This window comes from Photorhabdus aballayi (assembly GCF_026153155.1).
Lineage (GTDB): Bacteria > Pseudomonadota > Gammaproteobacteria > Enterobacterales > Enterobacteriaceae > Photorhabdus > Photorhabdus luminescens.
On the sequence record NZ_JAPFCD010000008.1, the window covers coordinates 1 to 57,671 of the forward strand.

Consider the following 57,671-nt stretch of genomic DNA (forward strand, 5'->3'; position numbering starts at 1 on the left):
ATTACAGTAATATTGGAAAATCTAAAATATCCTATTGATTTTATCAAGTCGCATAGTAATAACTTTAAGAGATTCGTGTTGATCTCCCATCCACGCTATTGCCAAATTACTATTCAAATATTTTTATTTTTTATTGTTACAATTTTAGCTCATAATTACTTAAAATTCGTTAAATAGAGTGTGGGTTACCTAATTATTTTAATTTTATTTGCTACATTTACCGATTTATTTAACCTATTCCAATAGGTTTGGATGACTATTACTATCCTTACAACAGACAGTAATACCTAAATTCCCGGCCTATCCTTTTATCATTATCACACTTAATTGTTGCTTTTTTGATGAAAATTTTTAACTCCATCTATAACTGACGCTTAAAGTATTGTATGGTCTGTGAATAGCAATGGGGAAAAGGCACATTTTTACTATGAAAATAATATTTTTATCAAAAACAACTAACTTATTAAAAGGACTATAGATGTTTAAGTTTGATATTACTATCATTATCCCTATATTTAATGATGAAAATAATATAGTCTATTTGTTGGATTCAATATCTGTACAAGAAAATGTTAATTTTGAGGTTGTCATTATTAATGATGGCTCAACAGATAATAGCTTAGAAGTCATTAATAAATATAAAAAAAGAGATAATAGAATACGGATCTTCAATCAAGAGAATCGTGGTGTTTCAATAGCTAGGAATGATGGAATAAAATATGCGAGAGGAGAGTGGATTTTATTTGTTGATAGTGATGACTGGTTGAAACCACAAATATTAAGAAAATGGCTTGATCACGCTATTGAACAGAAATTAGATGTGTTAATTGGCAATGGAGTCAGTTTTACAGAAGATCCATTTTCACAAGAGAATAAAAGGATAACACGTAGACAACCTTATGGCCGGGTATTAACGGGTAAAGAGTGGATAGAATATTGTGTTGAATGTAGAGAATGGCCACATTTTGTTTGGTTACAACTTATTAAAAAAGAGCTTATTATAAACAACCAACTAAGTTTTAGAGAAAATACCCTTCATGAAGATATCTTATGGACAATTAATTTGTCACTTATAGCGAATCGAATTGGATTTTGTGAGGAGTTATTATATTGTTATCGACATAATTTGGAATCAATAACTCGCTCAAGAGAAATTAAAAAATTATATCATCGGGCTGATAGTTATATTACTGTCGTTGATTCAATTATTAAAATCTCAAAAGAGATTAAAGGTGAAAAATCGTTAAGAAGATCACTGAGCCGTCATGCAATACGAGAGGTTGGCAGTTTTTTTATTTTGTATAGAAAAAGGATACAAGATCCCTCCTTAAAAAAATTACTTGCAAAACGTTTTGTTGAGAAAATTGCTCTGAGAGATTTATTACCAGGTGTACATGATTATCATGAATTATGGTTTATTATACGTTGTAATCTAATCTTAGTATTAAGGAGATTTATGGTCTAGTGGTTATGATATGCTAGAATTCATTTTTCCGGGTTAAATAATTGAGAATATCAGCATACATTTAGGGATACTTGAGCAATTTGATAAGAACAAAGGTATTTATATTAGCAGAGGGAAGAGTGATTTAGCCTTGATTTAGCACTTATTTTGCTTTTAAATGAATCAGTAAAAATGAGGTCTCTATAAAAAAACAACAATACATTTCAGAGTTTAAGTGCATGGTGATCGTATTGATACTTGAAAGTAGAAAATTCAAGGCGAGGTAATAACGCGTTGTTTTTAATTGAGAGGTAAGGTATTAGAAAATTAAAAAATAGATAGAATATGGTTTCTTGTAGAATAATAGCTGACAGGAAGAGTATTATTAATTGGAATAGTTAATGCCTTAATAAATTATATATACCCTATGGATTTCAAGATGCATCGCGACGGCAAGAGAGCGAATCCCCGGGAGCATAGATAACTATGTGACCGGGGTGAGCGAGCGCAGCCAACAAAGAGGCAATTTGAAAGATAATGGGTATATCTGTTAATTATTATTATTCCCTTGTACATAATGATATAGAGCCCGAGTTTGTTGATGAGCTCGGTATTATACTAAATGCAAGTAATCACCTTATAAAATTTAAGGCTGCGCTATGTGTGGCCTTTTCTTATTCTACTGATTTCGCAGTATTCCTATTAACTCAAATTTAAGGCTACACGGCAGCCTATGGATTCCCATTATATGAATGGGAGTAAAGGATGAAATACATGGATAAACAGCCTGACATCTGGATGCAGCTATGGGTATGGCTGCTGTCAGTCAAAGAACAAGGTATTGGTGCGGCACTGGCGGCCGCAATGGCTTATCTCAGAGGTCGATATAACGGCGGTAAATTTTGGACGACAATTATGGATTCTATTATGTGTGCCATGATTGCCTGGTTTATCCGTGATGTGTTGAAGTTTTTTGGTATGAGCACGGACTTGGCTTACATCGGCAGTGTCATTATTGGTTATCTGGGAACTGACTATTTTGGTCAGATCTTAAGAAAAGTTGTTAATAACAAAACAGGTAATAAACAGTAGGAGTGAATTATGAGTAGAGGTATTCGAAACAATAACCCTGGCAACATTCGTTGGGGTGATGATTGGCAAGGCTTGGTACCGGAATCACAACGTACCGACCAATCTTTCTGTCAGTTTGTCAGCCCTGAATATGGTATTCGGGCAATGATTAAAATTTTGCATAATTACAATCGGAAACATGGCCTTAAAACAGTGAAAGGTATCATTTCACGATGGGCTCCCCATAATGAAAATAATACTGATGCCTATATTAACCACGTATGTAAGGACACGGAGGTGACTGGTGATCAGGTTGTTGATGTATTTAATAAGGTATTTATGACAAAGCTTATTAAGTCGGTTATTACCATGGAAAACGGTAGTCAACCTTATAGCAATGCGGTCATTGATAAAGCCTTTTTACTTTTGTAGAGCGATATTATGAAGTTTAACTCTCATGGTTATACTGTTATTGCACTAGCGCTTGTCTCGCTTCTGGCTTACCACTATTACGGTAAGTATACCAAACAGCTTGATACGACAGTTAAGCTACAGAGTGAGCTGCTGGAGCAGCAGAATGAAATCGTTAATCAGCAGGAGCGGATAAAGCTCCTGTCTGAACTGGATAATCAGCATACAAAGGAACTTGCTAATGCGAAATCTGAAATTGATGTTCTTCGCAATGATGTTGCCGCTGGTCATCGTCGGTTGCGCATCGCGGCCACCTGTCATCAAGGCGAAGCCAGTTCCTCCGGCAGCGTGGGCCATGCAACCCCCCCACGACTTAACCCAGCAGTTGAACAAGATTATTTCGATCTCCGAAGAATGATTGTTGAGAATGAACAGCAAACGAAATACTTGCAAGAATATATCAAAACTCAGTGTCAATAGCTGAGTTTTGATAATGTTATTGCGTAATATAAAACAACGTAGGTATGGGTTGGTTATTAGGGCAAGTATGCTTAAGGTCGATTAATAATCAAACAGGGAATACTGTGTTTTGTAACACAACCCGATAACCATCAATATCTTCGAATGTTTTTCCATCAATATCCCAATATGGGTTGTAAGAGGGGACCGCAATAAAGCCAGCGTTTTTCATTAATGATATCTGTTCTAACCATTCTGAATGGTCTGATATATAGAAGGCCAATAAATTGTCCTGTGTGGGGGATCTTCCTACTGTTGTGCCACGATGATGGGTAAATTCGAGATGCCAGAGATGATTTGGATGCCCTAGAATAATACCATCAAAGTTTTCATGATCTTCGAATTGCTCTAGGATAATAAATCCTAAACCTTGGCAGTACATTTCAGCAACTTGAGTTAAGTTGTCAGTTGGTCTGGCGATTCTTAGTATGGTTGATTTTTTCATGGTAATCCCAGTTGATAAAGTTTTTGTGGAATATTCCCAATTCTCAGATCTTCTATTGCTATATAAAACGACTGGTAATGGTAGTTGATAAACGTGAAAAGTACAAAGTGGTAATCTTCAAAATTAAAACAATCTAAAAATATCAGATAATGCCGAGCTATTATTTATGGTATAACAAAATTTAGGGTTTTATAGTTGGGGTTGTTTGATAGGTTCGTTGGTTATTTCTTATTTTTTATCATCATCTCAATCACTAAAGTCTCTTATATGAACACTGATTTGGTGTAAGTAGGTCTGTGTTTTTTCACAATATCATCGAGAATATGTATTCATTTTCGATAAATTCTGATAAATATCCTCACTATTATTTGAGGGGCTGCTCTTACTTTCTGTTTGTAATAATATCTTATAAAATATATTAAATAATAAAATAATTAATAAATTTACTACCTATTATTTAATAGTCTGAGTTTTTCAAAGCCATTAAGTTGATTTCTATTGTTTTTACCAAGTGATATGACCGGTAGCCCAGTAGCTTGTGGCCCTTAAGCAAAATTTTTATATTATATTATATTTTATTATATTATAATCTAGTTTTGTTAGGGAGATTATAATTAATACTATTTTCTGTATTCTTTTTTGTTTATTATTTTTTAAGGATAAATTTCTGATGAATATTAAGGAATTAATTATAGTTCTGGCATTGTCTGGTTCTATGCTATTAGGTGGTTGTACGGTTATACCTGGGAGTGGCCTTACTGTTTATAATAAAGAAGTAATCAATGATGGTGATAGTAACTATGATATTAATAATTTAGTAAATGTTTATCCAGTCACACCACAGTTAATTGAAAAGTTACGAATAAATTCTGCTATTGCACGTCCTAATCCTGAATTAGATAAAGAATTACAGCAGTATGAATACCGTATTGGTGTAGGTGATGTCATTATGGTTACTGTTTGGGATCATCCTGAATTGACGATACCAGCCGGGCAATACCGTAGTGCTAGTGATACGGGCAATTGGGTACATTCTGATGGAACGATTTTTTATCCCTATGTTGGTAAGCTTCATGTCAAAGGGAAAACGGTCACTCAGGTGCGCACAATGATTACCGATAAGTTATCGAAGTACATCGAATCACCTCAAGTTGATGTTAATATTGCTGCTTTCCGTTCACAAAAAGCCTATGTAACAGGTGAAGTTATCAGGTCTGCTCAACAACCGATCACTAACGTTCCCTTAACCATTATTGATGCGATCAACCATGCTGGCGGCTTAACCGAAAATGCTGACTGGAGGAGGATCATTTTGACTCATAAGGGAAAAGAAACGATTATTTCTCTTCAGGATCTGATGCAGAATGGTGATTTGAAACAAAATCGTCTGCTCTATTCTGGCGATATCTTATACATTCCTCGTAATGATGATTTGAAAGTGTTTGTTATGGGGGAAGTCAAAAAACAGACTACTCTGCGTATGGATCGCAGTGGAATGACGTTGACTGAAGCATTGGGTAATGCTGAGGGTATAGATCAATTATCAAGTGATGCTAATGGCATCTTTGTCATCCGCTCACTGCGTAATGTTCCTGATAATAAAGGGAAAATAGCCAATATCTATCAGCTCAATGCTAAAGATGCAACGGCTTTGGTGTTGGGAACGGAGTTTAATTTGCAGCCTTACGATATTGTCTATGTTACCAGTGCGCCAGTCGTTCGCTGGAATCGGGTTATCAATCAGTTGGTGCCAACGATATCAAGCATTAATAGCCTGACTGAAACAACTAAGTGGATTCGTAAGTGGCCGAATTAATGTTTAATTCTATTCTGGTTGTTTGTGTGGGTAATATCTGTCGATCTCCGACAGGAGAGCGTTTATTGCGGCAGATATTTCCTCAGAAGGAGATTTATTCTGCGGGAATATCTGCTTTGGCTGGTAACCCTGCAAATGAGATCTCAAGTAAGGTTGCGGCTAAATATGGATTGTCCCTGGAGGGACATACAGCACGTCAACTAACCAGTGAATTATGCCAGCAGTCAAGCTTGATCTTAGTTATGGAAAAAAGACATATTGAGGCTGTAAACAGGATAAATCTAGGGGTAAGGGGGAAAACAATGCTTTTTGGTCATTGGTTAAATAGAATGGTAATCCCCGATCCTTATAAGTCTGATATCGAGGTTTATGAATATGTGTATCAGTTATTATTTGAGAGTGCTAATAGTTGGTTGGGGAAATTATAACTTATAAGTATTTTTAAATTCTGGGTTTGCTGTTCTTCATTACTTATCAATAAAGTAATTATAGGCTTCTTATGACTACATCAGATAAATCAAGTCACACTCATACGGATAGTGATGAAATTGATTTAGGCCGTCTTCTTAGTGCCTTATTCGATTATCGCTGGGTGATTGGTGGAATTACCCTATTGTTCACCGTTATTGGCCTTTGTTATTCCTTGATTGCGACTCCGATATACAAGGCAAATGCTTTATTGCAGGTTGAAAAGAGAAGTAGTGCATTGCCTTTAATCGGTGATATGGCGGATATGCTTTCTGGGAGACAGTCAGATACATCGGCAGAATTGGAGTTATTAACTTCCCGAATGATCTTGGGAAAGACAGTAAAGGATTTAAATTTGGATGTTCAGGTTACAGCGGATTATTTTCCTGTGATAGGTAAGGGGATTGCCCGCCTTCGTGGTATGCCAAAGCCTGACATTATTATTAAACATTTTACAGTATCACCTGAATATATTAATAAAGGGATAAAAATATATGTTGACGATGCAGAAAATTATCGGTTGTTGTTTGATGATCTGGTTTTCCACGGGCAAGTGAACAAAGTATTTGATACTGATGGCATAAATTTGCTTATCTCAAATATTTCAGCTTCTCCAGGGCAAAGTTTCACGTTGGTTAAACGAGGGCCGTTAGGTGTTATTCGCGGGCTGCAACAAACTTTGCGGGTAAAAGAAAAAGGTAATAATACGGGTATTATTTCGCTTGAAATGGAAGGTGATGATCGTGCAAAAATAAAATCAATACTGGATAGTATTGGTAAAAATTACTTGCAACAAAATGTGACAAGAAAGACGGAAGAGGCTGAAAGTAGTCTTAATTTCTTAAAAAATCATTTGCCTAAAGTTAAAATTGAGCTCAATCGTTCTGAGGAGTTGCTTAACCAATATCGTCAAGCGAATGAATCTATCGATTTATCACTTGAAGCAAAATCGGCTCTGGAGACATTGGTCCAAATTGAGAAACAGATTAATGAGTTGACTTTCAGAGAAGCTGAATTACAGCAATTATATACCAAACAACATCCCGCTTATGTTGCATTGCTTGATAAACGTAAAACTTTGGTTGATACCAAAAAGGAGCTGAATCAGTCAATCAAACGGTTACCTAAAACGCAGCAGGAAATTTTACGTTTGACCAGAGATGTTCAAGTTGGTCAAGAAATTTATGTGCAATTACTCAATAAACAGCAAGAGTTAAACATCTTGAAAGCAGGGACAGTGGGTAATGTACGTATTATTGATGAAGCGATTGTAGAAGGTTCAGCGGTAAAACCGAAGAAGCCACTGATTATTGTATCTATGATGGTATTGGGGTTTATATTGTCTGCTGGGTTGGTTTGCATACGCGTCATGTTTCGCAAAGGAATCGAAAGTCCCGAACAGTTGGAAGAAATAGGTGTTTCCGTTTATGCCACTATTCCACTATCTGGGACCCAAATTAAACTTGAGCAACAACAAAAAAAGCGAACTCATCGTCAGAAATTGCGGTTATTAGCGATTCAAGATCCCACTGATTTAGCTATTGAAGCATTACGCAGCCTTAGAACAACCTTGCATTTTTCAATGATGGAATCTGCAAACAAAATTATTCTTCTTTCGGGTTCTGCTCCTGAGCTAGGAAAATCTTTTATTTCAGTAAATCTTGCTGCTGTATTGGCACTAAGTAATAAACGCGTACTTTTAATCGATGCAGATATGAGAAGAGGTCGTTTACATAAAGTATTGGAAAATCCTCAATCTTTGGGGCTGTCTGAATATTTAGCTGGTCAGCATCAGTTAAAAGAGATTATTACCAGAACTTATCTTACTGAGCTTGATTTTGTTAGTCGAGGTGTTATTCCGTCTAATCCATCGGAATTGCTTATGCATAACAGGCTTAAAGAATTATTATCTTGGGCAGAAGAGCATTATGATTATGTCTTGATAGATACTCCTCCTATTTTAGCTGTAACTGATGCTGCGATTATTGGAAGGTATGCAGGAACTTCATTGTTAATTGCTCGTTATCATAAAACAAGGGTTAAAGAAGTTAATGTTGCTATTCGCCGATTTAAGCAAAATGGCATTCATATTAAAGGTGTATTGCTAAATGCGGTAGAGAAGAAGTCTGGTCTCTATTATGATCATGGCGGATATTATCAATATAGTTATAAGGATTGATAGCCTTTTCTCCGGCTTGTGGGGGCCGGAGAAATTTTATCAATGAGCTCTTATTTTCTTTCATTTATTTCTTAATAGTAAATCAGTTCGTTCAATTTAAGAGAAAACGGATTATCTTTCCTTTCATCTTGCAAGCATGGCTATGATGAAACCCAGAGACTTTTCTTCTGGTGAATTTATGGCTTTACAGTTGTAGAATAGCATAATAAGATGCATTTAAAATGTAATTTATGATCAGAGACCTTCTATGAGCGACCTCATTTGTTATAAACGAATACCAATCTGGCAGAAGAATACTATTCCTGAAATGTTCACTGAGAGACATAATACTAAAGAAGGGACTTATGCTTGTCTTGAGATCCTTGAAGGTGAACTGGAATTTGTGACTTTCGATGGTGATCAGGAAGAAACTGCATATTTTAATGTGCAAAAGCAGCTTCCCATTATCCAGCCACAGGTCTGGCATAAGATTAAATGGGTAAGTGATGATATTAAATGCCAGCTTTCTTTTTTATGTGAACCACAACATCTGTTTTATAAACAAAATAATTTGTCATTACCTCACTCTGAAATTGTATATCTGGCAAATATTATTTCTCCTTGTAAGACATTAGATTTGGGGGCCGGTCGTGGCCGGAATACTTTCTATCTGGCAGAAAGAGGTTATGACGTTACAGCAGTGGATATTAGTCTACAATATATTGATGCAATTAATATTATTAAAGAAAATAATCAGATTAAAAATATCCGTACTGCTATTTATGATATCAACTCGCACAATATCATCGAAAAATATGATTTAATTATTTCAACTGTGGTACTGATGTTTCTGAAACGGGAAAAAATCACCGATATTATTTACAATATGCAAAAGCATACGAATAAAGATGGTATTAATTTGATTGTTTGTCCGGTTGAAACAAATTCTGCACCATATTCATTATTGCCATTCAAATGTTTCCTCATGCCAGGTGAGTTGGAGAGTTATTATTCTGACTGGGAGATTGTTAAATATAATGAAAACCCGGGTCATCTTCATAAAACTGATGAAAATGGCAATAGAATAAAATTAAATTTTGCTACGCTGATTGCCAGAAAGCGATGAAATATTTATACCCGTCATCTTTCAAGTTGCCTCTTTGTTGGCTGCACTCGCTCACCCCGGTCACATAGTTATCTATGCTCCCGGGGATTTGCTCCCTTGCCGTCGCGATGCATCTTGAAATCCATAGGGTATATACCCGTTATCTTTCAAGTTGCCTCTTTGTTGGCTGCACTCGCTCACATAGTTATCTATGTGACCGGGGATTTGCTCCCTTGCCGTCGCGATACATCTTGAAATCCATAGGGTATAGATGGATTATTAACGTTAGATTAATAGTAACAGTCGGTTCAATCGGCTATTGATTCATTTTCTCAGTTGCCATCATATAATGCGTATTTTATCTTGCTATATACTACCTGTTTTTATCATTTAAAGATTAATCGCCGGTTTGCATGATTTCGTTATATCGTTGCTGGTCCCGGTACATTTGCAGATAGACCTGATATTTGGCCTGATGAAATAAAAATGTCTCTTTCTCCGGTTTGATAATGCTACCGTCACGTACCATCGATTTCGCTGCTTGAGCGAAGTCCGCAAAGGAACCGCAAGCAACGGCGCCAAGCAAAGCAGAGCCAAGATTGACAGCATCCTCTTCCTGAGCAAGATAAATTTCGCGGCCGGTGGCATTGGCATATTCACGTAGCCATAGTGGGTTTTTAGTTGCGCCGCCACACATAACTAGCCGGTTTATTTTATGTCCTGCTTCTACTAATGCATCAATAATATGGCGGGTGCCATAAGCAATAGATTGCAGCGTTGCCAAGTAATGGCGGGCCAGAGCATCACGACTATCTGCCAGCGTTAGCCCGCTTACCATTCCCTTGGCATTAGGGTTTGCTCTTGGTGAACGGTTGCCGTGATGATCACCTAAAATATGAAGTTGTGCGGTCGGGTATTTTTCTTGCTTTTCTAACTGTGCGACAGCTTCATTCAGTAGCTGGTAGTAATGATGACCAGATTCCTCAGCTTCGGTTTCCAGCTCCAGCCAGCTATTATGTTGACGAATTGACCACTCAACTAATGCGCCGGCGGCGCTTTGTCCACCTTCGTTGAGCCAGTATCCGGGTAGCATTGCGCCGAAATAGGGACCCCAAACTCCCGGAACCATAACAGGATAAGGGCTGACAATCATGTGGCAGTTTGAGGTGCCGCTGATAATAACCAGGCTGCCTTCTGGATAGGCGCCAGCCAATGCCAATCCTCCGGCGTGAGCGTCGATAATACCACCAGCGACGATGACTCCTGTGTGCAGCCCAAAATCTTTAGCCACTTCAGCAGTTAGGTAGCCTGCTTTTTCGCCAATCTCGATGATGGTAGGCGGAACTTTATTTGTTAAATCTTCTAACCCAACATCATAAAGTAGTTTTTCGCTGAACTGTTTTTGATGGGCCAGATAATTCCATTTGCAGGTGAACGTGCAGATACTGGCTACATCAGCGGCAGTTGCTTTCCACACCAGAAAATCTGCTAAGTCAAAGAAACGCCATATATCCTGATAACGTTGAGGAAAGTGGTTTTTTAGCCATAAGATTTTCGGTAGTTCCATTTCAGGGCTGATTTCGCCACCTACATAGCAGAGTGCAGGGTCATTGGTTTGATTTATCGTGATGGCTTCCTTGATTGCACGATGGTCCATCCACATGATGATATCGTGTTCGGGATTACCATTTTCGGCCACAGAAACAGGGTGTCCTTCTGCTGCTACCGCGACTAGTGAACAGGTGGCATCGAAGCCGATTGATTTAACGTCAATAGGATTAATATTTGCCAGTGCAACAGCTTCTCTTACTGTTGCACACACTTGCGTCCAGATGTCTGTAGAAGATTGTTCAACAAAATCGGTTTTTGGATGAAATTGCTGGATAGGTCGAGCGGAGAATGCATGCCGTTTGCCGTGTTGGTCAAAAACCGCAGTACGGACACTGGCGGAGCCGACATCAACGCCAATGAAATATTGTTGTTCCGGCATGAGGTTCTCCTTTTATTCATTCATTAACCTAGGCTGATAAAATGAGTTGAGTGGAACAATAAAACAATGAGGTTATTCAATTCTTGTGAAGCGGCTCGAAAAAGATTAGGTGATTTTATGATGATAAAAAAATATCACCTATATTTTCTATTGTTCTTTTGAGTGATGTAATAAATCCATTCCAGAATAGTGGTTTGTTTAAAAGGAAAAACATGATAGGTAGAGCGAGCAAGATATTTTCAGAAAAATCGCTGACAATTTCTACGTAATGATTTTTTTCTTAAAAAATCGACTTCAAAAATAATATTAATAAGTTCATTAATTAACAAAAGACGGAGTGTAAAGAGTAATATTTTATTGTTTTGCTTTAATTAATCGGAATAATCAAATGATTAAGTAAATTATTTTGATTAAGATAGCGGCTTATATGTAAATATTTTTTAATGTATTTGGCGTGATAAATTTTTGAACATTCTAATCTTAAAATTCTATCGAGTGATATCACTCACAAGTATCAAATCTTTTTCCATTTTTACGAAATTTTTTCTCGCATATTTTCTGTAAATATTCTTTATTAAGTTGCTGCGCGTATGTTGTTATTTTGTTACGAGATGTCCGAGGGACTATATGGAATTAATCACAGAATGGCTGAGTGCTGTTAACGGGGTAGTGTTGGGAATACCGATGATGGTCGGTCTTCTGGGGGTTGGGTTGTTCATGCAGCTTCGCCTCTCTTTTCTGCCTATACGTAAACTGGGAACGGGTTTTAAATTACTATTTGAGCGTAATCATCAACGGGGAGAAGGGCAGATATCGCCATTTAACGCGTTGATGACAGCGCTTTCCGCCACCATTGGAACAGGTAATATCGCCGGTGTGGCTACCGCAGTTGTTTTGGGGGGGCCAGGCGCACTGTTTTGGATGTGGATAACCGCATTAGTGGGCATGGCGACCAAATACTCAGAGACGGTATTGGCAGTCCGTTTCCGTGAAGTTGATAAAAATGGTCACTATGTTGGTGGCCCTATGTATTACATAAAAAATGGTTTGGGTAAAAAATGGGCTTGGTTGGGGACGCTGTTTGCGGTATTTGGCAGTATTGCTTGTTTCGGTATCGGTAATACCGTACAGGCAAATTCTGTTGCTGATGTGCTGCAAAGTAACTTCGGCGTTTCTACCACGGTAACGGCCATAGTATTAGCGATTCTGGTTGGTGCAGTGCTTATCGGGGGTATTAAACGTATTGCTGATGTAGCAGGTAAATTAGTGCCGTTTATGACGGTTGCCTATCTTGCTGCTGGGGTTATTGTGCTGGGGGTGAATTTTAGTGAGATTCCCGCTGCATTTGTTCTGATTGTTAAATCTGCATTTACACCTGTTGCGGCACAGGGTGGTTTTGCGGGTGCGGCAGTATGGGCGGCAATTCGTTTTGGTGTAGCTCGAGGCATTTTCTCTAATGAAGCGGGATTGGGAAGTGCGCCGATTGCTCATGCAACCGCCAAAACTCAAAACCCGATTCGTCAGGGGTTGATCGCTATGCTGGGTACTTTCATTGATACCATTATTGTTTGCTCTATCACTGGCTTAACTATCGTCATTACGGGTGGTTGGCTGAATGGTCAGACAGGTGCGACATTGACAGCGACTTCTTTCGCTATGGCGATTCCTGGCGGCAATTATATTGTCGCGGGTGCTCTGGTAATATTTGCTTTTACCACCATTCTTGGCTGGAGTTTCTACGGTGAAAAATGTATTCAGTATCTATTCGGGCAAAAAGCTATTACGCCTTTCCGTATAGTATGGATTATTGCTTTGATGGTCGGTTCTACTCAATCATTGAACTTTGTCTGGCTATTGGCAGATACACTGAATGCAATGATGGCAATACCGAACCTGATTGCATTAGCATTGTTAAGCCCAGTCGTTTATCGGCTGACAAAAGAACATATCAAAGATGTGAATGCGGATAGTATTGATATTAAAGCAAGAATTTGAATAAAAGCCTTCCAAATGGAAGGCTTTTCTCATCACTGATTGAAATTATTCTTCACCGGTTTTGATATAGATGTTTTTAACCTGAGTGTAAGCATCCAACATCATTTTGTGTGTTTCTCTGCCAAGGCCTGATTTTTTGTAACCGCCAAATGGAGCGTGAGCTGGCAGTTCGTGGTAAGTATTAATCCACATACGACCCGTTCTGACAGCTTTGGCGACGCGTAATGCACGGTCAAGATCTTGTGTCCAGACAGCACCGGCCAGACCATAATCAGAATCATTTGCCATTCTGATTACATCTTCTTCGTCGTCGAATGGAATCACGGTCAATACAGGGCCAAAAATCTCTTCGCGCGCGACTCGCATGTCATTAGTGACATCGGCAATGATGGTTGGTTGGATAAAGAAACCATCATCATAACCTTCTCCAGTAATGCGTTTACCGCCGGTTAGAATGGTTGCGCCTTCTTGTTTTGCAACTTCTACGTATCCGAGAATTTTTTCCATTTGTTCCTGGCTGACCTGGCTTCCCATCTGAGTTTCTTTTTCCAGTGGATCGCCAACCTGGACAGATTCGAATTCTGCTTTCAGAGATTTGAGGAATTCATCATGAATATCTTTGTGCAGGAATAAGCGGGAACCTGATTCACACGCTTGACCTTGATTCAGCAAAATAGCTCTGGCCGCATATTCTACGGCTTTTTTCATCTTGGCGTCAGGGAAGATAATATTGGCTGATTTACCACCAAGCTCCAGCGTTGCAGGGATAAGCTTTTTGGCTGCGGCTTCGGCTACGGTATAACCTACTCTGGTGGAACCAGTGAATGCCACTTTTTCGACATCTTCATGATCCAAAATGGCTTGACCAACGACTGAGCCGCGACCTGTAACAATGTTGACTACTCCGGCTGGCAGGACTTTATTCAGTATTCGGCCTAATTCAAGCAGAGTGATTGATGTCAGTGTTGCAGGGTTGATAACAATGGTGTTGCCCGCTGCAAGAGCTGGAGCCAGTTTCCATGCCGCCATCAGTAATGGGAAATTCCAGGGAATTACCTGTCCGACAACACCAATGGGTTCACGGATCACCAAACTGAGTGTATTGGTATCCAGAACTGAAGCTTCATCGGTATGGGAACGGATCACACCCGCAAAATAGCGGAACTGGTCAACGGAAGCGGGTAGATCCATATACAGGGATTCATTTAATGGTTTTCCGGTATCCAGTGACTCAAGAATAGCAAAACGCTCTTGTTCTGCTTCTAGTAAGTCAGCAATTTTCAGCAGAATTGATTGTCTTTCAGTTGGTGAGGTTTGGCTCCAGGCGGAGAAGGCTTTTTTCGCGGCACTGACAGCAAGATCGACATCTTCAGCATTACCGGATGCATATTCAGCCAGGAGTTCTCCTGTCGCTGGGTTGTAACTTTTGGTTGTTTCTTTGGATACACTATCTACCCATTGCCCATCAATAAGCATTTTGTAGGATTCAACGGGCAACATCTCTTTCTCAATATCATGTAATCGTTTCATTAACATACTCCGAGTACTTTGGTTTAAGAATATTGGTTTAAGAATATTGGTTTAAGAATAGTTACATCTTGAATCTATTTCGTCTGGTTATTTTGTTTTTCATTCTTGTTAGTGAAGAGCGAATGATTCCTCGCATAAATCATCCCTGTTTGGGATAAATTATCAGGTTTTATATGATTTCATTATGTGAATATATTTGTACTTTATATTAATTGCTTAATCGAATTTATCTTGTCATATTCTATGTTTTTTTAATCACCAACTATAGTAGAGTACAAAATAATAGATGTCTATTAGCATGTTATATAAAATATTAGGTATATTAACAAACGGAAATTATAAATAAAGGGTGAAGCTAAGTATCCGTTGGCGTATTCCAACGGATTGAAAAGAAATATTATTTTGCTGTAATCCAGAATATCCCGTTACCATCAAGGGCTGTAAATGTTTTATGCAGATATAGGCTATCCGCTTGTGGATCGATATCTTCAAATAACTTCGGGTGCAGGAATTTAGCAATGATTTCAACAGCAATGATGTTAAACGGCGTATCGTAATATTGGTGGTACAGTGCTATTACTTGCTTTTCGCGGAATGCTCTTAATACGTTTAATTTGGGGCGTGTCAGTAATTTTTTCAGTCGTTCCTGTGACTGTTTTAGATTTCCAGTGTAGCCTAATGGTACAGAGAAGTTTCCGGGGAGGACTTTATCCCAATCTGCGGCAGTCATCAGATAAAATTCAGGATTACTGACGATTAATTGTTTTTCGTTTACCTCACCATCCATACCTGAGAACCAGCGAGCACCGAGGTTATCACCTCCTGCGGCAGTAACAAATTCGCCAAAATTGCCATTTCCGAAAGTTTTACAACAATATTCAGCACCTAACATGCCTGCATGGCGTTCAATAAATACTGGAGGACGCTGTTCTTTACCTAGCGTACCAACGCGTTGATTAATAATTTTCATCCTCTCTTGATAAAACTCAATAAATTTTTGTGCATTTTCTTCTTCACTAAATACTTTCCCAAGTAAAACCATGCTTGGAATCGTATTTGTTAGCGGATATTGACGGAAATCAATAAAAATAACCGGAATGCCCGCTTTTTCCAGTAAAATTATGGTTCCACTATCGTTGAGCTTAGTTTGAAGCCCAATATCAAAAATAACCAGATCGGGTTTATAAGTCAGCGCTTTTTCGACGCTAAAATCGCTTTGATAAGGATTAGGGAATACCGGAATATCCCGTAGTTGCGGGAACGCTTTTTCATAAACAATTGCCAAATCTGGAGATTTAATTTCCAGTGCATTATCCCAGGCGACAATACCTTTAAGCGGATTATCAGGATGAAGAATATTCAGTGCGATTAATACTCGGCTGTCAGCCAACATAATCCGATTGACCGGCGCGTTAACTTTAACCTTCCGGCCAGCAACGTCTTTGACTGTAATTTCTTTTGCTTGCGCAGAGACAGACAGTAACATCAATATGGCAGTCAGAAAATATTTTGCAGTGTAGTGGATGATTGCCATTATTCCTCCTTTGAATAAATAACGTTCTTGGTTGAACCACATAATTTGACAGTTGTGATTGGTCGTAAAGTGCAGTAGCAAGTCGTTGTATTCTATCCATTGAATAGTTAATCGAGACGATAAACGCAAGTACGATCACATCTAATTGGGTCCAAATCTGTTTATACTAATCTTAAAATGATAATGATAACAATTTACATTAATCAAATGGTTTTAGTGACTTTGGTAAATAATATTTTGATTTTTTACTATTTTTAAATAATAACAATGAGTTGAATGGTATTTGTGAGTTAAAAATAATTCTCATCTGGTGGGAAGTTATGAGGGTGGTTGGCAAAAGCAGCAGACTAAATTTGCCAAATTCTCTGGCAGATTGTGATGGTTCCAGCTACATTATTGATCTGAATATTAGCAATTACTGTGGTTGTATCTGGGCTTGTTTTTTGTCGGCGGTTGGTCGGGTGTTTTAGTCATCTGATAGATTTAGCAGGCAAAAAAAACCGTTTTTTATACTGTTGAAGAAATAACAAAGCCAGCAAAGAGGCAACTTGAAAGATAACGAATATATACCCTATGGATTTCAAGATGCATCGCGACGGCAAGGGAGTGAATCCCCGGGAGCATAGCAAACTATGTGACCGGGGTGAGCGAGCGCAGCCAACAAAGAGGCAACTTGAAAGATAACGGGTATAAACGGTTTATTGTTTCTGCTTCTGTTATTATTCCCTTGTTTAATATTCTGTGGGGGATGAATATGAAAAAATTGTTAGTAATTTGTTTGCTAGGATTTGTATTAGCTGGTTGTGATAGCCAACCTAAACTTGATGCTTCTAATGAAATCTCGTTGAAAGTCTCCATTGAGAAAGTAAGAGATGCGTTATCTGATGATAAAAAAGCGAAGTTTGATGAATCAATTCAATCGGCTATGTTTAATAGCATCGATTTTAATGATTTGGTTAAATCAGGTGCTAATGGTGATATGATGGAAACGAAACAAAAGTTTTATAAATTGCTGGATGGTAAAACTGCTGATCAATTGATCGCTGAAGTTGAAAAAATTGAAGCTAAGAGATCAGAAAATGAATAATTCCTTCATAGGGTTATTCTCATTAAAACGGCAAAAGGTGAAAATCTATACCCTATGGATTTCAAGATGCATCGCGATGGCAAGGGAGTGAATCCCCGGGGGCATATGAACTATGTGACCGGGGTAAACGAGTGTAGCCAACAAAGAGGCGACTTGAAAGATAACGGGTATGTGCCATTTTTTTATTATCATCAATAAATTAAATAAAACTTAAACAAACCCACTTTCAGTTTTGAATTATGACGACTTTTGCTTATAATATGCGCCGCATTCTAAGTGCAGTATCTCGTTAGGCGAGGCTCCTATACAAACACAGGTTGCTGATCTGACGACGTCGAGAGACGCCCAAGATTAGGACAGGATATATCGAACCAAGGTATATCCCCATGTAACTTTCTGATAATTCAGGATACGTTGTATAGTGCTAAAACTGAGACGTAGAGATAGTCATTGCATTCTCTCATCTGGTTTCGCCCCTATGTGAGTGCTGTTTGAAGTTCACAACAGTAATAGGGACCAACATCATGAACATCACATCCCATGAAAAAATGGATGCATTAGCAGTTGCTAATCATTCTTCTATTAATGAAATAAACGCTGATCAGCAACGGAAACATCGATTGAAAAATGAAGATGCAACTGTCAGCGCATATATGAGTCAGCGTTTCATTTCTGTATCTGTTGCTGATTCTGTTTTGTCGGTCAAAAGTCATTTAATTGATCAACTTGAAGATGAACAGATCCCAACCTACCTATATGTTATTGATGATGAAGGTTATCTTAATGGCATATTACCGGTGAAGGTGTTATTAACTGTAGCTGATGATTTATTTGTGTCAGAGATTATGAGACAAAGCTATTTTTCCGTATCACCGGAGCAGCCGCGTCATGATGTTTATAGTTTGATAAATCACAGTGGTATGGATAGTGTTCCGGTGACTCATTTTGGCAAATTAGTTGGGGTGCTGCGACCGCAGGATATTGCTGAATTGATTGAAGATGAAAACACGTTGGATGCTCATTTGCAGGGGGCGACTTTACCTCTGGAGCAGCCTTATCTGAGTACCAGCCCAATAACATTATGGCGTAAACGTGTCGGGTGGTTATTATTACTATTTGTTGCGGAAGCTTATACCGGTGCTGTGCTTAAAGCATTTGAAGATCAATTGGAAGCGGTAATTTCTTTAGCGTTTTTTATCCCGTTATTAATAGGAACGGGGGGCAACAGTGGGACACAAATTACCTCAACGTTGGTCAGAGCAATGGCGTTGGGGGAAGTGAGCTTGCGTAATTTATGGGCAGTGTTACGTAAAGAGATTTCCGCTTCATTTTTAGTTGCGGTAACGATAGGTTTTGCTGCGCTTATCCGTGCCTGGATATTAGGTGTCGGTATTGAAGTGACTATTGCTGTCAGTTTGGCCATCATTGCAATCACCCTCTGGAGTGCCATTGTTTCTTCCATTATTCCGATGGTATTGAAAAGGCTTTCTATTGATCCGGCTGTTGTATCGGCTCCTTTTATTGCCACGTTTATTGATGGTACAGGCCTGATTATCTATTTCGAAATAGCTAAATTAGTAATGACAGAACTCGTTTAAAATTACCGATAAGATGCCCATATTTATTGGGTATCTTATTGATTAAATTAGGAGTGAAAATAGTTTTTTATTTAAATTAATTTAATGTTTTTATATGGTTAATATTGGATTTTATCATCAATTAATATGAATTAAATGAACGAATTTAATATAGTAGAAATATATATTTAAAATAATTCAATTCATTAAAGTTATTTTCTGTTTTAGTGAATTGGTTTGTTATATTTGTAATTAATCTATATTAATTTGATGGATTTTTAATTTAAAAATTATTTGTGGTGATAAAATAGGTATTTTTTATTATATTGAATATGCCTGAGATTTTAACAGAATAAAATTCTGTTGTATCCCAGGCATGATCAATGATGCGCATCATAAGGCCAATTGCGTTCGCAGAAGTGGCCTTTTAAGTTAGTAAAAATTTCTCAGGTATATAGTGATGAAAATTATTGACTCGACAATATTCTTCTAATTGAAGAGTGGAATTAATATTTATTTTGTGATATATCCTGATCATATGGTTTTCAATTACACTAGAATCGAGGCTCAATATTGTTCCCATTTGCTTTCTTGTGTATTTCTGTAAGAAAAGGAAAATAATATCCCATTCACGCTCAGTAAAAAGATCTGTCGGTGGTTGGAGTAAAATGGATGAAGGAAGTTTATTATGATATTGATACAGATGGGTTAATGAATAGTCTTTCGCCTTCCAACAATGATATATAATGCCTATACAACTTCCATCTTCATGATAAAAAGGCATCTTTTCACAAAAATAAGATGATAGAATTTGCTCTTTACCAAATACATGTGTTTCAAGTGAGCATATATTTTTCCCTTTTTTCATTACTTCTTGATCATGATGAATATATTCCTTTGCAAATTCAGCGCCGGCCCAAGGGAGTTCATGATCATAAAGTCCACTGTAATCAAATGATGGTAAGAAATTTTTGATAGCATTTAACGCTTTATTACTATAAATAAAACATGAAGAACTATCTTTTATTCCCCAAGGTTCATTACTTATTTCCATTGTATTGATAATCTGAGGTGATATCGTGCAGTTCTTCATAAACACTCCTTGATAATTTGAAGATTAAATAAACGTCCTACTTTTGGATTCCCTAGTTTTTTCTGAAATATAGCAATAAAATTGATTTTTTTCATAAGAATTTTCTAGTTTATATGTTATGGAAGATTCGATTGTTGTTTATTATTTAACTTATTGTTTTAATTTCCTGTTTATTATGTTTAAAATAACGTGCTATACAGTAATATTTAGCAATCTATTAGTTAAAAAGTACATTTGTTGGTTAATTGATTATCTTACATATTCATACCATCCCAAAGAAGTAAAATATGGAGAACTATTTTTACGCCCCACGGTTCATGATTTTTCCATATATTAATGAGTTGTGGCGTGATATTTGATATAAAGTGCATTATTGAATATCTATCTATTTTAATGTAATTCTTTATTATAGGAAAATTAAATATAATGTTTAAATAGGACTAGTTACTTAATCATAACCTTAAATTTCCGGTGTTTTAGGTAAACCGGTATACTCCATACGAGTTCTACTTAATTTATCTTTAAAAAATTTTTGACGCTTGGCAATGGATTATAAGCAAGATCAGAAATCGATACACAAGTCACATTTTTACATTTCATGAAACCGGTTACATGAACAGCAAACTTATCTCACATTCCATTTGAAATAAATTAGTTACTTTATTGTAACAACCAATTCTAAACTGGAGCTTGAAATGTATGATTAAGAACAATCTTAATCTGAGACTAATTATACGAATAGCTGTTCTTGTTGATTGTTAAAATATTTTTCCATTTATATTCAACCTTATTGAAGGTCATATATGAGTCAAATCACCCCTCAGTTAACAAATATGTGGGACAAAAGTCATGATTCTTGGTTCGTAAAAGATAAGAATCTTCGTTTTATATATGCAAATAAAGTATTTATCAGATTAAGTAAGTTACCTGAAGACTTTAATGTCATTGGATATACTGCTAAAGAATTACCCACACCGTTTAATTATCTTGCTCACCTTTTTGAAAAACATGACCGTAAAGTCTTACAATCTATGCAGCGAATATCATCTATTGGAGCTGATCTTCAAAGCAATGGTCAACAACTTAATCCCTATTTTTGTGAAAAATACCCACTAATGGATGAAAATAACCAATGTATTGGAGTAATTGGTCGCATTAAAGAAATAAGCCATTTTTCAATACACAATTATATTAAACATTCCCCTTCTATACCTAATAGATTTCGAGTTGCAGCGCGGCGGCAAGTGAACGAATCCCCAGGAGCATAGATAACTATGTGACTGGGGTGAGTGAAAGCAGCCAACAAAGCAGCAGCTTGAAAGATGAAGGGTATATATCTGTTAGGTTGAGACCACCTAACAATATATTGACAGAGAAAGAGTGGATGGTGATTTTTTTATTCTGCCGAGGTATTAGCAATAAAAGTATTGCTAATGAAATGAACGTTTCATGCCGTATCTTGGAAAGGTATTTTAAAAGTATCTATGAGAAATTATCAATTGGATCAATTATTGAATTGAAGCTTTTTTGCGAAAAAAATAATTATGATCTCTATATTCCACCAAAATACTTTAAATCTATGAACCATTTCCTACTATATTGAAGGCGATAGTTATGTTCCAGCTCTTCTGTCACTTAATCAAGAGGGGTGATTTAAGTGACAGAGAGACATGACTTTCAATAAATCAATGATATGAATCAGCTTCGCAGTTCATTTTCGGAGTCAGATCAAGGATTCCATCATCGGTATATTGAAAGTCTCATCATGTTCATACTTTCAACCGCTTTTATTCTATTGTTAAGCCATTCATTTAATATTATTAAGGCAAACCCAATTCACATGATTCGCTTGAAATAAGGTATGTAAATCCTTTCATGATAATCTGAATAAATTGAGATATGATTCTTCTTCACATTTATCTTACATAACTGTTGAGGAGAGATTATGGCCACAATGAAAGACGTAGCCCATCGAGCTGGAGTATCCGTGGCCACTGTAAGCCGTGTTATTAATAATACCGCTTACGTCGAACCAGGCACTCGTGAGCGTGTAGAAAAAGCCATGCGTGAATTCAACTACCATCGTAATTCTGCCGCGCTTGCATTAGCGAAAAGGTGCGGGAATATGTTGGGTTTACTCACCGGTAATTTGGCTGATCCTTTTTTTTCCCTTTTGGCTCGCGGGGTTGAAAAAATTGCCCGGCAGGAAGAAGTAAAACTGATGGTTTGTAGTGGCGGACATCAAGCTGAACTTGAGAAATCCGCCTTAGATTTTTTAATTAATCAGGGATGCGAAGCAATAGTAGCGCATATCAGTAGAATGAGTGATATAGATGTATTACGTTATGCAGCTCATACACCAGGATTGGTGATTATCAATCGATATTTCCCTGCTATCGCCAACCGGTGCATTTGGTTAGATAACGTCAGTGCCTCTCAGATTGCTACCAACTACCTTCTTCAAAACGGTCATCGAAGAATTGCTTGTGTAACAGCAGATCTACCGATTGATGATAGAAGGCTCCGTTTGGAGGGGTATCAGGCTGCAATGGCTAATGCGGGCATCACCGTACCTGGAAATTGGGTTATTAGCGTTCCATTCAACGAAAAAGGTGGAGAATTGGCAGCAGAAAAGCTCTTAGACAGTGGCATCGGCTTTACCGCAGCAGCAACATTTAATGATGTTATGGCTGCCGGGATGATGCGATCCCTACATCAAAAGAAAATTAAATTACCGGAACAACTGTCGATTGTTGGGTTTGATGATATTGTCCCGGCCCGATATCTTTATCCCCCTTTAACTACCGTACACAATCCAATAGAACGAATGGCTCAGCGGGCGGCTAATTTGGCATTGCAGCTCAGTGCCAAAAAAGAAGTAGCTCCGCAAATGAATATGTTCTCAGCCGAACTTGTCATCAGAGATTCCGTTTTTCGGATAGAATAATAAAAAGCATTACATATAAACATAAGCGAAAAGCGATATACAGATCACATTTCATATCTCATGAAACCAATTACATGAACAAGTAATATCTGTCACATCTCATTCGAAATAAATTCATTATTCTGTTTTAACAGCTCACCTGAAATTGGAATTTTAATATGGATGATAAGAAAAAGCTTAATTTGGGACTCGCTATACTGCCAATTGCAGCAATGCTTTTACTGTTGGTTATTGGGTATGGTCAATTGAATTTACGCATCGAATCCCTATTACTGATATCAGCAGGCATAGCAGCGACATTAGCGTATTGGCAAGGCTATCGCTGGAATGACATTATCGATGCTATTGTGGCAAAGCTGGCTAAAGCGATGCCGGTGATCATGATCCTGATTTGCGTAGGCGGGTTAATTGGGACCTGGATGTTCAGCGGAACCATACCTTACATGATGTATTGGGGGTTAAAACTGATTAGCCCTCAATACATACTTATTGCTGCTTTCTTTATCACGAGCGTTATCTCAGTTTGTACCGGTACGTCATGGGGATCAGCAGGAACAGTGGGGGTTGCCCTTATGGGAGTCGCCGCTGGCCTTGATGTGTCTTTGGCTGCGGCAGCCGGAGCGGTTGTTTCAGGCGCGTATTTCGGCGATAAAATTTCACCGCTATCTGATTCAACTAACTTCGCCGCCATCGTTGCCGATACTGATCTTTACAGTCATGTTCAACATTTGATGTATACCACTATTCCCGGCTTTGTTTTAGCGGCTATTGTTTATTTTATTGCGGGCCATACAAGTTTAACGGGTAACGTGGCGACACCGGAAAAGGTCTCAGAAATCGTGCAATCTCTTGAAAGCCTGTATCACTTCAATTTATTGCTGATTTTGCCTCCGATACTGGTTTTGTGGGGAGCAATAACCAAACGTCCGGTGATACCCGTCATGCTTGCTGCTTGTGTATTAGCTATTGTGCTTGGCATAGGTCTCCAGGGGCTCACCCTTAAACAGGGCCTTAATGCGTTGATAGATGGTTTCAATCTTTCGATGTTCTCTGATCAGGGACACAACATCACCGGAGTCGTTAGCGATGTTTCCCGCCTGCTCAATCGTGGTGGTATGTTCTCGATGATGAGTACTATTCTGCTTGCATTTTGTGCATTCGCGTTCGCCGGTGCTTTAGCACTCACTGGCGCTTTGACCATCATCATTAACCGGCTTCTACAAGTTGTTCACACAACCGGGCAACTTATCGCTGCAACCTTAGTAACAACTATTCTGGTAACGGGCGCAACCTGCAACGGAAAGCTGGCTCTCCTTATCCCGGCAGAATTGTTCAAAGACGCTTATCGCCGGATGGGACTGGATAATAAAAATCTGTCACGAACAATAGAAGATGGCTGTACCGTCATAGAACCGTTGATCCCCTGGACTGCTGCCGGCATTTATATGGCGACTACCTTGGGTGTCAGTACGCTTGAACTGCTACCTTGGGCAATCCAGTGCTATGCTGCCATCTTCTTGGCGCTCATTTATGGCTTTACTGGTTTCGGTATCGCAAAAATCACTCCGGAAAACTCCCTGAATAAAAAGGAAACCCAACGTGAAATTGCCTGATTTCAACCAGATAATCGATCGCCACAATACAAGCTCTGTTAAGTGGGATTTTTTAAATCGTGACTTGCCCTTAAATAAGACTGATTTGCTTCCAATGTGGGTGTCTGATTTCGATTTTCAGTGCCCGGAAGAAGTCTTGTAAACACTCTATTCTCGAATTGACCACGGTATTTTTGGTTATAGCGAACGCGACGATCACTATTACCAAGCGGCAATAGACTGGTTTTCGAGGTGCCATAAACATAAGAGTAAAAGTGATATACAGATATGTTTCACATTCCATGAAACCAATTACATGAACAAGTAATATCTGTCACATCTCATTCGAAATAAATTCATTATTCTGTTTTAACAACTCACCTGAAATTGGAATTTTAATATGGATGATAAGAAAAAGCTTAATTTGGGACTCGCTATACTGCCAATTGCAGCAATGCTTTTGCTGTTGGTTATTGGATATGGTCAACTGAATTTACGTATCGAATCCCTATTACTGATATCAGCAGGAATAGCAGCTACCTTAGCGTATTGGCAGGGCTATCGCTGGAATGACATTATCGATGCTATTGTGGCAAAGCTGGCGAAAGCGATGCCAGTGATCATGATCCTGATTTGCGTAGGCGGGTTAATTGGAACCTGGATGTTCAGCGGAACCATACCGTATATGGTATATTGGGGATTAAAGCTGATTAGCCCTCAATACATACTTATTGCTGCTTTCTTTATCACGAGCGTTATCTCAGTCTGCACCGGCACATCATGGGGGGCAGCCGGCACAGTTGGCGTCGCTCTGATGGGAGTTGCCGCTGGCCTTGATGTGTCTTTAGCGGCAGCGGCGGGCGCGGTTGTTTCAGGCGCGTATTTCGGCGATAAAATTTCACCGTTATCTGACTCAACTAACTTCGCTGCCATCGTTGCCGATACTGATCTTTACAGTCATGTTCAACATTTGATGTATACCACTATTCCCGGCTTTGTTTTAGCGGCTATTGCCTATTTTATTGCGGGTCATACAAGCTTAACAGGTAACGTGGCGACACCGGAAAAGGTCACAGAAATCGTGCAATCTCTTGAAAACCTGTATCACTTCAATTTATTGTTGATTTTGCCTCCGATACTGGTTTTGTGGGGAGCAATAACAAAACGTCCGGTGATACCCGTCATGCTTGCTGCTTGTGTATTAGCTATTGTGCTTGGCATAGGTCTTCAAGGACTCACCCTTAAACAGGGCCTTAATGCGTTGATAGATGGTTTCAATCTTTCGATGTTTTCTGATCAGGGACACAACATCACCGGAGTCGTTAGCGATGTGCCCCGTTTGCTCAATCGTGGGGGTATGTTCTCGATGATGAGTACCATTCTGCTTGTATTTTGTGCATTCGCATTCGCCGGCGCTTTAGCACTCACTGGCGCTTTGACCATCATCATTAACCGGCTTCTACAAGTTGTTCACACAACCGGGCAACTTATCGCTGCAACCTTGGCAACAACCATTCTGGTAACGGGCGCAACCTGTGACGGAAAGCTGGCTCTCCTCATCCCGGCAGAATTGTTCAAAGACGCTTATCGCCGGATGGGACTGGATAATAAAAATCTGTCACGAACAATAGAAGATGGCTGTACCGTCATAGAGCCGTTGATCCCTTGGACTTCTGCCGGCATTTATATGGCGACTACCTTGGGTGTCAGTACGCTTGAACTGCTACCTTGGGCGATCCAATGCTATGCTGCCGTCTTCCTGGCTCTTATTTACGGCTTTACCGGTTTTGGTATTGCAAGAGTTACACCGGAAAATGCCCTGAATAAAAAGGAAACCCAACGTGAAATTGCCTGATTTCAACCAGATAATCGATCGCCACAATACAAGCTCTGTTAAGTGGGACTTTTTAAATCGTTACTTGCCCTTAAATAAGACTGATTTGCTTCCAATGTGGGTGTCTGATTTCGATTTTCAGTGCCCGGAAGAAGTCTTGCAAACACTCTATTCTCGAATTGACCACGGTATTTTCGGTTATAGCGAACGCGACGATCGCTATTATCAATCAGCAATAGACTGGTTTTCGAGGCGTCATAAACTGACCTTATACCGCGATTGGTTTACGTCGATAGAAGGCGTCGTACCCGGATTGGCTTTACTGATACAGATGCTCAGTAAACCGGGGGAAGGTATCGTTGTGCAAGGACCCTATTATGCTTCATTCGCCAAAATTATTACTATGAATGGCAGGATAATGATTGAAAATCCGCTTCTTGAAAGTCAAGAAGGTTACAAAATTGACTATGATCATCTGGAACACGTGTTGAAGCATCACAAACCACCTCTGCTATTATTATGTAATCCACACAACCCTACTGGCCGATGTTGGAATAGTGACGAACTGCTCCAGTTATTAATGCTTTGCAAAAGGTACGGTACGACGGTAATTTCCGATGAAATTTGGGCTGATTTAATTTTGCCTTGGGGAAAATTCACCTCAATACTGCATCTGGGGAGTGAATGGCATAGCAATGTCATTGCCGCCACCTCAACAAGTAAAACATTTGGGCTTTCATCACTCCGTATATCAAATTTTCTCATTCCAAATCCCGAACTCCGACATGCTTTTATCGAACGGTTGAATGCGCATGGACTCGATGTATTCAACGCGCTATCTATGGCTGCGGCTACAGCAGCATATCAACATGGGGATGTATGGCTTGATGAACTACAGCATTATTTGGCGGAAAACCGTTGCTGGTTCGAGCAGGCTTTAACGTCCGCCGTTCCGTGGTGCCGAATGACCAAAGCGGAAGGGACATATCTGGCCTGGCTGGATTGTCGCGATTTAGGTTTGGATGATGCTGCTTTGCAGCAGGTCTTACTACAAAAAGCCAAAATAGTTGTTTCAATGGGATGGGGTTTTGGCGACAGTGGCAAAGGGTTTATCCGAATAAATTTAGGTTGTCCTCGTCAATATCTTGAAAAAGCAATCACTGGTTTAGCTCAGCTAACATCATAAAATAAAAAGATATCTATGAAATTAGTAGAAATATGGGGAGAAATGTTAACATAATACAAAAAATTAACCGGTGATAAACATCCTGAATTGGCCTGTTTATATAATTTAACTAGAGATCGATAATAAAGCAGGGCGTTAATAGCCCTGTTTTAATTTTATTATCATATCTGAAACTTTCCATGAGGAAAGTTTCAGATAATTAATTTCCTCTCATTAATTTTTATATGAGGAGTTCATGTTAATTTTGAAAATGGCAACTAATTTAAAGTATCTGCTCGGCCATATTTCGCAAGGATCACAATTTAAAGCGGCAGCAATAAGCCGTTCACCTTTGGGCCACGGGCGGTGCAGCGCATTACTTAAGGTGGATGGAGCAAGCCCCGCTTCTCTTGAAACAGTAGAAAGATTTGTTCCTTGTTTTTTTAATGCCGCAATAATCTCAGCCGGGCGCCAGTCGTTTTTTACAATCATTTCTTCTTCTCCTAGTTTGGTCATTCAAGGCACTATGTTCATATTCTTTTCAAATTAATATTTTTATATTGTTACAGCCTTTTCCCTGAGTCCGCGCTGGGGCGGAATGCTAAAAAATAGCTGTACTAAGACATTAAACCCCGCTAAGTACAGCCAAATATTCTCCAAATGGAAAATGTTATGTCTAACGACAAAAAAGTCATAAATGAACTTCAATTGTTCAAAAATAAACATTAAATGTTCAGAAATATTCTTTTATGAATACTAGAATGTCCAAAAATTTTAATTACTTTTGGGGATACTGGAACCGTATGAAATACTTTAACGAACGTCTTAAGCTTTTCAGTTACAGGGAATGGCATCAACTCAGTTAGCTCAGCGAATTCACTTGACCTCTTGTCATTACTTACTCAGTCGTCTGTCTTATAGACAATAAGACAATTAATCTTAATGAGTTGAGAGGTTACGTGCGTTCAATTTATAAAATATTTCTTAATCGATAAAATAAATCACCTAAATAATTATTTATTTATAATGCTATCGTAAAGTTAATAAATATAAATTTTCTGACCGAGTAATTATTGTGCTATATTATATAGTTAAGTTATTTCAAGTATAATTCAGACAACAATTTATTAAGATAATGTCTTAATGATAATCAAGTGGTTACTATGTCAAATATAATAAAGGAGCGATGACATGAATAATAAGTTAATTATTTCACCCCAAGTTATTAACACATTAGCAATCAGTAACGATCCTTGGGGAATCAAAGATAAAAATTCATGCTTTATTTATGGCAATCTGGCACTTAAACATCTTGAAAATCTTCCAGACTCATTTGATTACGAGGGGCGGTATGATTATGAACTTCCTTGGGGTGGCGCTGAGTTTGCAAAAGAATTTGTTCTTCATGATCAAAGTGTAATGAAGAGCGAAACAACAGTATGTTCGCTTGAAACACATATGTATGGCAACGATAAATTCTTATCATCTCATTTTTGTGAAAAATACCCACTATATAATGATGAAAACGAATGTGTCGGAGTCATTTTCCACGGATGGGAAGTCCAAAATTTCTCATTAACCCGTCTATTTTATGGAAAATTCCCTGCCTCCATTATATTTCAACCACCGACTCATTTATTTACTCCACGAGAATGGGATGTCATTTTTCTTTCTTTACATAAATATACCAATAAACAAATTGGCAGAATATTAAATATTTCTTACCGTACTGTTGAACACTATACGGCACAAATATACAGAAAGGTTGGTGTTAAATCTGCTCAGCAATTGGAGGAATACTGTCGCTTTAATGATTATGATCTTTATGTACCAGAAAGATTTTTACATCCTGGAAGCAGCATTTTGGTTTGAATCTCAAATCTTAGCGAGGTTCGTGACAGGAAATGGCCGAATTGAATTATCGTTATATGCTCCATTTATCGGGAATATCGGGCATGACTTATTTACACGATGACTCCTTTGCTGCCCGTTTTAAGGAAGAAACGGCAGTAAATATCCTTTCTTTTCAACATTTGACTATTTTTTAATTAGTCATAAATTTTCTTCCTTTCTTCCCTGCTCAGAAGTTGTGTGATTTATATTTAGATAGTGGAGTAATTAAATCACATTTTTATTATCATAAATATTTATAAATTAGGATTGAGAGAATCTATTGATTTAGCAATAAGCTTCTCTCCGCATTTTTGACAGATATAATGACTTTCTCCGCGCAGAATTTTATTATGGCGTCTTAGAGTTAGTTCATGTTGCTGGCAACTACAGTAATAAGTAAAAGTTTGACTACGTACTGAGTCGATTTTAAATTTGTGTGTACGGTTAGCTGGAACATTCAGTACTTCTTCCATCATCCAACGCCATTGTTTCCCATGTGGAGGTACTTTCCCAAAGTAGCGATAAACCAATAGATGAGCTAATTCGTGAGGCACAACTTCATCAATAAAAGTTTGTTGATTTTCAATCAATAATACTGGATTAAGGCGGATTTCCCAATTTTTTATATAGGCACTGCCAGCGGTAGTTCCCCGCTGGCGGTAGTTTATTGTAGGCTCAGGAAAATCACAGTTAAGATATAAGTTTGCTTGTTGCAGTTTTTGCTGCAAAGTATTTATAACGGCTTGTTGTAGGGAAATTGGAACGCTAGCTGCTTTCATGTATTGAAAATAAATAGGTAAGGATTGGTGAATTTTATTATAAATCCTTGAACAACCGATAATGGTATTTTTATGGATTCTTCAATCGTCAGCTAATGCTAAGAAAAGTCTGGTTTAGTTATCTAAACCAGACTTTTTGCTGTTATATTTTTACATATTCATAGCTGATAGTTTCAGACCCGCAGCATCACGCAGCGCTTCTGCTTTATCAGTGGCTTCCCACGGGAACTGTGGACGACCAAAATGACCATAAGCCGCAGTATCACGATAGATTGGGTGTAATAGATCCAGCATCTGAATCAAACCGTGAGGGCGTAAATCAAAGAATTCACGTACCAGCAGAGTCAGAGTTGCTGTTGAAACTTTTTCAGTACCGAATGTTTCCACCATGATGGACGTGGGTTCTGCAACGCCGATAGCGTAAGAAACTTGAATTTCACAACGATCAGCCAGGCCAGCAGCAACAATATTTTTCGCTACATAGCGAGCAGCGTAAGCCGCTGAACGGTCCACCTTGGATGGATCTTTACCGGAGAATGCTCCGCCGCCATGACGTGCCATGCCGCCGTAAGTATCTACGATAATTTTACGACCAGTCAGACCACAGTCTCCCATTGGGCCGCCAATGACAAAACGACCTGTTGGGTTAATGAAATATTTGGTTGTTGGATTTAACCATTCAGCAGGCAGAACCGGCTTGATGATCTCTTCCATAACCGCTTCTTGCAGATCTTTCTGGCTAATATTTTCAGCATGCTGTGTGGAAAGTACAACCGCGTCAACGCCGACAATTTTGTCGTTATTGTATTGGAAAGTGACTTGGCTTTTAGCATCGGGGCGTAACCACGGCAGTATACCATTTTTCCGAACTTCAGCTTGACGCTGAACCAGACGGTGTGCATAGGTGATAGGCGCAGGCATGAGTACGTCAGTTTCGTTGGTGGCATAACCAAACATTAGCCCTTGGTCGCCAGCGCCTTGTTGTAGGGGATCTTCACGATCAACACCTTGGTTAATATCCGGTGACTGTTTACCAATGGCGCTTAATACTGCGCATGAGTTTGCATCAAAACCCATTTCAGAATTAACATAACCAATCTCTCGAACTGTTTGTCGCGTAATTTCTTCAATATCAACCCAAGCGCTGGTAGTAATTTCACCACCAACCATGACCATGCCAGTTTTAACATAGGTTTCGCAGGCAACTCGTGCTTTTGGATCTTGTTCCAGGATAGCATCAAGAACGGCATCAGATATTTGGTCTGCAATTTTATCAGGATGCCCTTCGGAAACAGATTCGGAAGTGAAAAGGTATGTGGTCATTATATAACGTTACCTTAAAAGTATAATTTCAGTTTGGAAATGGATGGATTAACATCTAGATGGCTATTTTAGGGTAATTCTTATCCATGCGCTAGATTTTTTTAGTTCAGTGAGTAATTTTCATCGGGGGAATGAATAATTTCTTGGTTTATATGTCGGTTTTGTTCAATTTCATTTTGCAATTTTATGCGATTGCGAGTATAAACAGCGGCCGTAGTTGAAGTATTTGTGCTACAGACTCGCAGAAAGCTAATATAGCTTCTGTTTCTCAATCGAGAAAATGGCTCCTTAAATATGAGTCATGTGTGGGGGTGAATGGGGTAATGAACCATTATCTGCTGATTGCTAATGGCCAACAGCCACACTTGTCGTCGGATGTATCCGCGTCTTTTTCCTTTCTTTTCAATATGTCTTTAATTCGATGTTATCTGTTGTCTGCAAACAGGCCGGATATGTCGGACAGGTGTATTGTCACTCGGTAATTTTGTCATTGTTTAGTAGTAACTAAACGCTTTTTACAACCTGAGAGCATGCTGTTCCCTGATATTTCTCAACACGCGAGATTATAGCGTTTTGGGTTATTTATTAATTACAGGCGAAGGCGAAAAACTCTCACTCCCTTAAGGAGACTGCCATGAATGATAATATCGCTCGTAAAATGCAACAGACTTACAATATTGCATATTGGGGAGGGAGTTACTACTACGTCAATGATCTTGGCAATGTTAGTGTGTGTCCAAATCCTGATTTGCCGGGGGCAAGAATTGATCTTGCGGAATTGGTGAAAAGAGTTCAGCAGGAGCAGGAACATTTGCGCTTGCCGGCGCTGTTTTGTTTCCCTCAAATCCTGCAACATCGTTTGCGTTCAATCAATGCTGCATTTAAACGTGCTAGGGAGTCATATGGTTATAAAGGCGATTACTTTTTAGTTTATCCTATTAAAGTGAACCAACAACGCCGCGTTATTGAATCACTGGCCAGTTCCGGCGAACCTTTAGGGCTTGAGGCCGGCTCCAAAGCAGAGCTAATGGCGGTGCTAGCCCATGCGGGTATGACTCGTACCGTCATCGTGTGTAATGGATATAAAGATCGTGAATATATTCGTCTGGCGTTGATAGGCGAGAAGTTAGGTCACAAGGTTTATTTGGTGATCGAGAAAATGTCTGAGATCGCTCAGGTATTGGAAGAGGCTGAACGATTGAATGTGATTCCTCGTCTGGGAGTTCGTGCACGTTTAGCATCTCAGGGATCAGGTAAATGGCAGGCCAGCGGCGGTGAAAAGTCGAAATTCGGGCTGGCGGCGACTCAGGTATTGCAATTGGTTGAGACTTTGCGCGCAGTGGATCGACTTGATAGTCTGCAATTGTTGCATTTTCACCTTGGCTCACAGTTGGCGAATATCCGTGATATCGCAACAGGGGTCCGTGAATCAGCGCGTTTTTATGTCGAGTTACATAAACTTGGGGTAAATATTCAATGTTTTGATGTTGGTGGTGGATTGGGTGTCGATTATGAAGGGACCCGTTCTCAATCTGATTGTTCTGTGAATTATGGGTTGAATGAATATGCCAACAATGTCATTTGGGGGATTGGCGATGCTTGTGATGAACATGGTTTACCCCATCCGACGGTTATCACAGAATCCGGGCGTGCCCTGACGGCTCATCATACTGTTTTGGTCTCCAATGTTATCGGGGTTGAGCGTAATGAATTTACGCAGACCACGCCACCGGCAGAGGATGCTTCCCGTCCGCTCACCAGTCTGTGGGAAACATGGCAGGAGATGCACTCTGAAGGGAATAGACGTTCTTTACGTGAATCGTTGCATGACAGCCAGCTTGATCTGCATGATGTTCACACACAATATGCGCATGGCATGCTGGATTTGACGGAACGGGCATGGGCGGAAGAATTATATCTGAATATTTGTCGCCGTATTCAACAGGATCTTGACCCAAGCAACCGTGCTCACCGGCCGATTATTGATGAGCTGCAAGAGCGCATGGCAGATAAATTCTATGTGAATTTCTCTCTGTTCCAGTCTCTGCCTGATGCATGGGGTATCGACCAGTTGTTCCCGGTTTTACCGATTGAGGGGTTGGATAAGCCGTTGGAACGCCGTGCTGTGTTGTTAGATATCACCTGTGACTCTGATGGCATCATTGATCATTATGTGGATGGCGATGGTGTAGCAGCGACAATGCCGATGCCCGCTTATGACCCCGGTTGCCCGCCAATGATTGGTTTCTTTATGGTGGGAGCATATCAGGAAATTCTTGGCAATATGCATAACCTGTTTGGCGATACAGCGGCTATTGATGTTTATGTATTCGATAATGGCGAAGTGACCTATAACCAAAGTGAAGAGGGGGATTCCGTCGCCGATATGCTGCAATATGTGAAACTGGACCCTAACGTATTGATGGCTCGCTTCCGTGATCAAGTAAAAGGCGCGGATTTGGATACAGGTTTGCAAGAGCAATTTTTACTGGAATTTGAAAGTGGTCTTTATGGCTACACATATCTGGAAGATGAATAATCTTCTGGTGTTAATTAAGCCTCCTGTATACAGATAATGTTATTTATATAAACCAGATGCGAAATGCAGAAAAATGGGGTTATCTCAGAAATACCCCATTTCGTCATGGCATGGGTATTCTGGTATTAAATAGCTTTGTTCTGTCGGGAAACTTTTGAGGATATATCTCATGACAATAAGTACCTTGGGCAACCAACAAGATGACTCTTTGGTTTCTAATGCCTTCGGTTTCCTGCGCTTTCCGCTGAATTTCCAGCCATATTCTAGCGATGCAGAGTGGGTAATTACTGGGGTGCCATTCGATATGGCAACATCAGGCCGTGCAGGTAGTCGCCACGGGCCTGCGGCTATTCGTCAGGTTTCTACTAACCTGGCATGGGAAAGCCGTCGTTGGCCGTGGGATTTTAAATTACGCAATTGCCTTAACGTTGTGGATTGCGGCGATGTGGTCTTCAACTTTGGCGATGCTCAGGATATGAGTGATAAGTTGCAAGCTCATGCTGAAAAAGTGCTGGCTTCCGGTAAGCGTATGCTCTCTTTTGGTGGTGACCACTTTATCACTTTGCCTTTGCTGCGCGCTCATGCCAAACATTTCGGCAAAATGGCTTTGGTTCATTTTGATGCTCATGCTGATACCTATCCAAACGGTAGTCAATTTGATCACGGTACCATGTTCTATCATGCGCCAAATGAGGGGTTGATCGACCCACATCATTCAGTACAAATTGGTATCCGTACCGAACATGGACGGGACAATGGTTTTACGGTGCTGGATGCTGATCAGGTTAATGACCGTAGTGTGGATGATTTGCTTGCTCAGATAAAAGAGACGGTCGGTAATATGCCGGTTTACCTGACCTTCGATATCGATTGTCTTGATCCTGCTTTTGCGCCAGGTACGGGGACCCCGGTTATTGGTGGTTTGACAACTGATCGGGCACTGAAATTACTGCGTGGTTTGCAACCGCTAAATATTGTCGGTATGGATGTGGTTGAAGTGGCTCCAGCTTATGATCAGTCTGAAATTACGGCTCTGGCAGGTGCGACTATTGCGCTGGAGATGCTTTATTTACAGGCATCTAAGAAGCGCTAAATAACACGTAGTCTTAATATATTTTAGGGGATAGTGAAATAAGCTCGTATTGAGTTGTAGAGCTATCCCCTTCAAACATAAACTGAATTTCCCGATCTGCATCAAAAAAATCCTCGCCTATGGTAATAAGATCTTCGAATCCTCCGGGAACTCTATCTTGTTGGTTGATTGGTACAAGTTGGACATAAGGTTTGCCAGTTTTGTTAGCTAATTGGTTTAGGTTACTTTTAACTTCATGCATATTTTGTTTGGATCGTCATAGTAAGGTGCTTATATTTGGCTAGATTAGCCAAGTTAACAAAAGATGTCGAAATAACCGGCAATTTTTTTGTTACATGGAATTGAGATGCCGCAGTGTTGAACTGGGCATCTACTAGTAAATCAAAGAATGATATTTTTTAGCGTTGTTATTGTAGCGCTACTTCTCATTTCTTTTCTTTTTCCCGCGCATTAGATTTAGTGTTTCTACTGCCATTGAGAAGAACATGGCAAAATAGATGTAACCTTTAGGTATATGCACTTGTACGCTTTCCAGAATAAGGGTAAAGCCCACCAAAATTAAGAATGACAGCGCCAACATTTTGACGGAAGGGTGGCGGTCAACGAATTCGCCGATAGGACGAGCGGCGAGCATCATAACACCGACGGCTATGACAACGGCTGCCATCATAATGAATAGATGATCGGACAGACCAACTGCGGTGATAACTGAATCCAGGCTGAAAATAATGTCCAGCAACATAATCTGGATGATAGCCCCCATGAAGGAGTGAACAGGACGTTTTAGCTCTCCTTCATTGTCACCTTCGATCGTTTCGTGGATTTCTTTGCTGGCTTTCCATATCAGGAACAGACCGCCAAAGAATAGGATTAAGTCACGAGCAGAAATGTCATGTCCAAAAACTGTCAATATTGGGTAGGTTAGCCGAATAACCCAGGCAATAGATGCTAACAGCGCCAGGCGCATTAGCATTGCTCCCATTAGCCCGATCCTACGTGCTCTATTTTGTTGATGGTTAGGGAGTTTTGCCACAACAAGTGACAAAAAGATAATGTTATCAATCCCTAAAACGATTTCTAGAATTGTCAGGGTGGCAAGTGCCATCCAGGCGTGGGGCTCAACAATCCATTCTAACATTGCTTATTAAAACCTTAAGGTAAAAATCTAATTATACGCGTGATTAGATGCAAGGTAAGTATGACAATGTAAAAATCAGTCAGAGCTCAACGTTAAATTAAAAAATGGCGAGCCAGTAGAGGAGCGGTGAAATTTTTCCTCAGATAGAATCCGCGAGGCAGAGTCATAATAGGTTGGCCGTGTACTCCAATTGCTTCGGTTAATGCTTTGCTGTTAGCCGCTTTTGGGCGTAACTGTAATACTTCGCCATGACGGGCGGTAACACTCTCTACTTTGCCAAGCACGATGAAATCCATCAATTCTTCCCAATCGCGACGCAGTAACTCTTCCTCTTCTTGATTGGGACTCCACAATAAAGGGGAACCCACTCGGCGTTTGGCTAAAGGAATTTCTCGTTCACCTTCAACGGGTATCCACAGTACCCGCGATAATTTGCGTCTCACATGACAACTTTTCCAGGTAATACCGCTGTTCCCTGTTAATGGGGCAACGCAGACAAATGTTGTTTCCAGTGGATAACCTCTTCTATCTACGGGGATAGTTTTGAGCTCAATGCCGATATGTTCGAAATCTTGTTCTGGCTTACTGCCGGCACTCGCACCGAGATAATATTCTAGCAACATGCCTACCCAGCCTTTATCTCGTTTTAGATTGGGTGGGATAGGCAAATTTGCTTTTGTTGCGAGTTCTCCCATTGATAAACCAGCCAGAAGTTGGGCACATGCAAGCAATTGTTGCTCGTTGTCTGGTGGCGGTGGGGGGGAAAAAAGAGTGTTCATTTGGGATATCCGTTTTTTAGGTCAAAAAACAGCCTTGGTTTCTGTGAATAATAAATCTGAGGTTTATACAATAGCTAAAAAGTGATAATAGCATGATATACAAACATTTTTTATTGCTGTTTCAAATATTATAAAATTGACTGTCGTTCTTGTTCACCTATTGCCGGTAATAATGAACAGGATCTTACACCATGTTATCCACAGTTTTATGGGATAAGTAGACAAAAATGAGATCACTGGTTTGATTTACAGGTTTGACTCACACTTTTTTCTACAAAAACCGCTGTTTTTTGCTTAACTAAAAAGCATAACCTGTGGATAACATGATATTTGGTTGTTTTTTGTTCTTATCAACTAACGTTGTCTATTATAGCTGTGATTAATGCTAGAAATACCGAGGTAAATAGCAGCTATTTCAATGAAAAGTAAATACTATTTCATTTTTTGTCTATTGATTGATAATTCATAATATAAAGCTATACCTGAATTACCCCTGCTTTTTTCACATAGATATCCACAGAAAAAGTGAATAAAAGCGAGTTTGTGCACCTGTGTGTGTTCATAACTCTGGCCTTTTCTGTGAATTACCCTTCATGTGGGTTGAACCAAGCAGATTTGAAATCAAACCAACCAAAGGTGTTCATTTTGACTCCTCGCATGCTTCTTTGTCCCTGCAACTCAAGCCAGTGGTGGAACAGCGGATGTAGCCAATGCTCATCAATTATTTTTTCGCACCATTCTTCAAGGGATAGTTCTTGTCGTCGCCATTGAGATACTTCTTTATTCAAGTTATCACCAAGGCACTTTTTCAATAATGGCATCTCGTACAGTGTCGCGAACAGCGAAAATTCCAGAGGATTATAAAAGTTGGCGGTAGAAAGCCAGAGGTCGCTTTCGGCGTTGCCATTGAACCATGTGTCATAATCCACGATGTTGATTTTCAATTCGACGCCGCATTTGGTCAGTATGGCTTGAAGGATTTGGCTGATTGTGTGGTATTCGTGATGTTGATGGTAAAGTGTGATGGTCAGATGAGTAATATCCTCTGGTTTGTTCAATTCAGATATGAGCTTACTGTGGTGCCAGCGTAGTAATAAACCATAGGCGGGTGACCAGTGACGTTGATAAAAGGGGTCGCAATGCGCGAGCAGATTTATTGGTGTTAGCAGGCTACATAGCCATTGGCGAACGTCTTCTCTCTTACATTTAGTTGAACGGTGGTCATGTAGTAGGAAATAACAGCCTTCTTCTATCCTGCTATCTAGCGAGTTATTACCTGTGCTGTCACTTTCCAGATGCAGCGTTGTACAAACCAGTTTCTCGGCTAATTCTGGTAGAAACCATATATTCACCTGATCAATCAGCGCCCGAAAGCCAAAGTAATTATCAAAGGCACGAATTTGTAGTTTCTGAGCACTGTTTTTTATTACCTGGTAAGGGCCGGTTCCCACTGGCATACGAGAGAAGTTCGGTAACTTTGTCCACTCTTGAGGCAAGATCATGGCATGTGGGCTGCCGATTAATAAAGGGAGCCAGAGATCGGGTTCTGAAAGAAAAATGTCAATCACATAGGGTGTGGGCGTGGTGATTTTTTCAATATGAGAAAAAAGGGGCAGGTTGCGTAATCTTTGTAGCGAAGCAATGACATCTGCCATCTGTAATTCTCTGCCGTGATGAAAATGGATGGCCGGCCGTAGATAAAAGCGCCAATGATTTGAGGATAATTGTTGCCAATGATGAGCTAAGTCAGCTTCTGGTTCCCCATTTTCCTCATTTATGCGGGTTAGGCTATTAAATATCTGTCTGACCAGATGAATTTCAGAACGGCGCAAAGGCGAACCGGGTAAAAGATTAGGGAAGGGGCGATAATAGAGTATCCGCAGTAAGTTTTTTCCCTGACGGAAACGGCGTTCAATCTGGGATAGTACCATATGACGGACTGTATCTTTATCGCCAACCAGTTGGACCAATTTCTCAACGTTCTGTTGCTCAAGCAACTCTTCAGCCCGTTGTTGCTGGAATTCCCATCCATCACGCAAGAAATTCAGTTGAGAACGTTTCCCCCGACCAGATTCTGCCTGCCACTGTAACCAGCCAGCTTTCTGCATATTGTTGAGCAGTGAACGGATATGGCGTTTTGAACAATGCAGTACATTTGCCAGTTCTTGTAACGTTGTTTCAGCCTCTTTTCCTTGATGGTGTTGCCATAATCGAATGAATTGTTGTTGTAAACGTGAACTGGGCATAAAAGAGGAACTCCAGAGTATTATTCATCAATTTTTATTTTCTTATATTGCAGCGATAATTATCTGTATTGAAAGTAGCTCAATAGGCCAGACGAAATCTGGCTTCTCCCCCAATTTTCTTGAGTAATGGTGATTTGCCAGCCAGTAAGAAAGCTTACTGGCTTTTTTTCTTATTGTACATTGTGTACGCTCTGCTTCTTTTTTACATATCAATTTAAAGCGAGTAATCATCTGGCATTGGTAGCGTTTTGTCCAGCCGCTGTCTCTATTTCATCTATTAATTTCTTTTAATGTGATATTGATCGGTTAAATATTAGTTAAATTACTATATATGGCTATGGCTATGGCTATGGCTATGGCTGAAAAGGTGATTGTCTGCATGAGTGTTGAGTATAGACGTGGTGGTATTGTTCTTGCTTTTGCACTGATAAAAAAATCCCGCAGTTGAAGACTACGGGATAAGTTAATAAAGGCAACATTAACGCAGGAAAACCGGTTGTTCCTGCTCGTAAGCTGTTATGGCATCCAGATGTTGTAATGTCAGGCCGATGCTGTCCAAACCATTCATCATACAGTGACGCCGGAAACTATCGATTTCGAAATCATAGCTTTTATTGCCAGCGTAGACTTTCTGTTGTTCTAGATCGACAGTAAAACGACAAACTTTGTTTTGCTGAACTAACTCAAATAGCTCATTGACATCTTTATCGTTCAGTTTTACTGGCAATAATTGGTTATTGAAAGCATTACTGTAGAAAATATCGGCGAAACTTGGGGCGATAACCACTTTAAAACCATAATCCGTTAATGCCCAAGGCGCATGTTCACGGGAGGAACCGCAACCAAAGTTTTCACGAGCCAGAAGGATACTAGCGCCCTGATAACAAGGCTGATTTAATACGAATTCAGGATTAGGTTTTTGTCCTGCATCATCAAGAAAACGCCAATCATGAAACAGATGCTGACCAAATCCGGTACGAGTGACTTTCTGCAAGAATTGTTTGGGAATTATGGCGTCAGTATCGACGTTTGCAGCATCTAAAGGAGCAACCAAGCCGGTATGTTGAATAAGTTTTTCCATCATTCTCTCCTTTATGACTTCTGTGCTGGATGGCGTATATCGATAAAATGACCATTAATCGCTGCCGCTGCCGCCATCGCTGGACTTACCAAATGGGTGCGCCCGCCACGTCCTTGGCGCCCTTCAAAGTTGCGGTTACTGGTAGAAGCGCAACGTTCACCGGGTTGCAAGCGGTCATTATTCATTGCCAGACACATGGAACATCCGGGTAAGCGCCATTCAAAACCGGCCGCTATGAAAATTTTGTCCAAACCCTCTGCTTCTGCTTGTGCTTGAACAGGGCCTGATCCGGGAACAACGATTGCCTGAACGCCAGGTGCAACTTTATGGCCTTGTGCGATAGCTGCGGCAGCCCGTAAATCTTCAATCCGGGAGTTGGTGCAAGAGCCGATAAAGACTTTATCAATCTTCACATCTGTTAGCTTAATACCGGGTTTCAAGTCCATATAAGCCAGTGCTTTTTCAGCAGATGCACGTTCGACAGGATCACTAAAGGATTCTGGCGCTGGAATTGTTTGATCAATGGCGATCACTTGTCCAGGGTTTGTTCCCCACGTGACCTGCGGAGAGATCTCTTCTGCATTAATCGTAACAACAGTGTCATATTGTGCATCAGGATCGGATTTCAATGTCTTCCAGTAAGCGACAGCTTGCTCCCACAGCTCTCCTTTTGGTGAGAATTGGCGACCTTTCATATAAGTAAAAGTGGTTTCATCTGGTGCGACCAAACCTGCTTTAGCACCCATTTCGATTGCCATGTTACATAAAGTCATACGGCCTTCCATGCTAAGTGCTTCAATTGCCTTACCACAGAATTCCACCACATATCCTGTACCACCTGCACTACCCGTTTTGCCGATGATCGCCAGAACGATATCTTTGGCGGTAATAGCATCACCGACATCACCTATCACTTCGATTTTCATCGTTTTAGCACGGGCCTGTTTCAGGGTTTGGGTGGCGAGTACATGTTCAACTTCAGAAGTGCCAATACCGAAGGCCAATGCGCCGAATGCTCCGTGCGTGGCAGTGTGGGAATCGCCACAAACAATAGTCGTGCCTGGCAGAGTAATACCCTGTTCAGGTCCGATAACATGAACAATCCCCTGATAGGGGTGATTGAGGTCATATAATGTGATACCGAATTCGGCGCAGTTTTTCATTAACTCCTGCATTTGAATACGTGCCATATCACCGCAGGCGTTAATATCTTTTGTTTGCGTGGATACGTTATGATCCATTGTTGCGAACGTTTTACCAGGTTGGTGCACAGGGCGACCTTTAGTGCGCAAACCATCAAAAGCTTGTGGAGAGGTTACTTCATGAACCAGATGACGATCAATATAGAGTAACGGGGTTTCATTCGGCACTTCCCGGACAATATGAGCGTCATATAATTTTTGATATAAAGTCTTAGCCATGTTAAATACCCTCGGCTATATAGCGGGCGATAGCGCTACCCATTTCATCAGTGCTAATTGCTTTACCGTTTCCGGCTAAATCTGTTGTGCGATAGCCCTGTTCCAGCGCGTAGTTAACTGCCTGTTCAATCGCATTTGCGGCGTCATTGTGACCTAAGCTGTAACGCAACAGTAGAGCGGCAGACAGGATCTGGGCTATCGGGTTAGCAATACCTTTTCCGGCAATATCTGGTGCGGAACCACCGGCGGGTTCATACAGGCCAAAACCTTTTTCATTCAGACTGGCTGAAGGCAGCATGCCCATTGAACCGGTAATCATGGCGCACTCATCAGACAAGATGTCGCCGAAAATATTGGAGCACAGCATTACATCAAACTGAGATGGATCTTTAATTAACTGCATAGTGGCGTTATCAATATACATGTGATTGATTTCTACATCTGGATACTCTTTTGCAATCTCAGTCACAACTTCTCGCCACAATACGGAACTCTGCAACACATTTGCTTTATCAATAGATGTAACTTTGTTACTACGTTTGCGAGCGGATTCGAAGGCGATACGGGCAATGCGCTCGATTTCAAAACGGTGATAAACCTCAGTATCAAATGCCCGTTCATATTTACCTTGGCCTTCACGCCCTTTGGGTTGACCAAAATAGATACCGCCGGTTAATTCGCGGACACATAAAATATCAAAGCCTTTGGCGGCAATATCACTGCGTAAAGGACAAAATACCTCTAACCCGGCATATAAGCGGGCAGGACGTAAGTTGCTGAATAGTTTGAAATGTTTGCGTAATGGCAACAGTGCGCCACGCTCAGGTTGTTCTGCTGGGGGTAAATGTTCCCATTTAGGCCCTCCCACGGAGCCGAACAATATGGCATCAGCTTGTTCACAACCTGCTACGGTTTTTGCTGGTAGTGAACAGCCGTGGCGATCGATAGCAATCCCACCCACATCATATTCGCTGGTGGTGATACGGATATTGAAACGCTTACGGATTGCGTCCAATATTTTATAGGCCTGTGTCATAACTTCGGGGCCAATACCATCACCGGGTAAAACTGCAATATGATAATTGTTCGACATGTTTACACCATTTCCTTTGTATTTTGCTGTATGCGTTGTTTCTCTTTCTTAACTTGCTCTGTACGCCAAACGCAGTTCAGAGCATGAATCATTGCTTTGGCAGAAGATTCAATAATATCGGTATCCAACCCCATACCGTGGAAGCGGCGTCCAAAGCATTCGACCACGATATTTACCTGACCTAGTGCATTTCTTCCTTGGCCTTTACCTGATAATTGATAAGAAACCAGTTCAATTGGGTATTCAGTTATTCGACTGATTGCCTGATAGACAGCATCTACCGGGCCATTGCCGGTGGCGGCTTCTGATTTCATCTCTTTACCACATACTACGCGTACAGCGGCTGTTGCCATCACGTTGGAGCCGGATTGGATATTAAAGTTATCCAGGTGGAAAAATTCGGGTTCTTGTTGTTGCAAATTCATGAAAGCTAAAGCTTCCAAGTCATAGTCAAATACTTGGCCTTTTTTATCCGCCAGACGTAAAAAGGCTTCATATAAGCTATCCAGATCGTAATCTTTATCTTGATATCCCATCTCTTCCATACGGTGCTTCACTGCGGCGCGACCGGAACGGGAAGTCAGGTTCAATTGAATTTCTTTCAGGCCGATGGATTCTGGCGTCATAATTTCGTAAGTTTCACGATTTTTCAGAACCCCGTCCTGATGAATCCCAGATGAGTGGGAAAATGCATTGCTACCAACAATGGCTTTATTCGCGGGGATCGGCATATTGCATAATTGGCTGACCAACTGACTGGTGCGGTAAATTTCCTGATGGTTGATATTAGTATAAACGCCTAACATTTGCTGACGGACTTTAATCGCCATAATGACTTCTTCCAGTGAACAGTTACCGGCACGTTCACCCAGACCGTTTATCGTCCCTTCTATCTGACGGGCGCCGGATTGTACTGCTGTGATAGAGTTGGCGACAGACATCCCCAAATCATCGTGGCAATGGACGGATATTATCGCTTTATCAATATTAGGAACGCGTTCGATCAAGTTAGTGATGATGCCGCCAAATTGATATGGTGTGGTGTAACCGACGGTATCTGGGATATTGATCGTCGTTGCGCCTGCTTTGATAGCGTTTTCAACGATCCGACACAGATTATCAATAGGTGTACGACCCGCATCTTCACAGGAGAATTCGACATCATCAGTGTAACGACGTGCTCGTTTGATTGATTGAGCTGCCATTTCCATGACATTTTCGAATGTTTTTTTCAGCTTGGACTCAATATGTAAATTGGAAGTGGCCAAGAAAACGTGGATTCTAAACGCTTCTGCAACTTTTAATGCTTCCGCCGCTACATCGATGTCTTTTTCTACACAACGCGCTAAGGCACAAACACGACTGTTTTTGATATGCTTAGCGATCGTCTGTACAGATTCAAAATCACCAGGAGAGGAAACTGGAAAACCGACTTCCATGATATCAACACCCATTCTTTCCAGGGCCAAGGCGATTTGGAGCTTTTCGTTCACACATAAGCTGGCTTGTAATGCTTGTTCTCCATCACGTAACGTGGTGTCGAAGATAATAACTTGCTGGTTCATATGTACGTTCCTCTCATGGTTATTTTTTGCGCCCAGCAGGTAAAAAAAACCCGCGCATGGCGCGGGTTCTTGTTTATGTCTGGTTTGGACCAACTCTGTTTTGAATCAACTCTGTTTTCTGTCCACCAGCATACCGCGCATATCAGATACGATAAGTAGTAGGTTTAATAGACAAATTGAGTGAATCATATCGATCCAACCTTTCAGTAGTATTAATGAGTGTTCGTGATTCGTATGCTTTTATTGATACGTTATCTTAAAAGTGATGTCAAGAATTCATTTAGGCATATGATTCTTGGTTTCACTTTTCTCATGGCAGTAAATTGAAGTGTTGATCTGTTTATATTTAAAAAGATTTTATTTTATTCTTTTTTGTTCGGGTTTGACTTTAATGAAAAGCTAAGATTTATATAAAAATAGCGCATTATACTGATTAATTAAAATTAAGTATTTTTTGTGTGGTAGGCTGGAAGTGGATTTGTATTTTTCTGAGAAACATCATTTGCTATTGAAAAAATAGATGCAAATAGGAAGTTATGTTATATATCTTTGAAAAAATAATTCTATAATATAATAACTCTGATAAAATTGTTTAATAATAATAAGTCAGTGATTTTATTGCGAATTGTGTCATTCTTTGATTTATCGTCATGTACAGAATAGCAGGGTGAATAAATTGTTAACATAATTGTACTTTTTTGTGAATGAATAATGAGCTCTACATTGTCTACTAATTGAAATTATATATTTTTAACACTAATAAGGGGATGCGCGGGTTAGCTATGCGTATTCAGATTTGTACAAGGACGAGTCTTAATTATTTGTTATCGAAATGATTGAGACAATTGATCTCGTTAATAGTTATAGTCATCGTAATATCTGAGTAATAAATGAAGGTATTTCCGATGTTTTGTTATTAGCCGGGATCATCTGCATGAGTTTAGTGGAGTTAAACAATGGCTGAATACACCTCAGTAACTGCAACCAAAAAAGATCCAAATGAAATTCATTTACGTAATGTGGATCTCAATCTGTTGACTGTTTTTGATGCAGTTATGCAAATGCAGAATGTGACACGTGCGGCACAGATATTAGGAATGTCACAACCTGCTGTCAGTAATGCGGTTTCTCGTTTGAAGCTAATGTTCAATGATGAATTATTTGTGCGTTATGGGCGTGGAATACAACCGACGGCAAGAGCTCATCAATTATTTGGTCCAGTCCGTCAGGCATTACAACTGGTATATAATGAGTTACCTGGGGTTGGTTTTGAGCCTGATAATAGTGATAGGGTTTTTAGTCTTTCAATTTGTAGCCCGCTGGATATTAGACTTGCTGCAAAAATAGTTGAACAGGTAAAACAAAATACACCCAATCTGGGTGTGACGATTAGATCATATTTGCATGATAATATTGAGCATCAGCTAAGATATCAGGAAACTGAGTTTGTCATTAGCTATACGCAGCTAGAACGTATGGATTTTCATCATTACCCGTTATTCAATGATGAGTTGGTCTTGGCTGTTTCTAATCATCATCCAAGAATTGAAAATAGTATTAGTGAGCAGCAATTGTATGAGGAACATCATGCAGTTGTATCATTGGATAATATATGTTCATTTAGCGTTCCCTATTATGATGGTGGTGAACGTTTGCGTTCGGTTGTTTATCAGGGTACCGACTTGAATAGCGTGTTGCATATTGTCTCTCAAACCTATTTGGTTGCGATTGCGCCAAAATGGTTGGTTGAGCACTATAGCGAACAATTAGCAATAAGAGCGGTTTCATTACCGTGGGATAAAGTAAGTCGTCCGTGTTACTTGATTTGGCACGAATCTACAGCGAAAGATAAAGGGCATCAGTGGATGAAATCGTTGTTGAGTCAACTTAGCGGCAGATAATTAATTTGAAACTCACTACTAGATAAGGGTGGTGAGTTTTTTTATTTTATCACAAATTTTTCAACTTTTGATAAATAGGCTTTTCCTGTTGTTCAGGAATCGGTAGACTGCAAGGAAATAGCTAACACCTGTAAGCTGAAAAGCGAATAAGTGATGCGAGAAGGTATTATTAGAGAATAAAACCACTGTTTTTTCTCCGATAAGAAAAAAATTTTTCGAACAGGAAAAAAGTTGTGATAACTAAAAATTTACATCCTTATCACTTGATAAACCGGTTACAACAACAAATCAAACAACACCCAGAGAAAATTGCTTTTCGCCAATGGTCTCCGGCTGAACAACTCGAACTAAACTGGAATGATATTGGCAAAAAGACCAACGCTATTAGCCGGGCATTGTTGGAGATTGGTGTTGATGTGCAAGAAAAAATTGGCCTCTTTGCCCATAACAGCATGGCATGGTCATTGGCAGATATCGCTGTATTACAACTTCGGGCGATCACTGTCCCTCTGTATGCAACCAGTAGTCAGGAACAGGCTAGTTTCATACTTAATGATGCTGGTGTGCGTATTTTGTTTGTTGGTGGGCAGGCGCAGTATGATGTTGCTATTACTTTGACAGAACATTGTCCTCAGTTAAGTCACATTATTGTCTTAGATGAATCAGTAGATTTGCGGGATTGTTCATTAGCTCTGCATTTATCTGATTTCATGGCCGGTGATAAATTACAATATCAGTCGGAGTTAGAAAACCGTATTGCTAACCACGATCTGGATGATCTTTTTACGCTTATTTATACGTCTGGTACAACCGGTGAGCCTAAAGGGGTTATGCTTGATTACCGTAATTTAGCCTATCAGTTGTATTCACATGATCATGTCTTGGCGTTAACTGATCAGGATGTTTCTTTAAGTTTTCTGCCGTTATCCCATGTCTTTGAACGTGCGTGGAGTTTCTATGTCATGCATGTAGGGGCACAAAATGTTTATCTGACTGACACTAATTCTGTTCGTCAAGCAATGGCAGATGTTTGCCCGACGGTGATGTGCGCAGTGCCGAGATTTTACGAAAAAGTTTACAGTGCGATTTTTGAAAAAGTTTCTCAGGCTCCTTGGCATCGAAGAAAACTCTTTAATTGGGCGATTAAATGTGGTGAACGTCAGTTCTTACGTAAGTTGCAAGGTAAAAAAAGCTGTCCCTGGTCAACAGCGATGCATCGACTGGCTGATAAATTAGTGTTGAGTAAATTGCGCAATGTGTTGGGGGGCAGAGTTCGGTTTTTACCTGCTGCCGGCGCACGTCTGGACGAAACGATTATCCTGTTCTTTCTCGCTGTTGGGGTAAATATCAAATATGGCTATGGCATGACAGAAACCTGTGCCACGGTTTCCTGTTGGGAAGAGCAAGGTTATGTGCTTGGTTCTATTGGTACACCACTGCCTGGCATTGATGTCCGTATCGGTGAAGAAGATGAGATACAAGTGCGTGGCCCGATTGTAATGAAAGGCTATTTCAATAATCAGGAAGAGACCATAAAAGCATTTACTCAAGACGGTTGGTTGCGTACAGGTGATGCTGGTAAACTGGATGAAAATGGTAATTTGTTCATTACTGAACGTCTGAAAGATTTGATGAAAACATCGAATGGCAAATATATTGCCCCTCAAATGATTGAAAGTATTTTAGGACAAGATCGTTTTATTGAACATGTTGCTGTTATTGCTGATGCTCGGAAATTTGTATCTGCCCTTATCGTGCCTTGTTATGATATATTGGAAGAATATGCAAGATCAATTAATCTCAAATATCATGACCGGGTTGAATTACTGCGTCATAGTCAGATTATCAATATGTTTGAGCAACGCTTGAAAGAGATGCAGAAAAACTTTGCTCACTTCGATCAGGTAAAGCGTTTCATATTATTGCCAACACCATTTTCAATGGAAACGGGTGAATTAACGCCAACATTGAAATTGAGGAGGAAAATTATTATGCAGCGTTACCATGAAGAAATTGAATCTATGTATCAGGATTGATTTTTGGGATCTTATACAAAGGGTTGGTGTTGCCGTTTTTTTAGACGAAGTTTGGGGGATATTGTAGTAATATCCCACTTTATGGTTTATCCCATTAATACCCAATTTTAAAGAATTCAATATTGGACTAATAAAATTTTTTTCGCCTTAAAATCACAGATAAATTATATTATCTAAGATTATTCTGTAGTTATTAAATATTACAGATTGAATGAATGTGATTTTGTTAAATTAGCATTGTTTTCTTGGTTAATTATAGAGAATATATCGATTGACAATATTATGCTATTCCTGTAATAAATATATTAATAAGATAATGGTAAAGTTTATATGGTAAATAAAATATAATTAGGTGAATTGATGAATTTTAATAATGTAGTTATTGTTCATGGTCTTATGGCGACTCCTGATCATCATTGGTTTCCTTGGCTTAAAGGTCAATATGAACGGTTAAATGCCGATGTGATTGTGCCGGAAATGCCTGAATCTCATGCTCCTTCACCTCATTTATGGCAAGAAAAGTTGCAGGAAAGTGTGCCTAATCCTGATGAAAAAACGCTTTTTATCGGGCATAGTCTGGGTTGTATTGCCACACTCCGTTATATCTCATCTTTACCTGATAATGTAAATATTGGGGGGATTGTATTGATTTCAGGATTTTATGAAAAGCTATCAACTTTACCTGAATTAAGTATATTTACTCAGGAGAACTTGGATTTTCGTCCCCTCATACAAAAAATAAATCAACGAATAGCGATATTATCGCTTAATGATGAGATTGTACCCCCGCAGTTTACATTAAGTTTAAGTCAGCAACTTCAGGCTGAATTATATGGGGTTCCAGACGGTGGGCACTTTTTAGATCGCGACGGTTTTACTATTTTTCCTAAGCTAGAAAAGGTATTAAAAGATAATTCAATGTTGTAAATAAATACCTTGGTTGTTTTAAATATGCCAAGTTTGTTTGCATTGAGAGCTTGGCTATTTTAGTGGATTATTTTAATCAGTATAACTTATGGTGGATAAAAAATAAATTCATGGTGATATGAATTAAACTGCTACTTGAATAATAAAAGTATAAGAGTTAATAGTCATCTCAGTGATTAATTGTTTTTTAAGATATTCATTTTTGCATTGTGTTTTTTTATAAATATTGAGGTTTATCTCCTGAGTTGTGTAAATAATTTATTCCTATTTTAAATCGTCATTTGATTTATACCTAATAGATTTCGAGTTGCAGCGAGGCGGCAAGTGAACGAATCCCCAGGAGCATAGATAACGATGTGACTGGGGTGAGTGAAAGCAGCCAACAAAGCAGCAGCTTGAAAGATGAAGGGTATATTATTGAATTTGGTTGTTTGGGTAATAATTTCATCTCTAGGAAAGTGTTGTATGTATGGGACTTGTATTCCAAGAATAAACAATGATTTGTAGTGCATTCTCTAATTAAAATGGGGTAAATGGATTTTATCCGAATGAATTATTTTCAATGGACATCAAAAGCGAGGAAATGACGGTCAAATTATCTGAGGAATTTTGTCTGGATTTCCTTTATCAAATTCATACTTCGATGACTTAAATGATTTTGAAAACTATTTTTTAGTTTTTTATCGTATGTATACTGGATAATACCTATACGTTGTCATTCTTTTTAGGTATAGCCACTCATATTCTGCTTGTCCTTAGCTTCTTGATAGCAAGATAACGCTTGCAAGAGACATCTTGAATTGTCAGAAAGTGGTTATTCTTCCTTGTACTCACATTGCTAACACCCGTTTCTAGCGTTATGTTAATTGACTCAGCATCAATATATCGCTGAGAGGCCATTCGTCTTACTAAAATAAAAGTGGAAGTAACTTCTGATTTATTAACTTGCAAACAGAGCCTGGAGGAAAACCTATGGAGATGTTATCAGGAGCTGAAATGGTCGTCCGATCGTTAATTGATCAGGGCGTTGAGCATATATTCGGTTATCCGGGAGGGGCAGTTCTAGATATTTACGATGCCCTGCATACGGTTGGAGGTATTGATCATATCCTGGTACGTCATGAGCAGGGGGCCGTTCATATGGCTGATGGTTATGCTCGTTCTACCGGGAAGGTGGGGGTGGTATTGATTACCTCCGGTCCAGGCGCAACTAATGCCATTACAGGTATTGCCACAGCTTATATGGATTCAATTCCGATGGTTGTGTTGTCCGGTCAAGTCGCTAGTTCCCTGATTGGTAATGATGCATTTCAAGAATGTGACATGGTAGGGATATCCCGTCCGATCGTAAAACACAGTTTTTTAGTGAAAAAAGCGGAAGATATTCCGAAGGTACTGAAAAAAGCCTTCTATCTGGCTTCTAGTGGTCGTCCGGGGCCAGTAGTGATTGATTTACCGAAAGACACGGTAAATCCGGCAGTAAAATTACCCTATATTTATCCCGATCAGATAAGTATGCGCTCTTATAATCCAACGATTCAAGGACATAAAGGGCAGATTAAGCGAGCATTGAGAAAACTATTGAATGCGAAAAAACCGGTCATATATGTGGGCGGAGGGGCGATTAACGCAGATTGTTCAACAGAATTATTGGTATTGGCAGAAAAATTTAATATCCCTGTGGTGAGCTCCTTGATGGGATTGGGCAGTTTCCCTGCAACTCATCCGCAAAGCCTGGGTATGCTTGGTATGCATGGTACATTTGAAGCTAACAAAGCTATCCATAATTCAGATGTCATTTTTGCTGTTGGTGTACGTTTTGATGATCGCACTACCAATAATCTGGAAAAATATTGTCCGGAAGCAACGGTATTGCATATTGATATTGATCCAACATCAATTTCGAAAACGGTTTCGGCAGATGTACCTATTGTTGGTGATGCTAAACAGGTGCTTGGACAAATGCTGGCGTTGCTGGAGACAGTAGAAGACACCCAGGATCCAGATGCGCTAAAAGATTGGTGGTTATCTATTCAGCAATGGCGTAGCCGTAAATGTCTCAATTTTGATCGCAGCGGCGAAAAAATTAAACCACAAGCTGCTATTGAGGTTCTCTATCGTCTAACGCAGGGGGAAGCTTATATCACTTCAGATGTTGGACAGCATCAGATGTTTGTTGCATTGCATTACCCATTTGATAAACCAAGACGTTGGATCAGTTCCGGTGGTCTGGGAACGATGGGATTTGGTTTACCGGCTGCTTTGGGCGTTAAACTGGTGAAACCGGAAGCGACGGTAGTCTGTGTTACGGGGGATGGCAGTATTCAGATGAATATTCAGGAGCTATCTACAGCATTGCAATATGGGCTGCCGATATTGGTTCTGAATTTGAATAACCGTTTCCTGGGAATGATAAGACAGTGGCAAGACATGATTTATGCTGGCCGTCACTCTCAGTCCTATATGGAATCTCTACCTGATTTTGTCAAACTGGCTGAGGCTTATGGTCATGTTGGCATTTCTATCCAGCGTTATGATGAATTGGAAAGTAAATTGGCGGAAGCCTTGAAAGAGGTGACTGAAAATCAGCGGCTGGTCTTTGTTGATGTCACAGTGGATGAAACTGAACATGTATATCCTATGCAGATCCGTGGAGGAGCAATGGATGAGATGTGGTTAAGCAAAACGGAGAGAACCTGATTATGCGCCGGATTTTATCTGTATTACTTGAAAACGAATCAGGGGCTTTGTCCCGTGTTGTTGGCCTGTTTTCACAACGTGGCTATAACATTGAAAGTTTAACTGTCGCTCCAACTGATGATCCGACATTATCGCGGATGACAATTCAGACTAAGGGAGATGCAAGGGTACTTGAACAGATTGAAAAACAGTTGCACAAGCTGGTGGATGTGTTACGTGTCAGCGAGTTGGCATCGGGTTCTCATGTAGAGCGTGAGGTTATGCTAGTCAAATTACAGGCCAGTGGATATGGACGTGAAGAGATCAAACGCAGTACTGATATCTTCCGTGGTCAGATCGTCGATGTGACTTCGGCTTTATATACCGTGCAGTTGGTAGGAACTAGCGATAAATTGGATGCATTTCTCGATGCGGTTCGAGATGTTGCGGAAATTGTTGAAGTCGCTCGTTCAGGTATTGTCGGCGTATCTCGCGGGGATAAAATTATGCGATGAAAAATCGCAAACTGCGGGACTATATACCCTATGGATTTCAAGATGCATCGCGACGGCAAAGGAGCGAATCCCCGGGAGCATAGATAACGATGTGACCGGGGTGAGTGAGTGCAGCCAACAAAGAGGCAACTTGAAAGGTGACGGGTATATGCATACATTTATCAGGCTCTGCGATAAAGTAGGGCCTTTGTGGGGTCTATAAGGAGTTAATGTGAAACTGGATGAAATCGCCCGCCTTGCAGGTGTTTCACGCACAACGGCCAGTTATGTAATTAATGGTAAAGCCAAGCAATACCGTGTCAGTGATAAAACGGTAGAAAAAGTGATGGCAGTGGTTAGAGAGCATAATTACCATCCTAATGCTGTGGCAGCCGGTCTCCGTGCAGGACGTACCCGTTCTATTGGTTTGGTTATTCCAGATTTAGAAAATACCAGCTATACCCGTATTGCTAATTATTTGGAACGTCAGGCTCGTCAACGTGGTTATCAGTTATTGATAGCCTGTTCGGAAGACCAGCCTGATAATGAAATGCGTTGTGTTGAGCACCTGTTGCAACGTCAGGTGGATGCAATTATTGTTTCTACCGCATTACCGCCGGAGCATCCTTTTTATCAACGTTGGGCAAGTCGTTCTTTGCCTATCATTGCTCTTGATCGGGCACTCGAAAATGAACATTTTATCAGCGTAGTGGGTGATGATTTTGAAGATGCAAAGATGTTAGCACAAGAATTTCGTCAATTCCCGGCTGAATCTGTGCTTTATCTCGGTGCATTGCCTGAATTGTCAGTCAGTTTTCTGCGTGAGCAGGGGTTCCGTGAAGCGTGGAAAGATGATCCTCGCGAAATAATGTACCTCTATTCAAACAGCTATGAACGTGATGCGGCTGCTGAAGTGTTCTCCAAATGGTTAGAAACTCATTCAATGCCGCAAGCGTTGTTCACCACCTCTTTTGCCCTGTTGCAAGGCGTCATGGATGTTACCCTGAAACACAGCGGCCGTTTACCAAATGAATTGGTTATTGCGACTTTTGGCGATCATGAATTATTGGATTTCCTTGAATGTCCAGTGCTCTCTGTCGCGCAGCGTCATCGTGAAATTGCTGAACGGGTATTGGAACTGGTGTTAGCAAGTCTGGATGAAAAGCAGAAGCCAGGGCCGGGTATCACACGGATACATCGTGACTTATGTCGTCGAGGAAGCCTGAGTCGAAAAATATAATAAAAACCCCTCATTAAATTTTCTGATGAGGGGTTTTGGTTGTCAGATTTGTTTTAAGAGAAGTATGTAAGGACAACTTTCAAGCAGTCCTTACGTAGATGTTTTTTACGTAGATGTTTTAGCGCGATTAAATAGCAATTTCGTTCATACATAAATTATTCAGTAGGAAGAAGAGCATGGAACAGCACTTATTTGAGTTTGAGATTTGTCTATTTACCCCCGTTTTTTTACCGTCTTTTATATATTAAATTGATTTTAATAATATTTATCTGGTGGCTTTTTGTTGCTAGTTAGTTTCAATGTTGAATGCATCAAATAAAATGATAAACATTGCTGTACAATGGCTAAATAGTAATGAAATGTAAATTATGTAAATAAATTAATCACACAACTATTTTTTCATTATTTTGTTGTAAACATTTATTTTCCTTGTGCCTGTAAAATTATTCAGAATTATCATGGTGTTAATTATTATTGATATTGCTAAATTTAATAATTATGCCTCTCAACTGCCAAAATCCTGCCATCAAATATAGCTAAAGCGCATCGGCTCTGGCTTGACAAGGTTTTCGTCCCATCCGTAAACTCCTTATTGTGGGGATTAGTGGGATAAAGTGGTAATTTTTGATCACCAGGGGCGACCTGAGGGTGTTTCGATGTTTCGTGGAGCAACGCAGATTAATCTCGATAGCAAGGGGCGGCTCACCGTACCTACCCGATACCGGGCAATGCTAAATGAGGAATCGCAAGGGCAAATGGTTTGTACCATTGACCTTCATCAGCCGTGCCTGTTGCTCTATACATTATCTGAATGGGAAATTATTGAAGAAAAACTTTCTCGCTTATCCAGCATGAATCCGGCGGAGCGTCGGGTGCAGCGTTTGCTTTTAGGTCATGCCAGTGAATGTCAGATGGATAGTGCAGGGCGTCTTTTGCTAGCTAGTACATTGCGCCAACATGCTGGGCTAGTCAAAGAGGTTATGCTGGTTGGTCAGTTCAACAAATTTGAACTGTGGGATGAGCAGACTTGGTATCAACAGGTTAAAGATGACATTGCGGCTGAGCAATCCACAAAGGAACCTTTATCAGTACGGTTACAGGAATTATCACTATAAATATGGCAAATAGTCATTTTAAACATACCAGCGTATTGCTGGATGAAGCAGTCAACGGACTGAATATCCGTGAAAATGGAATCTATATTGACGGTACATTTGGCCGTGGTGGGCATTCACGTCTGATTTTGTCGCAATTGGGGACGGCAGGTCGCTTAATTGCAATTGATCGCGATCCACAGGCGATTGAAGTAGCAAAAGCGATTACAGATCCCCGGTTTTCAATTGTACATGGGCCATTTTCTAAATTGGCTGACTATACAGAAAAAGCCGGGCTGACTGGCAAAATTGATGGTGTATTACTGGATTTAGGTGTTTCTTCGCCTCAGTTGGATGACCCAGAACGCGGTTTTTCTTTTATGCGTGATGGGCCGTTAGATATGCGGATGGACCCGACTCGCGGGCAGTCAGCAGCAGAATGGCTGATGCATGCGACAGCAGATGATATTGCTTGGGTATTGAAAACATTTGGCGAAGAGCGTTTCGCCAAACGCATTGCCAGAGCCATTGTGGCACGCAATCAGGAAGATCCAATTACCCGAACAAAAGCGCTAGCTGATTTGATTGCTCAAGCTAGCCCAGTAAAAGAAAAACATAAGCATCCAGCAACTAGGAGCTTCCAGGCTATTAGGATTTATATCAACAGTGAGCTGGAAGAAATTGAGCAAGCGCTGGAGGGAGCATTACAAGTGCTTGCGCCAGAGGGGAGACTTTCAGTTATCAGTTTCCATTCGCTGGAAGATCGTATTGTTAAACGATTTATTCGTCAGAATAGTCGAGGGCCACAGGTACCAGCAGGATTGCCATTAACAGAAGAGCAACTGAAAGCACAAGGTGGGCGTAGCTTGAAATCGATTGGCAAAATGAAACCTTCAGAGGAAGAAGTGGCTGATAACCCACGGGCTCGCAGTTCTGTTTTGCGTTTTGCTGAAAAAGTTAGTGAATAATGGCAGGTGAACGTCACGGATTAACCGGTATTATCGGCAACGATTTACTCAAAAATGCCAAAATACCGTTAATTCTTCTAGTCGCTGTACTGGTTTCGGCCATAGTCGTTGTAACCATTGCACATGAAACCCGCTTGTTAACGGCTGAAAGAGAACATCTGGTCGTGGAACGAGATGCGTTAGATATCGAGTGGCGCAATCTGATCCTCGAAGAAAATGCCTTAGGTGATCACAGTCGAGTTGAGCGGATAGCTGTTGAAAAAATGCATATGCAGCATGTTAATCCTGCTCAGGAAAACATTGTTGTTTCACAGTGAGTTAATTTAATTATTAAAAGGTAAGCGATGAAAGCAGCACGCTCCGTGAAATTAAAACGGCAAGAAGATAAAGCCAGTTTTGTTAGCTGGCGTTTCGCTTTGTTGTGCGGGGGGATTGCCGTGGCTTTAATTGGCTTATTGCTGAGAGTGACTTATTTGCAGGTCATCAACCCGGATCAACTGGTTAAAGAAGGTGATTTACGTTCCCTGCGTGTGCAATCAATCCCTACCGCTCGCGGTATGATCAGTGATCGTATGGGGCGACCTCTGGCTGTGAGCGTTCCAGTCAATGCTGTTTGGGCAGATCCGAAAGAGGTATTTGAAAAAGGGGGGATTACGGATGATACCCGTTGGAAAGCTTTATCTGATGCCATTAATTTGCCTCTTGAGCAACTTACCGACAAAGTTAGTGCTAATCCGAAAGGTCGTTTTGTTTATTTAGCGCGTCAGGTTAATCCATCGGTTGGCGATTACATTCATAAACTGAAATTGCCGGGGATTTATTTGCGCCAGGAATCCCGGCGTTATTACCCGTCAGGTCAGGTAACCGCACATATTATTGGCGTGACCAACGTTGATGGTCAGGGTATTGAAGGCGTAGAAAAAAGTTTTGATCGTTGGCTGACGGGTCAACCGGGTGAGCGGACTGTACGTAAAGACCGCTTTGGCCGTGTTATCGAAGATATTTCATCTGTTGATAGTCTGGCGGCGCACAATTTGGTATTGAGTATTGATGAGCGTTTACAGGCGCTAGTTTACCGCGAATTAACAAACGCGGTGGCCTTTAACAAAGCAGAATCCGGTACAGCAGTATTGGTAGATGTTAATACCGGAGAAGTGCTGGCAATGGCAAACAGCCCATCTTATAACCCAAATAATCGCATCAATACGCCAAAAGAAGTGATGCGTAACCGGGCTATCACCGATATTTTCGAGCCAGGTTCCACGGTTAAGCCGATGGTGGTAATGGCTGCGCTCAATGATGGTATTATCAAAGAAAATACGGTTATTAATACAGTACCTTTTAGGATAAGCGGCAAAGAAATTAGAGATGTATCCCGTTATTCGGAATTATCTATCACTGGCATTTTACAAAAATCGAGTAACGTCGGTGTTTCTAAGCTAGCGTTAGCGATGCCCGCGACAGAATTGGTGGATGTTTATTCACGCTTTGGGCTAGGAAAGGCGACCAATCTGGGGTTGGTTGGAGAAAGCAGTGGCTTATATCCAATCGGAAAACAACGGTGGTCAGATCTTGAGAGAGCGACCTTTTCTTACGGTTAT

46 protein-coding genes, 1 pseudogene and 1 riboswitch (1 of these 48 running past the window's edge) are annotated in these 57,671 nt (G+C 40.1%); of the genes and pseudogenes, 31 read left to right on the top strand and 16 right to left on the bottom strand.

Features of this window, described 5'->3' with window-relative positions; translation table 11 throughout:
• The first annotated feature begins 478 nt into the window (after window positions 1-478).
• The 4 genes from OO184_RS06310 to OO184_RS06325 all read left to right on the top strand — a co-directional run bounded on the left by OO184_RS06310 (window position 479) and on the right by OO184_RS06325 (window position 3,406).
• Window positions 479-1,465, top strand: coding sequence for a glycosyltransferase (locus tag OO184_RS06310; RefSeq protein WP_265378440.1), 987 nt, complete (start codon window positions 479-481; stop codon window positions 1,463-1,465).
• Window positions 1,466-2,209: 744 nt separating this feature from the next.
• Window positions 2,210-2,536, top strand: a complete 327-nt coding sequence (locus tag OO184_RS06315; protein WP_049582457.1) for a phage holin, lambda family — start codon at window positions 2,210-2,212, stop codon at window positions 2,534-2,536.
• 9 nt (window positions 2,537-2,545) lie between these two features.
• Window positions 2,546-2,947 (top strand): structural protein, encoded by a 402-nt coding sequence (locus tag OO184_RS06320; RefSeq protein ID WP_265378441.1) that lies wholly within the window; start codon window positions 2,546-2,548, stop codon window positions 2,945-2,947.
• Window positions 2,948-2,956: 9 nt separating this feature from the next.
• Window positions 2,957-3,406, top strand: coding sequence for a lysis protein (locus OO184_RS06325; protein WP_265378442.1), 450 nt, complete (start codon window positions 2,957-2,959; stop codon window positions 3,404-3,406).
• 88 nt (window positions 3,407-3,494) lie between these two features.
• Here OO184_RS06325 and OO184_RS06330 read toward each other — a convergent pair whose 3' ends face one another.
• Window positions 3,495-3,890 carry a VOC family protein gene (locus tag OO184_RS06330; RefSeq protein WP_049582451.1) on the bottom strand — a complete coding sequence of 132 codons (396 nt, stop codon included), beginning with the start codon at window positions 3,888-3,890 and terminating at the stop codon, window positions 3,495-3,497.
• A 670-nt stretch (window positions 3,891-4,560) separates the two neighbouring features.
• On the opposite strand from OO184_RS06330, the gene OO184_RS06335 reads away from it, so the two are divergent.
• The 4 genes from OO184_RS06335 to tehB all read left to right on the top strand — a co-directional run bounded on the left by OO184_RS06335 (window position 4,561) and on the right by tehB (window position 9,458).
• Entirely contained in the window at window positions 4,561-5,706 is a 1,146-nt protein-coding gene (locus OO184_RS06335) for a polysaccharide export protein (RefSeq protein WP_265378443.1), read from the top strand.
• Window positions 5,706-6,134 carry an arsenate reductase/protein-tyrosine-phosphatase family protein gene (locus tag OO184_RS06340; RefSeq protein ID WP_265378533.1) on the top strand — a complete coding sequence of 143 codons (429 nt, stop codon included), beginning with the start codon at window positions 5,706-5,708 and terminating at the stop codon, window positions 6,132-6,134. Before OO184_RS06335 ends, OO184_RS06340 begins: the two co-directional genes overlap by 1 nt.
• 71 nt (window positions 6,135-6,205) lie before the next feature.
• A complete protein-coding gene (locus tag OO184_RS06345) occupies window positions 6,206-8,353 on the top strand; it encodes a polysaccharide biosynthesis tyrosine autokinase (RefSeq protein ID WP_265378444.1) in 2,148 nt (715 codons plus the stop codon).
• Window positions 8,354-8,600: 247 nt separating this feature from the next.
• Window positions 8,601-9,458 carry an SAM-dependent methyltransferase TehB gene (gene tehB, locus OO184_RS06350; RefSeq protein WP_265378445.1) on the top strand — a complete coding sequence of 286 codons (858 nt, stop codon included), beginning with the start codon at window positions 8,601-8,603 and terminating at the stop codon, window positions 9,456-9,458.
• Between the two features lie 376 nt (window positions 9,459-9,834).
• Here the strand turns inward: tehB and OO184_RS06355 are convergent, their stop codons facing one another.
• A complete protein-coding gene (locus OO184_RS06355; RefSeq protein WP_265378446.1) occupies window positions 9,835-11,427 on the bottom strand; it encodes an FGGY-family carbohydrate kinase in 1,593 nt (530 codons plus the stop codon).
• A gap of 627 nt (window positions 11,428-12,054) precedes the next feature.
• Here OO184_RS06355 and OO184_RS06360 point away from each other — a divergent pair.
• The gene (locus OO184_RS06360) at window positions 12,055-13,422 is read left to right on the top strand and encodes an alanine/glycine:cation symporter family protein (RefSeq protein WP_265378447.1); all 1,368 of its coding nucleotides are present in this window, start codon (window positions 12,055-12,057) and stop codon (window positions 13,420-13,422) included.
• A 45-nt stretch (window positions 13,423-13,467) separates the two neighbouring features.
• Here OO184_RS06360 and OO184_RS06365 read toward each other — a convergent pair whose 3' ends face one another.
• Window positions 13,468-14,952 carry an aldehyde dehydrogenase family protein gene (locus OO184_RS06365; protein WP_265378448.1) on the bottom strand — a complete coding sequence of 495 codons (1,485 nt, stop codon included), beginning with the start codon at window positions 14,950-14,952 and terminating at the stop codon, window positions 13,468-13,470.
• A 397-nt stretch (window positions 14,953-15,349) separates the two neighbouring features.
• Window positions 15,350-16,486: an ABC transporter substrate-binding protein gene (locus tag OO184_RS06370; protein ID WP_265378449.1), complete on the bottom strand. Its 1,137-nt coding sequence runs from the start codon at window positions 16,484-16,486 to the stop codon at window positions 15,350-15,352.
• A 634-nt stretch (window positions 16,487-17,120) separates the two neighbouring features.
• On the opposite strand from OO184_RS06370, the gene OO184_RS06375 reads away from it, so the two are divergent.
• On the top strand, window positions 17,121-17,573 hold the full coding sequence (locus OO184_RS06375; protein WP_265378450.1) for a DUF6694 family lipoprotein: 453 nt from the start codon (window positions 17,121-17,123) through the stop codon (window positions 17,571-17,573).
• A 278-nt stretch (window positions 17,574-17,851) separates the two neighbouring features.
• A riboswitch (M-box (ykoK) riboswitch) is annotated at window positions 17,852-18,023 on the top strand.
• A gap of 74 nt (window positions 18,024-18,097) precedes the next feature.
• Window positions 18,098-19,171, top strand: a complete 1,074-nt coding sequence (locus tag OO184_RS06380) for a magnesium transporter (RefSeq protein ID WP_265378451.1) — start codon at window positions 18,098-18,100, stop codon at window positions 19,169-19,171.
• A gap of 406 nt (window positions 19,172-19,577) precedes the next feature.
• On the opposite strand, the gene OO184_RS06385 is transcribed toward OO184_RS06380, so the two are convergent.
• Window positions 19,578-20,243, bottom strand: a complete 666-nt coding sequence (locus OO184_RS06385; RefSeq protein ID WP_088373351.1) for a PAS domain-containing protein — start codon at window positions 20,241-20,243, stop codon at window positions 19,578-19,580.
• An 803-nt stretch (window positions 20,244-21,046) separates the two neighbouring features.
• Between OO184_RS06385 and OO184_RS06390 the strand changes: the two genes are divergently transcribed.
• The 7 genes and pseudogenes from OO184_RS06390 (at window position 21,047) to OO184_RS06420 (ending at window position 27,802) form a co-directional block, all read left to right on the top strand.
• The gene (locus OO184_RS06390; protein ID WP_265378452.1) at window positions 21,047-21,511 is read left to right on the top strand and encodes a PAS domain-containing protein; all 465 of its coding nucleotides are present in this window, start codon (window positions 21,047-21,049) and stop codon (window positions 21,509-21,511) included.
• A gap of 8 nt (window positions 21,512-21,519) precedes the next feature.
• The gene (locus tag OO184_RS06395; protein WP_265378453.1) at window positions 21,520-21,846 is read left to right on the top strand and encodes a helix-turn-helix transcriptional regulator; all 327 of its coding nucleotides are present in this window, start codon (window positions 21,520-21,522) and stop codon (window positions 21,844-21,846) included.
• Between the two features lie 342 nt (window positions 21,847-22,188).
• A complete protein-coding gene (locus tag OO184_RS06400; protein ID WP_265378454.1) occupies window positions 22,189-23,190 on the top strand; it encodes a LacI family DNA-binding transcriptional regulator in 1,002 nt (333 codons plus the stop codon).
• A 158-nt stretch (window positions 23,191-23,348) separates the two neighbouring features.
• A complete protein-coding gene (gene nhaC, locus OO184_RS06405) occupies window positions 23,349-24,803 on the top strand; it encodes a Na+/H+ antiporter NhaC (RefSeq protein ID WP_265378455.1) in 1,455 nt (484 codons plus the stop codon).
• Window positions 24,790-25,041 (top strand): annotated as a pseudogene (locus tag OO184_RS06410) (aminotransferase); the annotation flags it as partial. The gene nhaC (OO184_RS06405) and the pseudogene OO184_RS06410, both read left to right, overlap by 14 nt.
• Window positions 25,042-25,182: 141 nt before the next feature.
• Complete coding sequence (nhaC, locus tag OO184_RS06415; protein ID WP_265378456.1) at window positions 25,183-26,637, top strand: Na+/H+ antiporter NhaC; 1,455 nt, start codon at window positions 25,183-25,185, stop codon at window positions 26,635-26,637.
• Window positions 26,624-27,802 carry a MalY/PatB family protein gene (locus OO184_RS06420; protein WP_265378457.1) on the top strand — a complete coding sequence of 393 codons (1,179 nt, stop codon included), beginning with the start codon at window positions 26,624-26,626 and terminating at the stop codon, window positions 27,800-27,802. The genes nhaC (OO184_RS06415) and OO184_RS06420 overlap by 14 nt, the downstream gene beginning before the upstream one ends.
• Before the next feature lie 213 nt (window positions 27,803-28,015).
• Here OO184_RS06420 and OO184_RS06425 read toward each other — a convergent pair whose 3' ends face one another.
• The gene (locus OO184_RS06425; RefSeq protein WP_283256237.1) at window positions 28,016-28,297 is read right to left on the bottom strand and encodes a helix-turn-helix domain-containing protein; all 282 of its coding nucleotides are present in this window, start codon (window positions 28,295-28,297) and stop codon (window positions 28,016-28,018) included.
• Between the two features lie 675 nt (window positions 28,298-28,972).
• Between OO184_RS06425 and OO184_RS06430 the strand changes: the two genes are divergently transcribed.
• The gene (locus tag OO184_RS06430; protein ID WP_265378458.1) at window positions 28,973-29,653 is read left to right on the top strand and encodes a helix-turn-helix transcriptional regulator; all 681 of its coding nucleotides are present in this window, start codon (window positions 28,973-28,975) and stop codon (window positions 29,651-29,653) included.
• A gap of 275 nt (window positions 29,654-29,928) precedes the next feature.
• Here the strand turns inward: OO184_RS06430 and OO184_RS06435 are convergent, their stop codons facing one another.
• Both OO184_RS06435 and metK read right to left on the bottom strand, forming a co-directional pair.
• Complete coding sequence (locus OO184_RS06435) at window positions 29,929-30,453, bottom strand: SprT family zinc-dependent metalloprotease (protein WP_265378459.1); 525 nt, start codon at window positions 30,451-30,453, stop codon at window positions 29,929-29,931.
• Between the two features lie 150 nt (window positions 30,454-30,603).
• Window positions 30,604-31,776, bottom strand: a complete 1,173-nt coding sequence (gene metK, locus OO184_RS06440; RefSeq protein WP_265378460.1) for a methionine adenosyltransferase — start codon at window positions 31,774-31,776, stop codon at window positions 30,604-30,606.
• A 634-nt stretch (window positions 31,777-32,410) separates the two neighbouring features.
• Here metK and speA point away from each other — a divergent pair.
• On the top strand, window positions 32,411-34,315 hold the full coding sequence (gene speA / locus OO184_RS06445) for a biosynthetic arginine decarboxylase (RefSeq protein ID WP_265378461.1): 1,905 nt from the start codon (window positions 32,411-32,413) through the stop codon (window positions 34,313-34,315).
• Between the two features lie 169 nt (window positions 34,316-34,484).
• Window positions 34,485-35,408 (top strand): agmatinase, encoded by a 924-nt coding sequence (gene speB / locus OO184_RS06450; RefSeq protein WP_265378462.1) that lies wholly within the window; start codon window positions 34,485-34,487, stop codon window positions 35,406-35,408.
• Window positions 35,409-35,421: 13 nt separating this feature from the next.
• Here speB and OO184_RS06455 read toward each other — a convergent pair whose 3' ends face one another.
• From OO184_RS06455 to leuA, 8 genes are all read right to left on the bottom strand, one after another.
• The gene (locus OO184_RS06455) at window positions 35,422-35,649 is read right to left on the bottom strand and encodes a prevent-host-death protein (RefSeq protein ID WP_265378463.1); all 228 of its coding nucleotides are present in this window, start codon (window positions 35,647-35,649) and stop codon (window positions 35,422-35,424) included.
• A 177-nt stretch (window positions 35,650-35,826) separates the two neighbouring features.
• The gene (locus OO184_RS06460; protein ID WP_265378464.1) at window positions 35,827-36,546 is read right to left on the bottom strand and encodes a TerC family protein; all 720 of its coding nucleotides are present in this window, start codon (window positions 36,544-36,546) and stop codon (window positions 35,827-35,829) included.
• Between the two features lie 92 nt (window positions 36,547-36,638).
• Window positions 36,639-37,325: a DNA mismatch repair endonuclease MutH gene (gene mutH, locus OO184_RS06465; protein ID WP_265378465.1), complete on the bottom strand. Its 687-nt coding sequence runs from the start codon at window positions 37,323-37,325 to the stop codon at window positions 36,639-36,641.
• Window positions 37,326-37,909: 584 nt separating this feature from the next.
• Window positions 37,910-39,571, bottom strand: a complete 1,662-nt coding sequence (gene sgrR, locus OO184_RS06470; protein WP_265378466.1) for an HTH-type transcriptional regulator SgrR — start codon at window positions 39,569-39,571, stop codon at window positions 37,910-37,912.
• A 478-nt stretch (window positions 39,572-40,049) separates the two neighbouring features.
• A complete protein-coding gene (gene leuD, locus OO184_RS06475) occupies window positions 40,050-40,655 on the bottom strand; it encodes a 3-isopropylmalate dehydratase small subunit (protein ID WP_265378467.1) in 606 nt (201 codons plus the stop codon).
• Window positions 40,656-40,663: 8 nt separating this feature from the next.
• Complete coding sequence (leuC, locus tag OO184_RS06480) at window positions 40,664-42,073, bottom strand: 3-isopropylmalate dehydratase large subunit (protein WP_265378468.1); 1,410 nt, start codon at window positions 42,071-42,073, stop codon at window positions 40,664-40,666.
• A 1-nt stretch (window position 42,074) separates the two neighbouring features.
• Window positions 42,075-43,166 (bottom strand): 3-isopropylmalate dehydrogenase, encoded by a 1,092-nt coding sequence (leuB, locus tag OO184_RS06485; RefSeq protein WP_265378469.1) that lies wholly within the window; start codon window positions 43,164-43,166, stop codon window positions 42,075-42,077.
• A 2-nt stretch (window positions 43,167-43,168) separates the two neighbouring features.
• Window positions 43,169-44,731 carry a 2-isopropylmalate synthase gene (leuA, locus tag OO184_RS06490; RefSeq protein WP_049582411.1) on the bottom strand — a complete coding sequence of 521 codons (1,563 nt, stop codon included), beginning with the start codon at window positions 44,729-44,731 and terminating at the stop codon, window positions 43,169-43,171.
• Between the two features lie 956 nt (window positions 44,732-45,687).
• Between leuA and leuO the strand changes: the two genes are divergently transcribed.
• From leuO to ftsI, 10 genes are all read left to right on the top strand, one after another.
• Window positions 45,688-46,632 carry a transcriptional regulator LeuO gene (leuO, locus tag OO184_RS06495; RefSeq protein WP_049582410.1) on the top strand — a complete coding sequence of 315 codons (945 nt, stop codon included), beginning with the start codon at window positions 45,688-45,690 and terminating at the stop codon, window positions 46,630-46,632.
• Between the two features lie 236 nt (window positions 46,633-46,868).
• Window positions 46,869-48,668 carry an AMP-dependent synthetase/ligase gene (locus tag OO184_RS06500; RefSeq protein ID WP_265378535.1) on the top strand — a complete coding sequence of 600 codons (1,800 nt, stop codon included), beginning with the start codon at window positions 46,869-46,871 and terminating at the stop codon, window positions 48,666-48,668.
• Window positions 48,669-49,028: 360 nt separating this feature from the next.
• Window positions 49,029-49,595 (top strand): RBBP9/YdeN family alpha/beta hydrolase, encoded by a 567-nt coding sequence (locus OO184_RS06505; RefSeq protein ID WP_265378470.1) that lies wholly within the window; start codon window positions 49,029-49,031, stop codon window positions 49,593-49,595.
• 972 nt (window positions 49,596-50,567) lie between these two features.
• Window positions 50,568-52,295 carry an acetolactate synthase 3 large subunit gene (ilvI, locus tag OO184_RS06510; RefSeq protein ID WP_265378471.1) on the top strand — a complete coding sequence of 576 codons (1,728 nt, stop codon included), beginning with the start codon at window positions 50,568-50,570 and terminating at the stop codon, window positions 52,293-52,295.
• Between the two features lie 2 nt (window positions 52,296-52,297).
• Window positions 52,298-52,789 carry an acetolactate synthase small subunit gene (gene ilvN, locus OO184_RS06515; protein WP_265378536.1) on the top strand — a complete coding sequence of 164 codons (492 nt, stop codon included), beginning with the start codon at window positions 52,298-52,300 and terminating at the stop codon, window positions 52,787-52,789.
• Window positions 52,790-53,000: 211 nt separating this feature from the next.
• On the top strand, window positions 53,001-54,008 hold the full coding sequence (gene cra / locus OO184_RS06520; protein ID WP_265378472.1) for a catabolite repressor/activator: 1,008 nt from the start codon (window positions 53,001-53,003) through the stop codon (window positions 54,006-54,008).
• Window positions 54,009-54,664: 656 nt separating this feature from the next.
• Window positions 54,665-55,123, top strand: a complete 459-nt coding sequence (mraZ, locus tag OO184_RS06525) for a division/cell wall cluster transcriptional repressor MraZ (RefSeq protein WP_265378473.1) — start codon at window positions 54,665-54,667, stop codon at window positions 55,121-55,123.
• 2 nt (window positions 55,124-55,125) lie between these two features.
• Window positions 55,126-56,070, top strand: a complete 945-nt coding sequence (rsmH, locus tag OO184_RS06530; RefSeq protein WP_265378474.1) for a 16S rRNA (cytosine(1402)-N(4))-methyltransferase RsmH — start codon at window positions 55,126-55,128, stop codon at window positions 56,068-56,070.
• On the top strand, window positions 56,067-56,387 hold the full coding sequence (ftsL, locus tag OO184_RS06535; protein WP_074524835.1) for a cell division protein FtsL: 321 nt from the start codon (window positions 56,067-56,069) through the stop codon (window positions 56,385-56,387). Before rsmH ends, ftsL begins: the two co-directional genes overlap by 4 nt.
• A 27-nt stretch (window positions 56,388-56,414) precedes the next feature.
• Window positions 56,415-57,671, top strand: the 5' portion of a protein-coding gene (ftsI, locus tag OO184_RS06540) for a peptidoglycan DD-transpeptidase PBP3 (protein WP_265378475.1). 510 nt of this gene lie beyond the right edge of the window; 1,257 of the gene's 1,767 nt are visible here — the first part of the coding sequence; its start codon is at window positions 56,415-56,417; its stop codon lies off the right edge, out of view.

Coding starts and splice junctions, on each gene's coding strand:
- ilvI (WP_265378471.1), top strand. CDS start 50,568: ATGGAGATGTTATCAGGAGCTGAAATGGTCGTCCGATCGTTAATTGAT.
- OO184_RS06325 (WP_265378442.1), top strand. CDS start 2,957: ATGAAGTTTAACTCTCATGGTTATACTGTTATTGCACTAGCGCTTGTC.
- OO184_RS06355 (WP_265378446.1), bottom strand. CDS start 11,427: ATGCCGGAACAACAATATTTCATTGGCGTTGATGTCGGCTCCGCCAGT.
- OO184_RS06310 (WP_265378440.1), top strand. CDS start 479: ATGTTTAAGTTTGATATTACTATCATTATCCCTATATTTAATGATGAA.
- OO184_RS06455 (WP_265378463.1), bottom strand. CDS start 35,649: ATGCATGAAGTTAAAAGTAACCTAAACCAATTAGCTAACAAAACTGGC.
- OO184_RS06425 (WP_283256237.1), bottom strand. CDS start 28,297: ATGACCAAACTAGGAGAAGAAGAAATGATTGTAAAAAACGACTGGCGC.
- OO184_RS06430 (WP_265378458.1), top strand. CDS start 28,973: ATGAATAATAAGTTAATTATTTCACCCCAAGTTATTAACACATTAGCA.
- nhaC (WP_265378456.1), top strand. CDS start 25,183: ATGGATGATAAGAAAAAGCTTAATTTGGGACTCGCTATACTGCCAATT.
- leuO (WP_049582410.1), top strand. CDS start 45,688: ATGGCTGAATACACCTCAGTAACTGCAACCAAAAAAGATCCAAATGAA.
- OO184_RS06335 (WP_265378443.1), top strand. CDS start 4,561: ATGAATATTAAGGAATTAATTATAGTTCTGGCATTGTCTGGTTCTATG.
- leuD (WP_265378467.1), bottom strand. CDS start 40,655: ATGATGGAAAAACTTATTCAACATACCGGCTTGGTTGCTCCTTTAGAT.
- ilvN (WP_265378536.1), top strand. CDS start 52,298: ATGCGCCGGATTTTATCTGTATTACTTGAAAACGAATCAGGGGCTTTG.
- OO184_RS06460 (WP_265378464.1), bottom strand. CDS start 36,546: ATGTTAGAATGGATTGTTGAGCCCCACGCCTGGATGGCACTTGCCACC.
- metK (WP_265378460.1), bottom strand. CDS start 31,776: ATGACCACATACCTTTTCACTTCCGAATCTGTTTCCGAAGGGCATCCT.
- rsmH (WP_265378474.1), top strand. CDS start 55,126: ATGGCAAATAGTCATTTTAAACATACCAGCGTATTGCTGGATGAAGCA.
- OO184_RS06320 (WP_265378441.1), top strand. CDS start 2,546: ATGAGTAGAGGTATTCGAAACAATAACCCTGGCAACATTCGTTGGGGT.
- OO184_RS06380 (WP_265378451.1), top strand. CDS start 18,098: ATGAACATCACATCCCATGAAAAAATGGATGCATTAGCAGTTGCTAAT.
- leuB (WP_265378469.1), bottom strand. CDS start 43,166: ATGTCGAACAATTATCATATTGCAGTTTTACCCGGTGATGGTATTGGC.
- leuC (WP_265378468.1), bottom strand. CDS start 42,073: ATGGCTAAGACTTTATATCAAAAATTATATGACGCTCATATTGTCCGG.
- OO184_RS06435 (WP_265378459.1), bottom strand. CDS start 30,453: ATGAAAGCAGCTAGCGTTCCAATTTCCCTACAACAAGCCGTTATAAAT.
- mutH (WP_265378465.1), bottom strand. CDS start 37,325: ATGAACACTCTTTTTTCCCCCCCACCGCCACCAGACAACGAGCAACAA.
- OO184_RS06385 (WP_088373351.1), bottom strand. CDS start 20,243: ATGAAGAACTGCACGATATCACCTCAGATTATCAATACAATGGAAATA.
- OO184_RS06315 (WP_049582457.1), top strand. CDS start 2,210: ATGAAATACATGGATAAACAGCCTGACATCTGGATGCAGCTATGGGTA.
- OO184_RS06365 (WP_265378448.1), bottom strand. CDS start 14,952: ATGAAACGATTACATGATATTGAGAAAGAGATGTTGCCCGTTGAATCC.
- OO184_RS06390 (WP_265378452.1), top strand. CDS start 21,047: ATGAGTCAAATCACCCCTCAGTTAACAAATATGTGGGACAAAAGTCAT.
- sgrR (WP_265378466.1), bottom strand. CDS start 39,571: ATGCCCAGTTCACGTTTACAACAACAATTCATTCGATTATGGCAACAC.
- OO184_RS06345 (WP_265378444.1), top strand. CDS start 6,206: ATGACTACATCAGATAAATCAAGTCACACTCATACGGATAGTGATGAA.
- OO184_RS06340 (WP_265378533.1), top strand. CDS start 5,706: ATGTTTAATTCTATTCTGGTTGTTTGTGTGGGTAATATCTGTCGATCT.
- tehB (WP_265378445.1), top strand. CDS start 8,601: ATGAGCGACCTCATTTGTTATAAACGAATACCAATCTGGCAGAAGAAT.
- mraZ (WP_265378473.1), top strand. CDS start 54,665: ATGTTTCGTGGAGCAACGCAGATTAATCTCGATAGCAAGGGGCGGCTC.
- speA (WP_265378461.1), top strand. CDS start 32,411: ATGAATGATAATATCGCTCGTAAAATGCAACAGACTTACAATATTGCA.
- OO184_RS06360 (WP_265378447.1), top strand. CDS start 12,055: ATGGAATTAATCACAGAATGGCTGAGTGCTGTTAACGGGGTAGTGTTG.
- leuA (WP_049582411.1), bottom strand. CDS start 44,731: ATGAACCAGCAAGTTATTATCTTCGACACCACGTTACGTGATGGAGAA.
- nhaC (WP_265378455.1), top strand. CDS start 23,349: ATGGATGATAAGAAAAAGCTTAATTTGGGACTCGCTATACTGCCAATT.
- OO184_RS06505 (WP_265378470.1), top strand. CDS start 49,029: ATGAATTTTAATAATGTAGTTATTGTTCATGGTCTTATGGCGACTCCT.
- OO184_RS06330 (WP_049582451.1), bottom strand. CDS start 3,890: ATGAAAAAATCAACCATACTAAGAATCGCCAGACCAACTGACAACTTA.
- speB (WP_265378462.1), top strand. CDS start 34,485: ATGACAATAAGTACCTTGGGCAACCAACAAGATGACTCTTTGGTTTCT.
- OO184_RS06370 (WP_265378449.1), bottom strand. CDS start 16,486: ATGGCAATCATCCACTACACTGCAAAATATTTTCTGACTGCCATATTG.
- OO184_RS06400 (WP_265378454.1), top strand. CDS start 22,189: ATGGCCACAATGAAAGACGTAGCCCATCGAGCTGGAGTATCCGTGGCC.